Annotated in this window: 48 protein-coding genes and 1 tRNA gene (2 of these 49 only partly in view); 23 read left to right on the top strand and 26 right to left on the bottom strand. The window is 60.3% G+C overall.

What is annotated here, in order from left to right; all coding sequences use genetic code 11:
* A protein-coding gene (grxC, locus tag DLM45_RS07215) for a glutaredoxin 3 (RefSeq protein WP_181336491.1) crosses the window boundary here: on the bottom strand, positions 1-156 show its 5' portion. Its footprint begins 114 nt before the window's first position; 156 of the gene's 270 nt are visible here — the first part of the coding sequence; the start codon lies at positions 154-156; its stop codon lies beyond the left edge, outside the window.
* Between the two features lie 125 nt (positions 157-281).
* The gene (locus DLM45_RS07210; protein WP_181338221.1) at positions 282-1079 is read right to left on the bottom strand and encodes a ComF family protein; all 798 of its coding nucleotides are present in this window, start codon (positions 1077-1079) and stop codon (positions 282-284) included.
* Positions 1080-1157: 78 nt separating this feature from the next.
* Here DLM45_RS07210 and DLM45_RS07205 point away from each other — a divergent pair, with 78 nt between their 5' ends.
* Positions 1158-2063, top strand: a complete 906-nt coding sequence (locus DLM45_RS07205; protein WP_181336490.1) for a class I SAM-dependent methyltransferase — start codon at positions 1158-1160, stop codon at positions 2061-2063.
* On the opposite strand, the gene mutT is transcribed toward DLM45_RS07205, so the two are convergent.
* From mutT to DLM45_RS07185, 4 genes are all read right to left on the bottom strand, one after another.
* Complete coding sequence (gene mutT / locus DLM45_RS07200) at positions 2032-2436, bottom strand: 8-oxo-dGTP diphosphatase MutT (RefSeq protein ID WP_181336489.1); 405 nt, start codon at positions 2434-2436, stop codon at positions 2032-2034. The genes DLM45_RS07205 and mutT overlap by 32 nt on opposite strands.
* Complete coding sequence (locus DLM45_RS07195) at positions 2433-3089, bottom strand: thiopurine S-methyltransferase (protein ID WP_181336488.1); 657 nt, start codon at positions 3087-3089, stop codon at positions 2433-2435. Before DLM45_RS07195 ends, mutT begins: the two co-directional genes overlap by 4 nt.
* 13 nt (positions 3090-3102) lie before the next feature.
* Positions 3103-4350, bottom strand: coding sequence for a bifunctional glutamate N-acetyltransferase/amino-acid acetyltransferase ArgJ (gene argJ / locus DLM45_RS07190; RefSeq protein WP_181336487.1), 1248 nt, complete (start codon positions 4348-4350; stop codon positions 3103-3105).
* A gap of 104 nt (positions 4351-4454) precedes the next feature.
* Positions 4455-5408 (bottom strand): peptidylprolyl isomerase, encoded by a 954-nt coding sequence (locus DLM45_RS07185; protein WP_181336486.1) that lies wholly within the window; start codon positions 5406-5408, stop codon positions 4455-4457.
* 349 nt (positions 5409-5757) lie between these two features.
* On the opposite strand from DLM45_RS07185, the gene secA reads away from it, so the two are divergent.
* The gene (gene secA, locus DLM45_RS07180) at positions 5758-8712 is read left to right on the top strand and encodes a preprotein translocase subunit SecA (RefSeq protein ID WP_181336485.1); all 2955 of its coding nucleotides are present in this window, start codon (positions 5758-5760) and stop codon (positions 8710-8712) included.
* Positions 8713-8818: 106 nt separating this feature from the next.
* On the opposite strand, the gene DLM45_RS07175 is transcribed toward secA, so the two are convergent.
* The 11 genes from DLM45_RS07175 to DLM45_RS07125 form a co-directional block, all read right to left on the bottom strand.
* Positions 8819-9418: a TIGR00645 family protein gene (locus tag DLM45_RS07175; protein WP_181336484.1), complete on the bottom strand. Its 600-nt coding sequence runs from the start codon at positions 9416-9418 to the stop codon at positions 8819-8821.
* Positions 9419-9511: 93 nt separating this feature from the next.
* Entirely contained in the window at positions 9512-10501 is a 990-nt protein-coding gene (locus DLM45_RS07170) for a L,D-transpeptidase family protein (protein WP_246317209.1), read from the bottom strand.
* A 180-nt stretch (positions 10502-10681) separates the two neighbouring features.
* Positions 10682-11236: a DUF2478 domain-containing protein gene (locus DLM45_RS07165; RefSeq protein WP_181336483.1), complete on the bottom strand. Its 555-nt coding sequence runs from the start codon at positions 11234-11236 to the stop codon at positions 10682-10684.
* Positions 11237-11366: 130 nt separating this feature from the next.
* Positions 11367-12305, bottom strand: a complete 939-nt coding sequence (locus DLM45_RS07160) for a L,D-transpeptidase family protein (RefSeq protein ID WP_181336482.1) — start codon at positions 12303-12305, stop codon at positions 11367-11369.
* A gap of 16 nt (positions 12306-12321) precedes the next feature.
* Positions 12322-13293, bottom strand: coding sequence for a L,D-transpeptidase family protein (locus DLM45_RS07155; protein ID WP_181336481.1), 972 nt, complete (start codon positions 13291-13293; stop codon positions 12322-12324).
* A gap of 163 nt (positions 13294-13456) precedes the next feature.
* Positions 13457-14491 (bottom strand): acetyl-CoA carboxylase carboxyltransferase subunit alpha, encoded by a 1035-nt coding sequence (locus DLM45_RS07150; RefSeq protein WP_246317208.1) that lies wholly within the window; start codon positions 14489-14491, stop codon positions 13457-13459.
* A gap of 78 nt (positions 14492-14569) precedes the next feature.
* Positions 14570-16078: an oligopeptide:H+ symporter gene (locus DLM45_RS07145; protein WP_181336479.1), complete on the bottom strand. Its 1509-nt coding sequence runs from the start codon at positions 16076-16078 to the stop codon at positions 14570-14572.
* 22 nt (positions 16079-16100) lie between these two features.
* Positions 16101-16760: a pyridoxamine 5'-phosphate oxidase family protein gene (locus DLM45_RS07140; protein WP_181336478.1), complete on the bottom strand. Its 660-nt coding sequence runs from the start codon at positions 16758-16760 to the stop codon at positions 16101-16103.
* 44 nt (positions 16761-16804) lie between these two features.
* Positions 16805-17743 carry a site-specific tyrosine recombinase XerD gene (locus DLM45_RS07135; RefSeq protein ID WP_181336477.1) on the bottom strand — a complete coding sequence of 313 codons (939 nt, stop codon included), beginning with the start codon at positions 17741-17743 and terminating at the stop codon, positions 16805-16807.
* A 12-nt stretch (positions 17744-17755) separates the two neighbouring features.
* Positions 17756-19723 carry a hypothetical protein gene (locus DLM45_RS07130; RefSeq protein ID WP_246317206.1) on the bottom strand — a complete coding sequence of 656 codons (1968 nt, stop codon included), beginning with the start codon at positions 19721-19723 and terminating at the stop codon, positions 17756-17758.
* 5 nt (positions 19724-19728) lie between these two features.
* Positions 19729-19872 carry a hypothetical protein gene (locus DLM45_RS07125; RefSeq protein ID WP_181336476.1) on the bottom strand — a complete coding sequence of 48 codons (144 nt, stop codon included), beginning with the start codon at positions 19870-19872 and terminating at the stop codon, positions 19729-19731.
* Between the two features lie 247 nt (positions 19873-20119).
* Here DLM45_RS07125 and aroB point away from each other — a divergent pair, with 247 nt between their 5' ends.
* On the top strand, positions 20120-21802 hold the full coding sequence (aroB, locus tag DLM45_RS07120) for a 3-dehydroquinate synthase (RefSeq protein ID WP_181336475.1): 1683 nt from the start codon (positions 20120-20122) through the stop codon (positions 21800-21802).
* 74 nt (positions 21803-21876) lie between these two features.
* Positions 21877-23172, top strand: a complete 1296-nt coding sequence (locus DLM45_RS07115; protein WP_181336474.1) for an HlyC/CorC family transporter — start codon at positions 21877-21879, stop codon at positions 23170-23172.
* A gap of 16 nt (positions 23173-23188) precedes the next feature.
* Here DLM45_RS07115 and DLM45_RS07110 read toward each other — a convergent pair whose 3' ends face one another.
* Entirely contained in the window at positions 23189-23479 is a 291-nt protein-coding gene (locus DLM45_RS07110) for a BolA family protein (protein ID WP_181336473.1), read from the bottom strand.
* Between the two features lie 162 nt (positions 23480-23641).
* Here DLM45_RS07110 and DLM45_RS07105 point away from each other — a divergent pair, with 162 nt between their 5' ends.
* The 4 genes from DLM45_RS07105 to DLM45_RS07090 all read left to right on the top strand — a co-directional run bounded on the left by DLM45_RS07105 (position 23642) and on the right by DLM45_RS07090 (position 28422).
* Positions 23642-24268: a J domain-containing protein gene (locus tag DLM45_RS07105; RefSeq protein WP_181336472.1), complete on the top strand. Its 627-nt coding sequence runs from the start codon at positions 23642-23644 to the stop codon at positions 24266-24268.
* A gap of 94 nt (positions 24269-24362) precedes the next feature.
* Positions 24363-25361 carry a cobaltochelatase subunit CobS gene (gene cobS / locus DLM45_RS07100; RefSeq protein ID WP_181336471.1) on the top strand — a complete coding sequence of 333 codons (999 nt, stop codon included), beginning with the start codon at positions 24363-24365 and terminating at the stop codon, positions 25359-25361.
* A 57-nt stretch (positions 25362-25418) separates the two neighbouring features.
* Complete coding sequence (gene cobT / locus DLM45_RS07095; RefSeq protein ID WP_181338219.1) at positions 25419-27317, top strand: cobaltochelatase subunit CobT; 1899 nt, start codon at positions 25419-25421, stop codon at positions 27315-27317.
* Positions 27318-27324: 7 nt separating this feature from the next.
* Positions 27325-28422: an esterase-like activity of phytase family protein gene (locus DLM45_RS07090; protein WP_246317204.1), complete on the top strand. Its 1098-nt coding sequence runs from the start codon at positions 27325-27327 to the stop codon at positions 28420-28422.
* 46 nt (positions 28423-28468) lie between these two features.
* Here the strand turns inward: DLM45_RS07090 and rpmB are convergent, their stop codons facing one another.
* On the bottom strand, positions 28469-28765 hold the full coding sequence (rpmB, locus tag DLM45_RS07085) for a 50S ribosomal protein L28 (protein WP_181336470.1): 297 nt from the start codon (positions 28763-28765) through the stop codon (positions 28469-28471).
* A gap of 309 nt (positions 28766-29074) precedes the next feature.
* On the opposite strand from rpmB, the gene DLM45_RS07080 reads away from it, so the two are divergent.
* The 5 genes from DLM45_RS07080 to DLM45_RS07060 all read left to right on the top strand — a co-directional run bounded on the left by DLM45_RS07080 (position 29075) and on the right by DLM45_RS07060 (position 35562).
* Positions 29075-29929, top strand: coding sequence for a DUF3108 domain-containing protein (locus tag DLM45_RS07080; protein ID WP_181336469.1), 855 nt, complete (start codon positions 29075-29077; stop codon positions 29927-29929).
* Positions 29930-30033: 104 nt separating this feature from the next.
* A complete protein-coding gene (locus DLM45_RS07075) occupies positions 30034-33207 on the top strand; it encodes a helicase-related protein (RefSeq protein ID WP_181336468.1) in 3174 nt (1057 codons plus the stop codon).
* Complete coding sequence (locus DLM45_RS07070; RefSeq protein WP_181336467.1) at positions 33207-33644, top strand: RNA-binding S4 domain-containing protein; 438 nt, start codon at positions 33207-33209, stop codon at positions 33642-33644. The genes DLM45_RS07075 and DLM45_RS07070 overlap by 1 nt, the downstream gene beginning before the upstream one ends.
* Before the next feature lie 108 nt (positions 33645-33752).
* Positions 33753-34091: a ferredoxin FdxA gene (gene fdxA, locus DLM45_RS07065; protein WP_181336466.1), complete on the top strand. Its 339-nt coding sequence runs from the start codon at positions 33753-33755 to the stop codon at positions 34089-34091.
* A 463-nt stretch (positions 34092-34554) separates the two neighbouring features.
* Positions 34555-35562: a CarD family transcriptional regulator gene (locus DLM45_RS07060; RefSeq protein ID WP_181336465.1), complete on the top strand. Its 1008-nt coding sequence runs from the start codon at positions 34555-34557 to the stop codon at positions 35560-35562.
* Positions 35563-35581: 19 nt separating this feature from the next.
* Here DLM45_RS07060 and DLM45_RS07055 read toward each other — a convergent pair whose 3' ends face one another.
* A complete protein-coding gene (locus DLM45_RS07055; protein ID WP_246317202.1) occupies positions 35582-36556 on the bottom strand; it encodes a thermonuclease family protein in 975 nt (324 codons plus the stop codon).
* 391 nt (positions 36557-36947) lie between these two features.
* Here DLM45_RS07055 and DLM45_RS07050 point away from each other — a divergent pair.
* From DLM45_RS07050 to DLM45_RS07020, 7 genes are all read left to right on the top strand, one after another.
* A tRNA-Arg gene (locus DLM45_RS07050) sits at positions 36948-37024 on the top strand.
* Positions 37025-37169: 145 nt separating this feature from the next.
* Positions 37170-37793, top strand: a complete 624-nt coding sequence (locus DLM45_RS07045) for a response regulator transcription factor (RefSeq protein ID WP_181336463.1) — start codon at positions 37170-37172, stop codon at positions 37791-37793.
* A gap of 240 nt (positions 37794-38033) precedes the next feature.
* Positions 38034-39251 (top strand): aminotransferase class V-fold PLP-dependent enzyme, encoded by a 1218-nt coding sequence (locus tag DLM45_RS07040; protein WP_181336462.1) that lies wholly within the window; start codon positions 38034-38036, stop codon positions 39249-39251.
* A gap of 128 nt (positions 39252-39379) precedes the next feature.
* Positions 39380-40345, top strand: coding sequence for an HpcH/HpaI aldolase/citrate lyase family protein (locus DLM45_RS07035; RefSeq protein WP_181336461.1), 966 nt, complete (start codon positions 39380-39382; stop codon positions 40343-40345).
* A 48-nt stretch (positions 40346-40393) separates the two neighbouring features.
* Complete coding sequence (locus tag DLM45_RS07030; RefSeq protein ID WP_181336460.1) at positions 40394-41557, top strand: malate--CoA ligase subunit beta; 1164 nt, start codon at positions 40394-40396, stop codon at positions 41555-41557.
* A 17-nt stretch (positions 41558-41574) separates the two neighbouring features.
* A complete protein-coding gene (sucD, locus tag DLM45_RS07025) occupies positions 41575-42474 on the top strand; it encodes a succinate--CoA ligase subunit alpha (RefSeq protein ID WP_181336459.1) in 900 nt (299 codons plus the stop codon).
* Between the two features lie 93 nt (positions 42475-42567).
* Positions 42568-45432: a phosphoenolpyruvate carboxylase gene (locus tag DLM45_RS07020; protein WP_181336458.1), complete on the top strand. Its 2865-nt coding sequence runs from the start codon at positions 42568-42570 to the stop codon at positions 45430-45432.
* Between the two features lie 252 nt (positions 45433-45684).
* On the opposite strand, the gene DLM45_RS07015 is transcribed toward DLM45_RS07020, so the two are convergent.
* Positions 45685-46791 carry a fatty acid desaturase gene (locus tag DLM45_RS07015; RefSeq protein WP_181336457.1) on the bottom strand — a complete coding sequence of 369 codons (1107 nt, stop codon included), beginning with the start codon at positions 46789-46791 and terminating at the stop codon, positions 45685-45687.
* Between the two features lie 227 nt (positions 46792-47018).
* On the bottom strand, positions 47019-48326 hold the full coding sequence (locus DLM45_RS07010; protein ID WP_181336456.1) for a DUF2541 family protein: 1308 nt from the start codon (positions 48324-48326) through the stop codon (positions 47019-47021).
* Between the two features lie 366 nt (positions 48327-48692).
* Between DLM45_RS07010 and DLM45_RS07005 the strand changes: the two genes are divergently transcribed.
* Positions 48693-49523, top strand: coding sequence for a polysaccharide lyase (locus tag DLM45_RS07005; RefSeq protein WP_181336455.1), 831 nt, complete (start codon positions 48693-48695; stop codon positions 49521-49523).
* A 251-nt stretch (positions 49524-49774) separates the two neighbouring features.
* Here DLM45_RS07005 and DLM45_RS07000 read toward each other — a convergent pair whose 3' ends face one another.
* The 4 genes from DLM45_RS07000 to DLM45_RS06985 all read right to left on the bottom strand — a co-directional run bounded on the left by DLM45_RS07000 (position 49775) and on the right by DLM45_RS06985 (position 55942).
* Positions 49775-50980: a thermonuclease family protein gene (locus tag DLM45_RS07000; RefSeq protein ID WP_246317200.1), complete on the bottom strand. Its 1206-nt coding sequence runs from the start codon at positions 50978-50980 to the stop codon at positions 49775-49777.
* A 108-nt stretch (positions 50981-51088) separates the two neighbouring features.
* The gene (gene cydB, locus DLM45_RS06995; protein WP_181336454.1) at positions 51089-52108 is read right to left on the bottom strand and encodes a cytochrome d ubiquinol oxidase subunit II; all 1020 of its coding nucleotides are present in this window, start codon (positions 52106-52108) and stop codon (positions 51089-51091) included.
* Between the two features lie 5 nt (positions 52109-52113).
* Positions 52114-53523, bottom strand: a complete 1410-nt coding sequence (locus DLM45_RS06990; RefSeq protein ID WP_181336453.1) for a cytochrome ubiquinol oxidase subunit I — start codon at positions 53521-53523, stop codon at positions 52114-52116.
* A gap of 97 nt (positions 53524-53620) precedes the next feature.
* Positions 53621-55942 (bottom strand): serine/threonine-protein kinase, encoded by a 2322-nt coding sequence (locus tag DLM45_RS06985; RefSeq protein WP_181336452.1) that lies wholly within the window; start codon positions 55940-55942, stop codon positions 53621-53623.
* A gap of 236 nt (positions 55943-56178) precedes the next feature.
* On the opposite strand from DLM45_RS06985, the gene DLM45_RS06980 reads away from it, so the two are divergent.
* Entirely contained in the window at positions 56179-56829 is a 651-nt protein-coding gene (locus tag DLM45_RS06980) for an FHA domain-containing protein (RefSeq protein ID WP_181336451.1), read from the top strand.
* Positions 56830-56932: 103 nt separating this feature from the next.
* Positions 56933-57671, top strand: partial view of an FHA domain-containing protein gene (locus DLM45_RS06975; RefSeq protein WP_181336450.1) — the 5' portion only. 41 nt of this gene lie beyond the right edge of the window; 739 of the gene's 780 nt are visible here — the first part of the coding sequence; its start codon is at positions 56933-56935; its stop codon lies beyond the right edge, outside the window.

Genomic DNA, 57671 nt, shown 5'->3' with positions numbered 1-57671 from the left:
ATGCCGCCCGCCAGCGCGTACCCGAAGGTCGGCGCGCAGGTCGCTGCGCCCTGTCAGATCGACTTCCTCGAACGCGGCGCCTTTACGCCGCAAAAGGTCCTTCGCCATATGGCAATAGCAGCAGTTACCTGCCGTATAGACCGTCACTTTGTGCATCGTCGCGGCGTCTCCATTCGCCCGTTTTCATGCCAGCCCCAAGCCTACCTTGTTCGCGCAATCATGCAAACACGCATCGCTCGATTTGCGCCTCTGTGCCGCGCCAATCGGGCGGAATGATGCGCCTACGGAGCCGTATCGGAAACAATTGCCAACGCCAGGATATCAACGCGGCTTGCTCCGGCGCGTTTTAAGGCTTTGGCGGCGGCCCCAGCGGTCGCGCCACTCGTAATAACGTCATCGATCAACAGTACGGCCTTTCCCGCCACCGCCGATACGCCATTCGAAGAAACCTGGAATGCACCCGCCACATTTCTGAGGCGTTTCGCTTTGCTCAGCCCGATCTGATGCTTGGTCGACCGGGATCGTTGCAAAGCGAAAGGTTTCACAGGTTTCGACGACCGGCGCCCAATCTCCGACGCTAGAATTTGAGCCTGATTGAACCGACGCGAAAGCAGCCGCCATCGAGCAAGCGGAATGGGAACGATGACATCAGCGCCAGCGATGAGATCGCGCCCAGCGTCCATCAGCCATCGGCCGAACAGCCCGCGCGCGTTGTGATTGTCGTGAAATTTGAATGCGTGAATGAGATCGCGCATTTTGCCATCGAAGCGGGCAACAGCGCGGGCCCGGTCATAGTCCGGCGGGTCGGCAACGGCGGCTGCGGAGAGCATCGCGCCGCCCGTATCGTAAGGCATCGGCAGCCCCAGCCGGTCGCACAGCGGCGGGCGCACGAAATCGATCTGGCGCCAGCATTTCGGGCAAAGGGCATTGTGCGCCATGATTCTCGACGCGCATCCGAGGCATACCGGAGGAAGGACGATATCGAGGAGGTTGCGGGCGGCGCCGGATAAGCTGGCAAACGCAGTGTTTCTGCGGACCGACTCTGTCGGTTCTTCGTCAATTTCCGAAACCGGCCTCATGCTTCCCGACGTCGTTTCCATTGCGGAAGCCTATCGCAACAGGCTATCGCCAGCGAGACTGAATTTGGAAAAGTAGAAATGCCCGGCGCTCCACAGATCTTCGACCGACCTCTTTTGCGCCAACGGCGGGATCGCATCGCCAACGGCGAACCGAAACCGGGATGCGAGTTTCTACTGTCTCGCGTCGCTGAAGACTTTGTCGAGCGGCTCGGTATCATCCGCCGGGATTTTCCGCTCACGGTCAATCTCGGTGCATATGACGGATTGCTCTCGCGAGAGTTGCGCCGCCTTCCAAATCTGCACCGCATAATCGATGTGGAATATTCGTCTGCTTTGGCGGCCCGAGATGTGGGCGAGAGGGTCGTGGCGGACGAGGAAGCCTTGCCTTTCGCGCCGCAAAGTCTTGATCTCGTCGTGTCCGGGCTCGCGCTTCATCTCGTGAATGATCTTCCTGGAGCGCTCGTCCAGATCAACCGCGCCTTGCGGCCGGACGGCCTATTTCTGGCAGCGCTGCTCGGCGGAACGACGCTGACGGAGCTTCGGGAAGCGTGGCTGCTGGCCGAGGAAGAGGTGCTGGGTGGCGCGTCTCCGCGAGTGGCGCCGTGTGCAGATGTTCGCGATTTGGGTGCGTTGTTGCAGCGTGCGGGGTTTGCGTTGCCCGTGGCCGACAGCGATGTGGTGGACGTAACGTACGCGTCGCCGTTCGCCCTGATGCAAGATGTGAAGGCGATGGCGGCGAGCAATATGCTGATCGAGCGGAGCCGCCGCCCGGTCACACGGTCTTTGCTTCTGCGCGCCGCCGAAATTTATGCCGAAAAGTTCCCCGCTCCGGGTGGCCGCGTCCGCGCGACGTTCGAGATCATTACATTGACCGGTTGGGTGCCGCACGAAAGCCAGCAAAAGCCGCTCGCCCCAGGTTCGGCAACGACGCGATTGGCGGATGTCTTGAAACCTAGCTCAAAAGATCCCGAAGCCAAGGAATGAGCGGTTCATCCGCGGGGGGCATCCGATAGCGCGAGAGCTCGAGCGCGCGGACCCAGGTGATCTCCTGCCCCTCGCGCGGCGTGATCTCGCCGTCCCAGTTTTTGCAGAGATACAGCGGCATCAGCAGGTGAAACGTTTCGTACTCGTGACTCGCGAAATTAAACGGCGCGAGGCAAGTGCGGCACAGCTCTATGCCAAGCTCTTCCTTGATTTCGCGGCAGAGCGCATCTTCCGGCGTCTCGCCGGCTTCAATCTTTCCGCCAGGGAATTCCCAGAATCCCGCCATCGATTTTCCGGCCGGGCGCTGAGCGAGCAGGATGCGCTTGTCGTCATCGATCAGCGCGACAGCCGCAACAAGGACGAGAGGTTTCATTTGCGCTTCAGCAAGTACGCAGTCTCGATCAGAGAGGTGACACCGCGCCGTTTAAGGCTCGGACTGAACTCAAGCCGCTCGCGCTCGTTGAGCACGCTGATGTCAAAGAGCTTGCCGTATAGCCGCTCCACTTCCTCTTTCGGCACCGAAAACGGAGGCCCGGACATCTCATTTTCGGGGTAGCTGAGCCCGATCAGAAGAATTTTCGCTTCGACCGGAATGAGGGCGGCGAGCTTATCTGCATACTGGCGGCGCTTATCGGCGGGGAGCGCAATCAGGGCTGCACGATCATAAACTGCGTGCACGTCTTGCAGCGCGGACGCCGTGAGATCGAAGAAATCGCCGCGATAAAGCCGGAACGGACCAACCGAATAAATATCGAACGGACTATCAGACGATTGCTCGGGCTGCTGGCCACCCTCCAGGAAAAATTCCCGAATTGCGATTTCCGACAATTCGATGCCGACAATCCGATGCCCTTGCGCCGCGAGCCACACCATATCTCGGCTCTTTCCAGCCAGTGGAACGAACACCGAGCTCCCCACCGGAAGGCCGAGATCAGGCCAAAAACGCTGCAATTGCTCGTGGATGTGGGGCTGATGAAAGCCTATGTCGCGCCGTTGCCAGCGTTCGTCCCAAAAAGCTTTATCCATACGGTTCGCGCACTCAGCTTCGATAATCTGCGTTGATTGAGATATACGCGTGCGTGAGATCACAGGTCCAGACTGTTGCGCTCGCTTTGCCGACGCCGACATCGATTCGAATGTCGATCTCACCATTCTTCATATACTGAGCCGCAGTTTCTTCATCGTAACTTTCTGCGCGTTCTCCATTGCGCGCCACGCAATGCGGGCCGAACCAGATCGAAAGCTTGTCGCGGTTCGCCGCTTCCCCAGATTTGCCGACCGCCATGACAACGCGACCCCAATTCGGGTCTTCGCCAGCAATCGCGGCCTTGAGGATCGAAGAATTGGCACATGCGAGTGCGATTTTGCGCGCCGCCGCCCAGGTCTTCGCGCCCTCGACCGTAAGGGTAACGAATTTCGAAAGACCTTCGCCGTCTTTGGCAACTTGAATTGCAAGATCGCGCATCAAATCGTGCAGGGCGTCAGAAAATCCAGCGAGCTTTTTCGATTTTGCCTTCGAGACGAGCTTCTGCCCGCGCTCGGCAGCCCGGCCGGTTGCGAATGCAAGGCAAGTGTCACTGGTCGACGTATCGCCATCGATCGTCATGCAGTTAAACGTCGTTTGCGCGTGCTCGGAGATCAGATGCTGAAGGGCCTCTGCAGAAATTGCGGCATCCGTGAAGATGAAACAAAGCATCGTCGCCATATCGGGTGCAATCATGCCGGCACCCTTGCAGAAGCCGTTGATCGTGACCTCGGTGTCGCCGATGAAGGCTTGGCGCGTGGCGAGCTTCGGATAGGTGTCCGTCGTCATGATTGCCCGCGCCGCGTCTTCAAACGCATCCGGCTCCGCGCTTTCAGCGAGACTGGTCAGCAGGTGCGAAAACTTCGTGGCGTCCAGCGGCTCGCCGATGACGCCCGTCGAGGCCACAAACACCTCGTGCGGTTTCGCTCCGGTCGCTTCAACGGCGTACTCGACTGTGAGGGCAACCGCATCGTGGCCCTTCTGTCCAGTGAAGGCGTTGGCGTTCCCGGAATTGACGACCAGTGCGCGCGCTTCGCCTTTCCGCAGGTGTTTGCGGCACGCGAGAACCGGCGCGGAAGCGGTTTTCGATTGCGTGAGAACGCCAGCCACCGCCGTGCCCTCGGCCATCACCGCGAGCAGAAGATCGGTGCGCTTTTTGTATCGGATTCCAGCTTCAGCCGTTGCAAAGGCAACGCCATCGATGGCGGGCAGCCGTGCAAGAGATGCGGGTGCAAACGGCGAGACGGGAGAAGCTTTGGCCATGGGAACCTCCGGGACAGAGGTTTCGTGAAACAGATCGGGCCGCCATAATCAAGCGGCCCGATACAATAGAGATGAGGAATTGCTTCGGTTGACTGAAGCAGAGCTTAAGGCTTCGGAGCCTCTGCGGGGGCATCGGCCTTCGGCGCGTCCGTCTTGGCAGCGTCAGCGGGAGCCGCGTCCTTCTTCTTGCTCTCTTCTGCCTGCTTCTGCACCATCGCTTCGCGTTCCGAGATGGCCTTCTTGACCTCCGGGTCGACGATTTCAATCTTCGCCTTCGAGCGGAGCGCCACGGCGGCCTTCTGCGCCTTCTGCAGCAGCATCGACTGAATGATGCGATCCTTCACGACGTCGAACGCCGGCGGCTCTTTGGTGCGACGGTCTTCGAGTTTGACCAGATGCCAGCCGAACTGAGTCTTGAGCGGTTCCGAAACTTCGCCCTTTTTCATTTTGAAGACGATGCTCTCGAACTGCGGCACCATCTGCCCATGGCCGAAGTAACCGAGGTTTCCGCCGTCGTCCTTCGAGCCGGGATCTTTCGAGTTTTCTTTTGCAAGTTCCGCGAAGTCGCCGCCCTTGTCGATCTGGGCTTTGAGTTCCTTGGCCTTATCTTCGGTTTCGACAAGAATATGCCGCGCCGAGACTTCCTCGACCGGCGGCATCAACTTCACTTGCTCGTCATATGATTTGCGGGCATCCGCATCCGTCACGGACGACTTGATCGTCTTTTCGAAGTACATCTCCCGGAGCGCCCGGCGCTTCAGGTACGCGAGGCGCGTGGCGAATTCCGGCGACTGCTCGAGCTTCTCAGCTTCCGCCGCTTCCGCGAAGAGCTGGTTATCGATCAGAAATTCCAGCAAAGACGTGCGCTTCTGCGCGCCGGGCATGCTGCCGAGGTCGCCACCGATCTCGCTCTCGGCAACCGCCAGATCACCCTCGGTAATCGGCTTGCCGTCGATTGTGGCGATGACCTTATCTTCAGCAAAAGCAGGGCTCGTCGGAGATCCCAGCAGTGAAGCCCCGAATAGGAGTGCGAGGGCGGCGAACGGAATGCGCGTCATCGGTGGGGGCTCCGAGATTAAATTGTCCAAAACGCCGGTCATCGGCGAGCGGGCCTCGATAGCGGCCCTGGCTCTGAAATCCAAGTTAATATTTGAACATCAGCGCAAACACAGCACTCCATAGCCTATCAACCAACATTGACAGTCAGGGGGGCGAGTTCTTATGTCTGCCGCAGATCGTATGGGCTTTGCGCCCGTCTCGACACTTTGACGCGCCGAGGGAAGGGCTTGAAGCAGGCGCGGCGGGTATACCCTAGCCGCGCATTTTTCGCTGATGCAACCCGGTGAATGCAACCTGAGGCCCGAACGCGCCGCGCGCGGGTGACGAAATTTTAGGACGGATTTCCAAATGCTCTCGTTCGGTGGTTTGGCTTCGAAGATTTTCGGCTCGTCGAATGATCGCAAGGTCAAAAGTTTCCGCGGTCGCGTCGCTGAGATCAATGCGCTTGAAAGCGAGGTCGAGGCGCTGTCCGACGATCAGCTCCGAGCGCGCACAGAGGAATTTCGCAAACGGCTGGCGGAAGGCGCAACTCTCGACGACCTTCTCGTTCCGGCTTTTGCCACGGTTCGCGAAGCGGCGAAGCGCTCACTCGGTCAGCGCCACTTCGACGTTCAGCTGATCGGCGGCATGGTTCTGCACGAAGGCAACATCGCCGAGATGCGAACCGGCGAAGGTAAAACGCTCGTTGCAACGCTGCCCGTTTATCTCAATGCGCTTGCGGGCAAAGGCGTCCACGTCGTCACCGTTAACGACTATCTTGCCAAGCGCGACTCCGACTGGATGGGACAGGTCTACCGCTTCCTCGGCCTGACCGTCGATTGCATCATTCACGACATGAGCGACGAGGACCGCAAGAAGGCCTACGCCGCCGACGTCACCTACGCGACGAACAATGAGCTTGGGTTCGACTATCTGCGCGACAACATGAAGATCAATCTCGAAGAGATGGTCCAGCGTCCGCACACCTACGCCATCGTCGACGAAGTTGACTCGATCCTGATCGACGAAGCGCGCACACCGCTCATCATTTCTGGTCCGCTCGACGACCGCGCCGAACTTTATCAGTCCATCGATGAACTGATGAAGCTTCTTGAGCCGGAAGATTTCGAACTCGACGAAAAGCAGCGTCAAGTCTCGCTGTCGGAAGTCGGCAACGAAAAGATGGAGAAAGAGCTCGAGAAGCGCGGGCTTCTTACCGGCTCGCTCTACGACATCGACAACGTCACGATCGTGCACCATCTCAATCAGGCGCTGAAAGCGCACAAGATGTTCCAGCGCGATAAGGATTACATCGTCAAAGGCGGACAGGTCGTCATCATTGACGAGTTCACGGGCCGCATGATGCCGGGCCGTCGCTATTCGGAAGGGCTGCATCAGGCGCTCGAAGCCAAGGAACACGTTGAGGTCCAGCCCGAGAACCAGACGCTCGCGCAGATCACGTTCCAGAACTACTTCCGTCTGTACAAGAAACTTGCTGGCATGACGGGCACGGCCCTCACCGAAGCAAGCGAATTCCTCGACATCTACGGGCTTGAGGTCGTCGACATTCCGACCAACCTGGAAGTTCGGCGCATCGACGAAGACGACGAGATCTATCGCAGCCAGAAAGAAAAGCTGGCGGCGATCGTGATGTCCATCGCTGACGCGAAGAGCCGCAGCCAGCCGGTCCTCGTCGGCACCACATCGATCGAGAAATCCGAGCAGCTTTCAGAGCTGCTCAAAGACCCCAAGTATTTCCTGGATCTCGCCAAGACGCTCGACAAGCAGGCCGACGAGATCAAGCCGGGCAAAGATGACGAACTGCGCCAGCACCTCATCGACATGTCAGGGTTGCTGAAGAAGTACGTGCAGGAGGCGGCAAAGGGTAAGCATGACCCGATCCCGCATCAGGTTCTGAACGCACGCTATCACGAGCAGGAAGCCAGCATCGTCGCGCAGGCCGGCGGCCTCGGCGCGGTAACGATCGCGACCAACATGGCTGGCCGCGGTACCGACATTCAGCTTGGCGGTAACGCAGAGTTCCGCCTGCGCGATTGGATTACCGAAGAGACAAAGAAAGGCACGCCGCCGGACGAAGACGCGATCAAAAAGATGCGCGCTGAGTTCAACGCTGACGTGTCGACCAAAAAGCGCCAGGCTCTGGAAGCTGGTGGTCTGTACGTTCTCGCGACGGAACGCCACGAAAGCCGCCGCATCGACAACCAGCTTCGCGGCCGCTCAGGCCGTCAGGGTGACCCCGGCCGCTCCAAGTTCTTCCTCGCGCTCGACGACGATCTGATGCGGATCTTCGGCTCGAAGCGGATGGAGAAGGTTCTGCAGACGCTGGGCCTCAAGGAAGGCGAAGCGATCACCCATCCGTGGATGAACAAGTCGCTCGAGACCGCTCAGAAAAAGGTCGAAGAGCGCAACTTCGATATCCGCAAGCAGATCCTGAAATACGACGACGTGATGAACGATCAGCGCAAGGTCATCTTCGATCAGCGCCTGGACATCATGGGGCAGGAAGACGTTTCGGAAACGGTTGTCGAGCTGCGCGATCAGTTGGTGGAAGAGCTGGTCACGCGCTTCATCCCGCCGTCTGCATATGCAGAGCAGTGGGACACCGAATCCCTCAAGGAAGCACTGAGCGATATCTTCGCGCTCGATCTGCCGATCAGCGAATGGGCAGCCGAGGAAGGCATTGCCGATGAAGAGATCAAGCACCGCGTCATCCAGGCGGTGCAGGCCAAGGTCGACGCCAAGGTCCAGGAACTCGGACCTGAGCTCTATCGCCAGATCGAAAAGATGGTCCTGCTGCAGACGCTGGATCACCTCTGGCGCGAGCACATCGTAACGCTTGAGCATCTGCGTCAGGTGATCGGCTTCCGCGCATACGGTCAGCGCGATCCGCTGAACGAATACAAGTCGGAAGGCTTCATCCTGTTTGAAGGCATGCTGGGACGTCTCCGCGAAAACGTCGTCGGCCAGTTGATGCATGTCGAAATGGCGCCGCCGGAAGACCAGCCGGCTCTCCAGCCCGTCGATCTGCCGCCGATGCAGGCGCACCATCTTGATCCGACGACCGGCCGCGACGAGTTCGAGCGTGATCCCGAGCTGGCAATGGCTGGCGCCGCGATCGCTGGTGCCAGAGCCCGTCGCGACGCAGGCCCGGAACCGGAACGGCGCGCGCCGCTTCAAAGCCGCCGCAGCGAAGGTGATCTCGATCCGCGCGATCCGGCAACGTGGGGTCGCGTGTCTCGCAATGCTCTTTGCCCGTGTGGATCGGGCAAGAAATACAAGCATTGCCACGGCAAAATGGACTAACTGAAACTAAAACGGCGGGAGCGATTTTGATCGTCCCGCCGTTTTTCTTTGTCCCGGCCGCATCCAGATCGGATGCTTCGGCCGGTGGTGATCTAGCGCAGCACGATCAGTGCGTTCCGCTCTTCGTCGTATTGCTGGCGTTGGATGCTGTATCATCGGCCAGCGGCGTGTTGTGGCCTGGCTGATGCCCCGCGATGCGATCTGATAGTGCGAGCAGAACGCTCGACACCACAAACACGATGTGGATCACGACGAGCCAGAACAGCTCCTTCTCGCGCTCAGGTGTCACTGATCCAAGCGACATGAACTGCCGCAGCAACTGCACGGCGGAAATCGCAACGATCGACGAGAGCATCTTCAGCTTCAGCGCAGCGAAATCGATCGTGCCCATCCATTCAGGACGGTCGCCATGCTCGGAGTGATCCATCTTCGATACGAAGTTCTCGTAGCCGGAAAAGATCACAATAATCAGCAGCGAGCCCGTCAGCGTCAGATCGACGAGCGTCAGCAAGCCCAGGATGACGTCGGACTCGGTTGACGTGAACGCGCCGGTTCCAAGATGCACAAGTTCTGCAAGAAATTTGATCAGCAAAATGACCAGCGCCAAAGCGAGGCCGAAATAGAATGGGGCAAGCAGCCATCGAGAACTGAAAAGCAGGTTCTCAAGAGCAATCTCGACGCGCTTGGCAATCGACTTCTCAGCCATAGGAGAACGATCCTCATTGAATAAAGTAGACCGCGCCCTATGTGGCGAGCCTTCGAGGCCGTGACAAGTAGCGGGCTAAGCGACCGAATATCCTTAGCGAACAAGCGGCCAGGAGAACGTTGGCGTCGGTGTGCTTTCGAGTTCGAGGCTGCTGGACTGGATCTGCGGAATGGGCGCAGCACGCGCAGTCAGCCTCGGCATAACGGGCGTCGGTGCCGGAACCTGCCGCAGCCAATCTTCCTGATCGCGGATTTCTGCCAGCGTCGGCGCACACGCATTTAGCGGCGTCATCGCTTCGTTCGCCATTGTCTCGCGGAAGATATAACGCCCGCCACACGCGGTGACGGCGGGAGGCCGCAACGTCCGTTCGAAAAGATCGGATCCTTCCTTGAGATTGGTCCAGAACGCTTTCCATGGAGACGCATCATGCGCCGCCATGTTCAGCTCTGTCATGCGGAATGGAAGAATATGAAGCGGCACGATCTGCTGACCCGAATTGACCGCAGCCGTCGTCAGATCGTGAATTTCGTCGGAGACCGGATTCGTCATGGCGAAGCAGCCAATCGACGAGCATCCGCCGTGGATGAGAATGTCCGAACCCGTCCGCGCCTGCGACTGATCGAGAATGTTCGGATAGCCGATGTTGAGCGAATTGGGCCACCGTCCGACGTGCCGCGTCTGCGCGCGCGTCATGGTATAGAAACCTTCCGGCGCTTGCCGGTCGCCATCGGTCAGCTTCGGCCCAAGCGTGCCCGACCAATGGCAAATCGGATAGGTCGCGAACAGAACATATCTGCCGCTCTTGAGCTTCCATATCTCAAGTTCTGACTCGGCCTTGAAGATGCGGATGAGAATAGGGTCCGAGAGCGTAACGCCCTTCTCCTGCAACCGGTCTTGCAAGATCGCGACGTTCGGCGTGCCAGGCAGAGGCAGTGCCCCCGCTGCCGCAGCTCGCTGCCGCTCTACGCGATCAGCCGCGACGTCTTTGAGTTCAATGGTGAGAGCGTGCGCAGTATCGGTTCCAGCCCAGGCAAGCGCCATCACTGCGAACATCGCCAGCTGAAATGAGCTGCGGAACATCATGGAACGCTTTGACCGGATTATACCAATGAGCCGAGCCCCTATTATTGCCGAGGCCGGACCGTTTCGAAGTGTCATTTTGCCAACACTCCCCGAAATTTGGGCCGCCGGCGAGGCGTTTGTCGGGTATTTCCACGCCTGATTCGCCGCCTGTTGGAGCGGACGTCGAACCGCTTGTTCGGATCAAAGCTGGGCGTTTGGCCTACGAACTGCTGCCTCGGCCTTATGAGCACGCAGCGCCGCGAACCAATCGAACAATGCCGTCGAGTTCGGCGCCAGATCTTCTGCGACAGGGGCGAAAGCCCGCCACGCGTCGAGATGCTTCTCTGAAACCGCGGTCAGGATCGGTATGCCGAGACGCATCGCGGTTTCAAATGCTGGCCGAATGCCGCCGCCACCGGCTTCGAGCTTTCCGAACTTGCTGAGGACGACGATGTCCGCCGCTGCGATCTTGCGCAGAACGCTTGCCGACGCCGCTTCCGCGCCGGACGCGTCGACGTGGCAGGACGTTCCGGCGGGCGGCGCGTCCAGGAAGATCGAGTGCCGTTCGTCCGTGCCGATGACGCGCAGCGCACCAGCACTGCAGACCTGCTCGACGGCGCTGATGGGTTCCTCAATCAGCCCGGCGACACGAACGCCTTCGGCGAGCCACGTATCGACCACTTCAAGAAATAGACTCTGCACGCGTGTGCTTGATGCGCCGATGACAGCGGCGACTCGGTCCGGGGCTCCGGCCATGCAAGGTCTCCCACGTCAATCGTTGGAAGGCGCGTCTGGATTGCTTCAATTGCGTGAGTTTATGCGCAGGCGACGGGCGCTTCAACGATGCTTTTCTCGCCGGATCGAAGCTCGGCGCAGGCGCGAAAGATCAACGCGTTGCGCGCGCAGGCGCAGGTGCTTTGGCAGCAGCGTCAGCCGCCGTCCGGTTGCAGCGTGTTTCAATTATGCCGTCTCCGGACGAGCCAGGTTGGCCCGCTTCAAAGACGTAACGGCCGTCACAAACCGTCACTTTCGGCGGTATCGCGCGCTCTTCGAAAAGATCGTTGCCGATCTTGAGATCTTTCCAGAACGGCGCATCGCCCTTTTGCTCGGAGCGCGCGATCATCGCGTCAGACATCCGGAACGGATAGACCTGAACTTGGAACCGCTTTTGCCCGCCCGACAAAGCCGCCGTGACGAGCCTCCAGATTTCCGCCATCTGCGCGTCCGTCATCGCAAAGCAGCCGATCGATCCGCAGCCGCCGTGGACCATGATGAATGATCCGGTCCTCGCGCGCGACTGATCGAACGCGTTCGGATAGCCGAGATTGAACGATCGGAACCACCGGCTGTTGGGATTGAGCGCCAGCGCATCGACGGTGTAGAAGCCTTCCGGTGCCTGCCGGTCGCCTTCCTGCAGTTTCGGTCCGAGGCGCCCTGACCATCGGCAAATCGGATAGACGGCGAACTTTTGAAACACGCCGTTTCGCTGCATCCAAAGCTCGAGTTCGAATTCTCGCTTGAAGATGCGTACCAGGATCGGTGCGCCTTCCTTCAAGCCATCCTGCGCGAGGCGCTGGGGCAACTGATCGAGGTCGGGTTGACCCGGCATCGGCAATCCAAGTTCGGCGCGCAGAAGACGATGTGAGCGCTCGAAACGGATCAGTGTATCGCTGCCGCCGGGAACGTGAGGCAGCCACTGCGGCGCGAGCGCCAACGCGGCGGCACCGAAAGCGATTGTGCCAAGCGCCAAAAGCCCAAGCTTCAGACCAAGGTGTCTGCGCTTCCTGCGGTTTGGCGGAGGTATGCTGGTCGGGCCTTGAGACATGGGCTCCGGGCGCGCATCAGTTGTTTGCGACGGGTGATGATACAGCCATCGACATGCCGGACATAGCCTGCGTGCTCTGTCGCTGCTTGGCGGCGTTTATCTCGGCAATCGTCGGTTCAACGTCGGGATTGGCAATCCCTTTGAGCTTGTTGCCGCTGGCCACGGTCACTTCGCTCGGCTCAGGCAGCGGCGTGAAGGCCGTTATAGGTGGTCTGTCGAAAGCCGGGCACATGCCGGTGGGATCGGGCCGGCTGCGCGGCAGCACGTCGACGACGTAGCGGCGCTCGCAAACAGCAACATTCGGCGGCACGCGATATTTTTCGAAGTAGTCATAGCCTTGCTTCAACGGCTTCCAGTAGGCGAACCATTTGTTCGTCTTTTCCTTCGCCATGCGTGCGTTTGTCATTCGGAACGGGAACGCTTGCAGTTGGAAGCTCTGCTGCCCCGCCTTCAGGGACTCGCGCGTGAGGCCGTAAATTTCCTCCATCAACGCGTCGGTCATCGCATAGCAGCCCGCCGAGCGGCATCCACCATGAACCATCACGGAGTCGCCGGTGCGTCCCCATGCTTTGTCGTAGGCATTCGGATAACCGATGTTGAACGAGAGGTAGTATTTCGAGTTCGGGTTCATCAGCGTCGGCGTGATCGAATAGAAGCCTTCCGGCGCCTGCCGGTCACCAGACTTCAGTTTCGGCCCCGTCTCACCGGACCAATTGCAGATCGGGTAGGTCTTGAAGTGATAGAAGCGGCCGTCGTCCCGCTGCTTCCAGATTTCCAGTTCGGATTCTTCTTTGAAGACGCGAACGAACACGGGCGAACCCGGCTGCATGCCCTTCTTGGCGAGCAGCGCGAGCGTGGCTTTCGAAAGCGGAACTTCCGACGCCGGCGGAATCGTGGGCGCGCTGGAGCATGCCCCGAGCGCTGCAACCGTGGCGACGAGTAAAAGGCGGATCAGTACCCTTGACGTCTGCGAGACGCGCGTCAGCAAATCGTAACTTCCCCGAGCTTGGACTTCCCGTGCCGCCAATCGGCGGACCATAAGCGAACAAACTCAAACGACTACTGCGAGTGGACCAGCGGCAAGTCAACTCAAGTATGGTATCCGATTGCGGCGTTGCGGGGACTGACCCGAGACGACGTTTCGGATGCGCTTATCGTCCAATGGACAAAAAGCGCTCGTGCCGCTGTGCGCGGATTTCATCCGCTGTTTTGCCGTCGAACTCCGACAGCATCCGCGCAATGGCGTTACCGGTGGCGATAATCACCGATTCGCGGTCGCGATGCGCCCCACCCGTCGGCTCCTTCACAATTGCGTCGATGACGCCGAGCTGATCGAGGTCCTGGGCCGTAATCTTCATGTTGGTCGCGGCTTCTTCCTTTTTATTGCTGTCGCGCCAAATGATTGAGGCTGCGCCTTCCGGCGAGATCACCGAATAAATGGCATGTTCGAGCATAAGGATGCGGTTCGCGGTCGCGATGGCGATGGCGCCACCCGATCCACCCTCGCCGACGATCACCGCGACGATGGGCACACCGAGACGGAGGCAGCATTCGGTCGACCGCGCGATGGCTTCCGCCTGTCCACGTTCCTCGGCGCCGATGCCCGGATAAGCGCCGGGCGTATCCACGAACGTCACGATGGGAAGGCCGAACCGGTTGGCTAGTTCCATCAGCCGCACGGCTTTGCGGTATCCCTCCGGACGGGCCATGCCGAAATTGTGCTTGATCCGCTTTTCCGTGTCGGACCCTTTTTCGTGGCCGAGCACCAGCACTGGGCGGCCGCGAAACTTGCCGAGACCGCCGACGATCGCTTCGTCTTCCGCAAAGTATCGGTCACCCGCGAGAGGCGTGAAATCTTCAATGAGGCCGCCGATGAAATCGAGCGCGTGCGGCCGCTCCGGATGGCGCGCGACCAGCGTTTTCTGCCACGGCGTCAAGCGCGCGTAGGTGTCGACCAGCGCAGCCTTCGCTTTCTGTTCAAGCTTGGCGATCTCGTCCGCGATCTGCGGTCCCTTTCCGCCGGTATCGAGCGCCTTCAGCTCCGCCACCTTGTTCTCGAGTTCAAGGATCGGCTTTTCGAAGTCGAGATACGTGCGTAGGGCGGTCGTGGCGTTCACGGGCAAGGGCCTCTCGAAGTCTACAACTGAAGCGTGCGGCCGGGCACTCAAGCACCCGGCGCGCGACATTCGCCTCGACGGTCGCCAAGTGTCAAGGCGGCGTCTGAACATGGCCTAAACGGCCGCGGCGAAAGTACGTTTCAGAAGTTAACTCCGGCCCTCCGAGAGCCGCCGGACGATCGGCGCAAGGCCAAACATGAGCGCCGCTGCCACGGCGACCAGAGCGGCCTGCGCCAGGAACGACAGAGCCAGCGCATCGGGATCGGTCGCTGTGAACGCCCCGCCGATGTCGCCAGCCAGCTTGTTGCCGAGAGCGGCTGCCAGGAACCAGATGCCCAGCACCATGCCCGTCATGCGCGCGGGCGCTATCCGCGTCATCGTCGAAAGGCCGACGGGGCTCAGCATCAACTCACCGACCGTGAACAGGAAATAGAGTCCGATCAACCAGAAGGGCGAGACGCGACCCTCAGCGGCCAGGTTTGCGGCGGGAACCATGAGCAGAAATCCGGCGGCGAGAAACGTAAGGCCGAGTCCAAACTTCGTCGGCGAACTCGGCTGGCGCGTGCCGAGCTTCAGCCAGAGCAGCGCCGCAATCGGCGTCAACAGGATAACGAAAATCGGATTGGCCGATTGATACCACGCGCTGGGAAATGCCGTGCCCATCACCTCGTTGTGCGTCAGTTGATCGGCAAAGAGAGAGAGCGTCGATCCGGCCTGCTCGAAGATTGCCCAGAAGGCGATTGCCGCCAGAAAATAAATCCCGATAGCGGCGAGCTTTCGTGCATCGGGATCGGGTCGAGAAGCTCCGTAAAGAATCGCAATCGTCGGTACAACCACGAAGAGCCAGCGCAGCCACCTGAAGCCGGCGAGATCGGAGAGCATCACCAGCGCCAGAAGCCCCACCGTCGCCGCGAGAATGAAGGCGCCATCGCGCAGAAGATGAGTGGATGGCTCCGAGGGCAGCGGATCCGGGTTATTTAGACCGCGCATATTGCGCGCGAAGATCAGCATCGAAATCGTCATGCCGACGCCCGCCGCGCCAAAGCCCCAGTGCCAGCTCAAGGACGGATCAAAACCCGCCGACGCAAGCCAGCCCTTGAATACGGAACTTTGCGCTAAGAAGCCGGTGACGATCGGCGCGATGAACGCGCCAATGTTGATACCCATGTAGAACATCGCGAACCCGGAATCGCGCCGCGTGTCATCGCGCTCATAAAGCGCGCCGACCAGCGCTGAAATATTGGGCTTGAACAGCCCCGTTCCGACCGCGATCAGCACCAGGCCGATAAAGAAGCTCGTAAGTGACGGGATGGCGAGCGCATAGTGTCCAGTCGCGATGGCGGCGCCGCCGAGCAACACGCTTTGCTTGGCACCAAGGAGCCGATCAGCGATGAAGCCGCCGGGCAGGGCGAGCAGATAAACGCCCATCGTGTAGGTGCCGTAGAGGCTTCCGGCCGTCGGCGTCTCGAAGCCCATGCCGCCCGCTTCGATCGGCGCGACCATGAACAGCACCAGGAGCGCGCGCATTCCGTAATAGGAAAACCGCTCCCACAATTCGGTGAAATAGAGAGTGGACAAGCCACGCGGGTGCGCGCCGAGCCCAAGTTTGCCGGCGCGCGATGCGATGTCCGCGGATGTCGTCGGATCGGTCTGCACAGCGTCCCTGTCCGCGAATGCTCTAGACGCCCTTGTCGCCCGTCAAGACTTTACCCATCCAGTCTTCAATCGTCGTCGTGCCGATCTCTTCGACCGTCTTTCGTTCCGACGGCCGAACCACGTCCTGCATCGAGTCAATCCGCTTCCACTCGCAGAATGGCGTCGTCTCTTCGACACCGGGAGCATAGCGAGACGTTTCGAGCTTTTTGTGAGGATGCACGTAGCGGGGGCAGTTCATCCATGCTTCACGGATCGAGACCTTCACCACCATCTCGGCTTCTTGGAAGAGCGAGACTTCCGGCCCGCTGACAATAAGTTCCGCGCGTCCCTGAACGCGGAGGCGGAACGGGCGCTCAAAATCGATAAAGAGAATCCCGATCTCCGGGTTCCCTGAAATGTTTCCCATCGAGAGGTACATGCCGTTTCCGTCATAACTGGGAAACAGCAGCGTCGAGGCATCGGGAACGCGAACAAAACCCGGCGCGCCACCCTTGTAGGAAACCGTCGGGCGGCCGCGATGATCAATCGTCGACAGGAAAAACATATCGCGGCTTTCGACGAAGCCTTTCGCGATGTCGTCGAGTTCCGGTTTGACGATCATGCCTTCGAGGCGGTCAGCCATCGAGCGGGTATCAAAAGCCATCTGCAAAGCGCGATGAATATCTCCGTAAAATTCGCTCATGTAGGCTTCCTCGCTGCTCGGGGCCGGATGTACAGGCGCGCTTTTTATGTATTTCTGTTTTTTGCAAGCGGATGATGCGCGTTGACAAGCGCTTTTAGCCGCTCCTGCAGCACATGCGTATAAATCTCGGTCGTCGAAATGTCAGCATGTCCGAGCAATTGCTGCACCGCTCTCAGATCCGCACCACGATCCAGCAAGTGGCTCGCGAAGGCATGGCGGAGAACATGCGGTGAAACGCGCTCAGGGTCGAGTCCCGCTTCCAAAGCGACGTCTTTAAGATCTTGCGCGAAGCCCTGGCGCGTAACGTGGCCGGACGCCGATCGCGATGGAAACAGCCAAACCGAATTATCGAAGCGGCCCGAAACGGCAATGAATTGGTCCAGGGCCGCGCGTGCCGTGGGATTGAGCGGAACCAGCCGCTCGCGCCCGCCCTTGCCTTTGATTGCGAACACGCGCGTGTCGCCGCGAAGCACCGAGCGGGGCAGACCCACAAGTTCCGAAACCCGCATCCCAGTTGCGTAAAGCAGCTCAAGCAAGCATCGAAAGCGCAACGCGCGGAAAAGCTCGTTGCCCGAAAGCCCTTCGCATCGGCGTGCGGATGCGTCCAGCAATCGATCGACTTCCGCGATGCTGAGCACTTTCGGCAACGCGCGTTGCTTTTTCGGACCCTGTAGCCCGGATGCGGGATCGATCGCGACGACGCCTTCAGCGTGCAAAAACGCATAATACTGGCGGATGGATGAAAGTCGCCGTGCGCGTGAGGAGGGCGCTTGTCCATCAGCCGCAAGCAGAGAGAGATACGCTTGAATGTCGCTCGGTGAGGCTGCTGTCGCGCTCAAGCCGCGCTCGGATAGAAACGCGATAAGCCCATCGACGTCGCGCGTGTAGGCCTCGATGGTATTTTCCGAAGCGCCACGCTCGGCGGCGAGCATGTCGAGAAATTCCGCGAGGTGGTCGCCGCGCCGATGCTCGCCCTCCGCCATTGTTCGCTCGCCTCAGTTTGTCGCCATGCGCGGCCACGAGGCCAGCAGAGCTTCGACGCCGAGCTTACGCGCGCCATCTTCAAGTCCCGCCTGCTTCAGCGCGCGAATGCTATCGCCAAGCGCGATCAGGTTTGCGTCCGCAGCGCCATTGGGACCGAGCGCTTTCATGACCAGCAAAACCGTGCGCCCGAACTCCTGCTTCTTCGCTGCGTCCTGCAGTTGCGACAGCACGCCGGTCTCTGGAAGATAGCCGGTGGACGGCTGCGGCGCCTTATTGGCGGCCTCCCACAACGGAAGCGGAACGGCGTAATTGAGTGCTTCAAGAACAGTTGTCAGCCGGTAAAGCGCTTCCGGAGAAAAGCGCCCTCCGACGGTGCCGCTTTCCAGCGCGGCGAGATCGTCGTCGCGAGCTCTCTGCGTCGCATCTGCGATAGCCAGGAGCGCGCGCCAATGCTCGAGATTGCCACCGCCCTCACCGCCGACACTGATCCAGTTGCGCGCCAAGTCGTAGCGTCCCGACGCCAATCCGACTTCAATTGCGGTTTCAGCGAACCAGCTCGCCTCGGGTGCCGGTTGAACATCGGCCGCTGCAGGCGCAATCATTTCCGCGCAGATCATGCCGAGACCCGGATGCTTGCAATCATCAAGAAACGCACGAATGAGCCGCGTTTTGCGCATCGGTGAACGTTCGGTCTCTGCCGCTTTGAAGAGTGCCGAGCGCCGTCCTTCGCCCGCCGGTCCGCGCCCAGCGAGTAACTCGTCAGCCGGAACAGCTTGAGCATTCGCACGGTAGATCGCTGCGAGCGTCTCGGGCGTCAATGCATTCAGTCGCCCAGCCGCTTCCGTTGCCGGAAAGCCGAGATCGACGGGAGTCGTCGGATCGGTCGCGAGCGCAACGAGCAGCGCTGGCTCCCCCTTTTCCAAAACGAGCTTGTGCGAAAGCCCGCCAACCCGTTCGGCAATGCGATAGTCCAGCAGCGAAATCTGTTTGACGTTTGTGAACTTCGGCTTCGACTTGATCGACAATGCGTCGAGCGCTTCAAGGCCGATCGACGTTTCGACGCCTTCCTCTCGCGCCATCTCGGCAGCAAGACCCGCGCTTGCGGCATCATCGCGTATGGCCGAGCAATAGCCCGCCATCATGATCGTTTGGCCTTTGAGACGCGACGGGATCGCACCTTTGACGTGTGCGGAGCGGGCAACGAGTTCGCACGCCTTGTCGCTGCGCCCGGACGCCAACTCGTTGCGTGCTTCAAGCGTCAGCAGCAGTGGGCTCTCAGCGCCGCCGCCCTGCTTTTGAATTTCTTGAGCTGCGGCACGCGCAAGCCCAGAGCGATAAAGCGCTTCGAGTCGCAGAGCGGTGAAGTCCGGGTTTGAGGAATCGCCGGACTGCGATGTCACCAGCTTCTTCCAAAGGCGATGAAGCGCAGGCGAGCGCGGCGGGATTTCGATGGTGCTGATCAGCGCCTCGATCGACGCGACGTCGAGGCCGCGCCAAAGTTCGTAGGGCAAGCCGGATCCGTCCGATGACATCACGGGCGCGAGGTCACCTTTCTCGACAGCCACCGGCAGATTGCCGCGCGAGACGTCCGACGGTGCAGGTGCGCGTTGCCGGCCACGATCGTTCGAGCCACCGCGCCTGTCGCCAGGAGGCGACCAAGCGTCTCCACCTCTGGCGTCGCCGCCACGGTAGCCTTTTGACTCACCGCGCCCATCGGGTTGTCCTCCAGCGGGCGGCGCTGTTTGCGGGAAGTAGCTCCGCTGTTCTGGCGGCGGCGAATAGGCGTCGTCATGCGTACGCTTTTTTCGCGATGGTGGGGCGGCCGGGGCTTCGGGCGCCGTGTAAGCGTCGCCTCCACCGCTAATCTGCGCGTGCGCGGCGATGCTGAATGCGCCCGACGTCGCCATGACGGCCGCGAGGCCAGCAAGAGCGATCGCGGTCGCCGTTCCGATCCCCCGAACGGAATGATCCCTGCCCATGTGTCCTAACGCCGGATTTTAACGCCCGAGACGGGCTTGCTGATGGTCTGCTGTTCAGGTTCGAAGCGCGTCGCGAGAACGTAAAGCCCGCCGAGAATTGTGCCCCCGATCGCGCACAGTACGAACAAAAGCCGGAAAAGGCTCGGCATTCTTAAACTTTCCTCCCCCCGTTACGTGCGCAGTGTTGTTGGCGCGATTATGACTCGGCTTAGAACATAACCTTAAGATGGGGCGAGGTCGCGTTTAACATCACTTGGCTGGTTGTCGCGACACCGGTTTCGGATTTGCGGCAGGCTCGCGTTCGTGGCATGACGGCGCGCAAATGTTGAGCCCATCGCGAAACCTCCCGCCAGCCATCAACGGGCGCATGTCTGCGTCCGGCGGTTCCAGATTGCCATGACGGAAGCCGAGGCCATTGACGTCGTCAAGAAACGGCTTGGCCGCCGTTCGATCGTGCTCGTCGGCCTGATGGGCTGCGGCAAGTCTTCGGTCGGCAAACGTCTCGCAGTGAAGCTCGGACTGCCATTTATAGACGCCGACGATGAAATCGAGCGCGCCGCCGCGAAGACGATCAATGAAATCTTCTCTGATCACGGCGAAGCGCATTTCCGCGATGGTGAGCGTCGTGTCATCGCCCGCCTGCTAGCCAACGGCCCCCAAGTGCTTGCCACCGGCGGTGGGGCTTATATGCACTCCGAGACGCGCCAGAGCATCCGTGAGAACGGAATTTCCATCTGGCTCCGTGCCGAACTCCCCGTGCTTATGCGCCGCGTCAGCAAACGCGACACGCGTCCGCTCTTGCGCGAGGGCAATCCTGAAGCCACGATGCGTCGCCTGATGGAGACGCGCTACCCTGTCTATGCCGAGGCTGATATGACCGTTGAAAGTCGCGACGAGCCGCACGATCTGGCCGTCGCGGAGATTTTGTCCCTGCTCGCCGTTCCTGCGCCGGTCACGCAAAGCGCAAGCCCATCTCGCGCGGTGCATGTCGATCTCGCAAATCGCTCATATGACGTTTTGATTGCAGCCGGATTGTTGCGCGACGCGGGGGCGCTCATCAAATCGCGGCTCGGCCCGGTGAAGTGCGGCGTCGTGACAGACGAGAACGTGGCCCGCCATCACCTCGCGACGCTGGAAGAAAGCCTGAAGGCGGAAGGCCTGCACGCGGGTTCCGTCATCATGAAGCCGGGCGAAGGAACAAAGAATTTCCGCGACCTCGCGAGCCTTTCTGAACGGTTGCTGGAGATGGGGCTCGAGCGCGGCGACGTCGTATTGCCGTTCGGCGGCGGCGTCATCGGCGATCTCGCGGGCTTTGCGGCAGGAATTCTGCGGCGTGGAGTTCGCTTTGTCCAAATCCCGACGTCGCTGCTGGCTCAAGTCGACAGTTCGGTCGGCGGCAAGACCGGCATCAACACGCCGCAAGGAAAAAATCTGATCGGCGTCTTCCATCAGCCGAATCTCGTTATCGCCGACACGGCCGTGTTGACGACATTGCCGCCGCGCGAAATGCGCGCTGGATACGCTGAGGTTGCCAAGTATGGCCTGCTTGGTGACGCAAAATTCTTCGCGTGGCTTGAAGCGAATTGGCAAGGCGTCTTCGGGAACAATGGCCCGGCTCTAACCAAGGCCATTGAAACGAGCGTTGCGGCCAAGGCAGCCATTGTCGCGCGCGATGAAACCGAAACCGGCGATCGGGCTTTGCTCAACCTCGGCCACACGTTCGGGCACGCGCTCGAAGCATGGACAGGTTACTCCGATCGGTTGCTGCACGGCGAAGGCGTTTCGATCGGCATGAGCCTCGCGTTCCGGTTTTCCGAAGACCTTGGGCTCTGCCCGGCCGGACAAGCCGCGCGCGTCGAATCTCATCTCAGGGCCGTCGGCCTGCCGACGCGGATAAGCGACATTCCCCAGTCCGGCGCCAACGCAGATGAACTCATGCGTCTGATGGGCCAGGATAAGAAAGTGCGCGCCGGAAAACTGGTTTTCATTCTCGTGCGCGGGATTGGACAGGCATTCGTGTCGAGTGACGTCAAGCCCGAAGCAGTGCACACATTCCTCGAACGCGAAGTTGCACGTTGACGCAACGTGCCGAGCCGCATGCATCGTGTTAATCTCGACGAGTTCAATCTCCCAAGACGAGCGATGAAAATGCCATGACAATCGCCGTTAGCATTTTTGCGGTTATCCTGCTCATCGTTCTGTCTGCCTTCTTCAATGGCAGTGAAACCGCGCTGACGGCCGCCTCGCGCGCACGAATGCACGCGCTTGAAGAAGACGGAAAGGCCGCGGCCGGTGTCGTGAACCGGGTGCTATCGCGACCCGAAAAAATGATCGGCACCGTGCTGCTCGGAAACACGCTCGTCGATGTGCTGGCGGCAGCGCTGGCGTCGAACTTGGCCGTGCAACTCTATGGCGAGGTCGGTGTTGCCTACGCGACGGTCGCGGTCACGATCCTGATCGTCATCTTCGCAGCAGTTTTGCCGAAGACATACGCGCTCGCCTACGCGGATCGTGTCGCGTTGCTGGTGGCGCCGCCGATGCGCGGTCTCATCTACATTTTGTCGCCGATCACCAAGGCGATCGAAATTATCGTTCGCAACATCCTCAAGCTGACGCCGAGCAAGGACGACGACGCCGCGAATATCCTTGCGGCGCACGAGGAAATTCGCGGCACGATCGATCTTCAGGCGCGCGAGGGCACGGTCGCGAAGGGCGATGCCGAGATGCTCGGCGGCGTGCTCGACCTCGGCGACCTCCAGGTCGCGGACATCATGGTCCATCGCACCAAGATGGAAACGGTCAACGCGGACGATCCGCCAGCCAAGATTCTCGACCAGTTGATGAAGTCGCAATACACGCGCGTTCCGCTCTGGAAGGAAGAGTCGGAAAACATCGTCGGCGTGCTCCACACCAAGGATCTTCTGCTCGCGCTCTCCAGCGCCGGTTGGAAGCCCGACGGCCTCGACATCATGAAATCCGCGAGCCAGCCGTGGTTCGTTCCGGACACGACAAGCCTTCGCGATCAGCTCAATCAGTTTCTGAAGAACAAAGCGCAGATGGCGCTCGTCGTCGACGAATACGGCGAGGTGCAGGGTCTCATCACTCTGGAAGACATTCTCGAGGAGATCGTCGGCCAGATCACCGACGAGCACGACACGCCCGATAGCCACATCCGCATGCAGTCAGACGGCACCGTCAACGTCGATGGCGGTGTGGCGATCCGTGACCTCAATCGCCATCTCGGATGGGATCTTCCCGACGAAGAGGCCACGACAATTGCCGGTCTGGTGATTCACGAAGCCCAGACGATTCCAGAACCCGGCCAGATGTTCACGTTCCACCGCTATCGCTTCGAGATTCTACGCAAGAGCCGGAACAAAATCACGGCAATCCGCATCAAGTCATTGCCCAAGTCCGAGACTGAGGCAGCGTTGGAATCGAAAGGCTGAAACCCGCGCGCGGAGTTCAGCTCCCGGCGCCCTTGGGAACGGGTTCACCCGGAGCAAGCGTCGTCAGCGCAAGCGCGTGGATGCCGCCCTTGAGTTCGTCTTTCAGAGTTTCATTAACGAGACGATGCCGCTCGAGCCGGCTCTTTCCGGTAAACGCATCTGAAATGATCAGGATGCGGAAATGACTGTTGCCTGTACCCGGCGAATTGCGGTGTCCGGCGTGAAGTTCCGATTCATTGATGACATCAAGCCGCGTTGGCCGAAGATCGACGATAAGTTTTTCTCGGAGGCGTGCGGTGACCGTCATTAAAATGCTCTTTGTTGCGCGTAGTTCTGGAGACACTGTTCCGCCGGATTTAACATCGGGAAACCGCTCATTAAACCCTCACCTGCACACTAGCCGAAGAAATCAATCGGATTGATTGCCGCCCTTGTTTCCCACTCCGCAAACCAGCATACTGTCCGGCCGATGAAACTTGATTCAAAATACTTCGACAGCATCCGCGTGTCGTCCAAGCGTTCGCAAGGCGCCAAGAAGGAAACGCGTGCGTCCGGCTGCCAGTGGAAGGGCTGTGACAAGCCCGGGTCCCACAAGGCCCCGAAAGGCCGTGGCCGCGAAGGCGAGTACTTCCAGTTTTGCGTGGATCACGTCCGCCAATACAATCACGAGTATAATTATTTCGACGGTATGAGCGACGCTGAGGTCAACCGCTTCCGCAAGGATGCGCTGACCGGCCACCGCCCGACGTGGCAAACTGGCGCGAACGCTTGGGCTCACGGCACGCGAGACAATGTCCGCACCGAGGAAGCCGCTGCCCGCGTTGCGGCCAGCTCGGCGAAAATGACGCGCCGTGCCCGTTCTTCGCGCACTGAGATGCCGACATTCCGCCGCCAGCTTAAGCCGCTGGAGCGGAAGTCCCTACAGGTGCTTGATCTTGGCGAAAACGCGAAGCCCGAAGAGATCAAGGCGCGCTTCAAGGAACTGGTGAAAATTCATCATCCGGACGCGAACGGCGGCGATAGCCGGTCCGAGGAAAAGTTGCGCGAAATCCTCCAAGCCTATAATTACTTGAAGCAAGCAGGCTTGGCGCAATAGCCGAGAATGTAAAGCTACGAGCGGGCGGGCCAGCCCTTTTTTGCCAGCCCATACATAGCGGTTGCCCTACCGCATCGAGCGGGATCCAGACTACATGCGCACGACACCAAGCGCCTCTGGCGCGTCAGCTGCCCTGCCGGACATGAAGTTGTCCGTGCGGCAAGTCTTCGGAATCGATAGTGATCTCGAAGTCCCTGCCTATTCCAAGGCGGACGAGCACGTTCCTGATCTCGATCCCGACTATCTTTTTAATCGCGACGTGACGCTCGCGATCCTCGCCGGCTTCAAGCACAACCGCCGCGTGATGATTCAAGGCTATCACGGGACCGGCAAGTCGACTCACATTGAGCAGGTCGCGGCGCGGCTAAACTGGCCGTGCGTTCGCGTGAATCTCGATAGCCACGTCAGCCGCATCGATCTCGTCGGCAAAGACGCAATCGTCCTGAAGGACGGTCATCAGGTCACGGAGTTCAAGGAAGGCATCCTTCCCTGGGCGCTCCAAAGCAACACCGCGCTCGTCTTCGACGAGTACGACGCCGGTCGCCCCGACGTGATGTTCGTCATCCAGCGCGTGCTCGAAGTTTCCGGCAAATTGACGCTGCTCGACCAATCGAAGGTGATCAGGCCGCATAAGGCGTTCCGCCTGTTCGCGACGACGAACACGATTGGCCTCGGCGATACTTCCGGGCTCTATCACGGCACGCAGCAGATCAACCAGGGCCAGATGGACCGCTGGTCGATCGTAGCAACGCTCAACTATCTGCCGCATGACGACGAAGCCAAGATCGTGCTGTCGAAAGTGAAATCCTTCGCCAAGACCGATGCCAAGCGGAAAGACGTCTCGCACATGGTGCGAGTCGCGGATCTGACGCGCTCGGCGTTCATCAACGGAGATCTCTCGACGGTGATGAGCCCGCGTACCGTCATGACGTGGGCCGAGAACGCGGAAATCTTCAACGATATCGGCTTCGCCTTCCGCGTAACGTTCTTGAACAAGTGCGATGATCTCGAGAAACCTCTTGTCGCCGAATTCTATCAGCGCTGTTTCGGAGAAGAGTTGTCCGAAAGCACTGCAAACGTCGCTCTGAGCTGAGACAGCGTGGCGAAATCCAGCTGGCCTCCGATCGAAAAGGGCGAAGTGAGGCCGGTCGTGAGCCCTACGACGAAACGCCGGGAAGCCCCTTCCGAGCCGCTGAAGCGCGTGCTCGGTCCAACCGTGCGCGCGATCGCCGGGGACAGTGAAGTCGAGATCGAATTCGGTCCTGGCCATCAAGGTGATGTCAGCGGCAAGTCGGTCTATCTTCCAGAGCCGCCGCGTGTGCCGAACGCCAAGGATATCGCTCTGGCTCGCGGCTGGGCCGACAGCCTGGCGCTTCGCATCGGCTGTCACGACGCTAAGATTCATCGCCGTGTTTGCCCGCCGCCTGGACCGGCGCGCGCTGTCTTCGAAGCGGCCGAACGTGCGCGCGTCGAAGGGCTTGGCGCCAAACGCATGCCCGGTATGGCGGCCAATCTGACCGCTCGCCTGGAAGAACAATACAGCCACGGTCGCTTCAGCACGGTGCGCGACCGCGAGCAGGCGCCGCTTGAAGATGCCCTCGCGCTTCTAATTCGCGAGCGCATCACCGGATTGGAGCCGCCGAAGTCGACGAAGGCGCTCGTCGATCTCTGGCGTCCGGAAATTGAATCGCGCTGCGGCAAGCTGCTGAAGCGCATCGAAGACCTTTCCGAAAATCAGGAACTGTTTGGCCGCCAGATCCGTGACCTCCTGAAGGTCTTGGAAATGGTCGATCAGAACGATCAGGCCGCGCCCAATCAGGAAGAAGAAGAGACCGAAGACGGCGCATCTGAGGATGGCCCGGAGGGCAGCGAGCAGTCCGAGGAGGAAGGTTCCGACGGCCAGGACCAGGAGAGCGAAGACCAGACGTCCGACGGAGATGTCTCTGAGGCCGACGATGTCGACTCGATGGGCGACACCGATCAGCAGGACATGGACGACGGCGAACTCAGCGAAGAAGAGGTGCCTGCGCCGTGGCGGCCAAACACGACGGTTTTGGATAACCCCGAGGCGTTCGGCTACAAAGTCTTCACGCGCGCATACGACGAAGAGATCGGCGCTGCTGAGCTGTCTTCGCCGGAAGAACTCGAACGCCTGCGCGCCTTCCTGGACAAAGAGCTCAAAACGCTTTCGGCTGCCGTTGCAAAGCTCGCCAACAAACTGCAACGCCGCTTGCTGGCGCAACAAAATCGCGGCTGGGATTTCGATCTGGAAGAAGGCACGCTCGATGCCGCGCGTCTAACGCGCGTGATCGTCGATCCCACCGGCGCGCTCACCTACAAGAAAGAGCGCGACACGGATTTTCGTAATACGGTGGTGACGCTGCTGCTCGACAATTCCGGTTCGATGCGCGGCCGCCCGATCATGGTCGCCGCGTGCTGCGCCGACATTCTCGCGCGGACGCTCGAACGGTGCGGTGTGAAGGTTGAGATTCTTGGCTTCACGACCAAGGCCTGGAAGGGCGGTCAGGCGCGCGAAGAGTGGCTGGAAGAAGGAAAGCCGCCTTCTCCCGGTCGCCTGAACGATCTTCGCCACATCATCTATAAGCGCGCCGACGCACCTTGGCGCCGCTCGAAAAATGCACTCGCGCTGATGATGCGTGAAGGCCTGCTGAAAGAAAACATCGACGGAGAGGCGCTGGCTTGGGCGCACTCGCGTTTGGTTGTGCGGCCGGAACAGCGTCGCATCTTGATGATGATTTCGGACGGCGCGCCCGTCGATGACTCGACGCTTTCGGTCAACACCGGCAACTATCTCGAGCAGCACCTTCGGCAGGTGATTCACGAGATTGAAAATTATTCGCCCGTCGAACTGATCGCGATCGGCATCGGCCACGACGTGACGCGTTATTACCGTCGCGCAGTCACGATTACGGATGCGTCCGAACTCGCTGGGGCAATGACGGAAAAGCTCGTTGAACTGTTTGAAGAAACCGGCGGTCCCGAACTCCGCCCTGGCTCGCGGACGCGTCGCCGCTCTTCGCTTCACTGAGGCCCTCTTGAAGTATTGGCGATCAAGACCGAGCACGGCTGTTGTTGCGGCGGCGGTACTTGCGGCGTTGACCCAGTTGGCCATTCCGGCGGGCGTTCTTGCCGATTCTGGTACGCACGCCGCCACTGAGAAATCCGGCGCGCCGATCAGGATCGACGCATCCCCCATTCGCAATTTCGCGCGCTTCGACGACGCCGCGAACACGAATGATCTCGGCAAGGTGACGTTTCGCGGCGGTCTCGTTCTCAGTTCGCCGTCGCCGGACTTCGGCGGATGGTCCGCCTTATTGCTGGACGATGAGGCCAAGTCGCTGTTCGCGATCTCAGATGTCGGAACATGGTTGAGCGGGAGAATTGTGTACGACGGCACGAGCCCGAGCGCGATTACGGATGCGCGCCTGGGACCGTTGCAAACGCCAGACGGCGATCTGTCGGGCCGGAAGCGCGATAGCGACTCCGAGGCGGTTGCGCTCGAAAGCGGTACGATCGCGAATGGCACGATCCTCATCGGGTTCGAGCGTCGTCACAGGATCACGCGCTATTCCGGATCGTCCGCAGGCGTCATTTCTCGTGGCGGCGGCCTTCCACTCCCTGCGAGCGCACGAAAGATGCGTTCAAACCAGGGTATCGAAGCGCTAACGGTGCTGAAGGGCGGACCCTACAAAGGCGCGCCGATCGCGTTCTCAGAGCGCCTTTATGATGCGTCGCGCAATCACACGGGCTGGCTGTGGACCAAGAAAGGCCCACAGAAGCTGTACCTCAAGAACATCGGTGACTTCGACGTTACCGACGTGTCGAGCCTGGACGACGGGACGCTCTTCGTGTTGGAGCGCAGATTCCGCTGGACCGAGGGCGTCAAGATGCGGTTGCGGCGCATTCCGGCGGGCGACGTCACGCCAGGGCGGACGATGCAAGGCGAGATTCTGCTTGAAGCCGACCTCAAGAGCCAGATCGACAATATGGAAGGCCTCGCGGTAACGCGCCTCAAAACCGGCGAGGTGCTGGTCACGATGATCTCAGACGACAACTTCAGTCATCTGATTCAGCGCACGCTGCTGTTGCAGTTCACGGTGAATGAAGCCGGGCACGCAAAAGCCCGGCCATAGGAAAATCCCGGCCGGGCTGAAATCAGGTATCGATCGCGTGCGCGGTTTAAGCGGCGGCCTTGGCGGCCTGCACTTTCTGAATTTCGCGCTTCAGCTTGAGGCAATCCGCCGACAGCTCGTCGTTGTCTGCCTTGATCAGGAAGGCATCGAGGCCACCGCGGTGCTCAACGGACTTCAGCGCGCGAGCCGTGATGCGCAAGCGCACTTTCCGGTTCAGCACATCGCTGATCAGCGTGACTTTGCAGAGGTTCGGACGAAACTTGCGCTTCGACTTGTTCTCTGCGTGGCTCCTGTTTTGACCTGACAGCGGAAGAGTGCCGGTCAGTTCACAACGCCTGGTCATAACGGTCTCCTGCGGCGCAGCCCGTTACCGGGGAGCGGCCTGTCGAATATCTGCTAAGGCAGAAAAATAAAGAATGCGCCCCGCAAGGCTCGCTCACGGGGATCGCTCAGGAGCGGTGTATAATTGAGGGGCGGGATAGCCGTCAAGCCGCCGATTTCACCCAAATGGCCCAGGCCGCAGTGAAAACGACCCCCGCTCCGGACGGCCGGATAGGCCATTCGGCGGCCCCTGAAAGTCCAAGAATCGTCGCAAAGTCCGCCTAACGCAAGGGCTTGCAGTCGGGGTTTCAGAAATCCGGGGACGTTAGGTATGGGAACGTGCACAGCCGAAGCGCCGGTTCGCGGCGTCCTATTCGGCGTTTTCGTCGCCCTGGCAGCCTTTGCCGCAGCTCCGGCTTCGGCGACAGAAGCCGCTTGGCCGAGCGAAGTGAAGGGGCGCTACAAGCTGTCGTTTAATGGCTTTGAAGTCGGCGCCTACGATTTCAAGTCGACCACAACCGGAAGCACGTATACCGCCGTCGGCAACACCAAGATTTCTGCTCTCTTTGGCGCGTTCAAGTGGAGCGGCACGTTTTCGAGCACTGGCTCGGTGTCGAGTGCCGGGCCGCAGCCCGCCAAATACGAAATGCGCTACCAGACGAAGTCGAAGACCGCCTCAGTAAAAATGGGGTTCAGCGACAAGGGCGTGAAAACGATCGCCCTGGTGCCGAACAAGCCGCCAGCTCCCGAAACGGTCAAAGTGAAGCCGGAAAACCTGCTTCGCGTCTTCGATCCGGTTTCCGCAACGCTCGCCATTTCGAACGCATCGGGCGCAGACGCCTGCAATCGAACGATTCCAATATTCGACGGCAAGGCCCGTTTCGATCTGCGTCTCTCATTGAAGGGGCGCGAAGCCATCAAAGAAAAGCAGGCGTCCGGGCAGCCGCGTGAACTTGTGGTATGCCGCGTGAAATATCTTCCAATCGCCGGCCACAAACCCAAGGATTTCGTTAATCCGTGGATCGATTACGATCATATTGAGATTGCTCTGCGCGCCATTCCGAGCGCTGGCATCTATGTCCCCTACCGGATCACCGTTCCCTCGACCATCGGTCCTGCCGTCATGACTGCCGAGGAGATCCGCATTACATCCGCAGGCAATGCTCAGATCGCGCTGAGACAGTAAAACCGCGCACGCCGCCGCATTGGCGGTTCATGGCACACTTAGCCCCTTGATCTCAGGGCTCCGCTCTGCAATGCCAGGGTCTCATCCGGAGTCAAAGTGCCCAAATGGTAAGTGATCTCGAAGCCCGCATCCGAAACGTCACCGCGGTGCTTGGACCGACGAATACTGGTAAGACGCATCTCGCCATCGAGCGCATGTTAGGTCATTCCAGTGGCATGATTGGGCTGCCGCTTCGGCTGCTAGCGCGCGAAGTCTACGACAAGATCAAAGCCCGCGTCGGTGTTGAGAACGTTGCGCTGATAACGGGCGAAGAAAAAATCAAGCCGGAACGCGCGCGCTATTGGGTTTCGACAGTCGAAGCCATGCCGCGCGATATCGATGTCGATTTTCTCGCGATCGACGAGATCCAGCTTTGCGGCGACCCCGAGCGTGGCCACGTTTTCACAGACCGACTGCTGCACGCGCGCGGCCGCTCTGAAACATTGCTCCTTGGCGCGCAGACAATGCGCGACGCTATTGGCGATCTCATTCCCGGCGCCAACTTCATTGCGCGGCCGCGGCTTTCAAAACTGACCTATAGCGGCGAAAAGAAAATCACGCGCTTGCCGGCGCGTTCTGCGATCATCGCGTTTTCCGCACAGGAAGTTTACGCCGTCGCGGAGTTGATCCGTCGCCAGCGTGGTGGCGCGGCCGTTGTTCTTGGCGCGCTGTCACCCAGGACACGCAACGCTCAGGTCGCGCTCTATCAATCGGGTGACGTTGAATTCCTCGTCGCGACTGACGCGATTGGCATGGGACTCAATCTCGATCTCGATCACGTCGCCTTCTCGGCGCTTCGGAAATTCGATGGGCAGAACCATCGCAATCTGACGCCTGGAGAAATTGCGCAGATCGCAGGCCGTGCAGGCCGCTACATGAATGACGGCACATTTGGTGTGACCGGCAGCGCCGAACCGCTCGACGCCGATACCGTCGAACGGCTTGAAACGCACAGCTTCGATAGCGTGCGCAATCTGCAATGGCGCAATCGCGATCTCGACATGTCGTCGCTCTCGGCTCTGCATGACTCGCTGCGCCAGCTCCCGCGCGAGCAGCGCCTGACACGCGCACGCACGGCAGACGACATGGCGGCGCTCGAAGCGCTGAGCAATGACACCGAAATCGCGGCCATCGCTTCGACACGCGACAACGTCGCGCTGCTTTGGGATGTTTGCCAGGTTCCGGACTATCGGAAGATTTCCGGCCAAAGCCACGCCGAACTCATCTCGAATCTTTATCGTCACCTGACGAGTGGGAACCACCGTCTTCCGGAAGACTGGTTTGCCCATCAGGTCTCGCTGGCTGATCGCACCGATGGCGACATCGACACGCTCGCCACGCGTATCGCGCACATCCGCACGTGGACGTTCGTTGCCAACCGGCCGAACTGGCTCGCTGATCCGCAACACTGGCAGGCGCGTACGCGCGCAATCGAAGACAGCCTTTCCGACGCGCTGCATGAATGTCTCACGCAGCGTTTCGTTGACCGACGCACGAGTGCCCTAATGAAAGGAATGCGCGACAAGGACGAACTGACGGCCGATATCGGCGACGATGGTTCGATCACGGTCGAAAATCATTTTGTCGGACGCCTGAAAGGTTTCCGCTTCACGCAGGACGCTGGCGCTGATGGCGTTCACGAACGCGCAACGCGCCAGGCGGCCATGCAGGTTGTCACGCGCGAACTCGGCATGCGTGCGCGCCGCGTGGCAGCCGCTCAGAACGAAGCGTTCAAGCTGACGCGCGATGGAATCATCCTGTGGCGTGACGAAGAGATCGCGAAGCTCGACCGTGCCGATGATCCTCTTGAGCCGGGTGTCTCGCTGCTCGTCGACGATACGATGAGCGAAGCCGACCGCGAGAAAATCCTCGCGCGCCTCAAGACCTGGGTCAGCGATCAGATTGCGGAAAAGCTCAAGCCCCTTGTCGATATGGGCAAGACAGGAGAGCTTCAGGGCCTAGCGCGCGGGATCGCGTTCCAGCTCAAGGAAAGCCTGGGCGCCCTGAAGCGCGAAACGGTCGCGAACGAGATCAATGCCCTCGATCAGGCAGCGCGCGCGGAGTTGCGCAAATACGGTTTGCGCTTCGGCGCGTTCAACATATTCTTCCCGCTCATGTTGAAACCGGCCCCTGCCGATCTCGCTGCAACCCTCTGGCAGCTGAAGAACGGCAAGCCGGAAGATGCCCCGCCGAACCTTCCGCGTCCTGGCCTCACCTCGGTTGTGACCGATCCCGCAACGCCTGATGCACTCTATCGCGCGCACGGTTTCCACGTCTGCGGTCCGCGCGCCGTCAGGCTCGACATTCTCGAACGTCTGGCAGATCTGATCCGGCCGCTGCTCGCGTGGCGCGCATCCCCTGACCGCCCCGATGCGCCACCGAAGGGCTCGACCGGCGATGGTGGTTTCCGCACGACCGACGACATGATGTCGATCCTGGGCTGTTCCGCGGGCGAACTCGGTGAAGTGTTGAAGGCGCTTGGGTTCCGTAGCGAAAAGCGCCCGATTGAATCCGCAGTTCCCGCTACCCCCGCCGAGGTGCAACCGTCTGCAACAGACGGCGAAACACCGCCAGCCGCAGAGACCTCGACAACACAAGCAGAACCAGCCGATGAACCGGCAACGGTCGTCGCTGTCTCCGAAACCAACGACGCGGAATCCTCGACTGAAGCTGCGGCTGCTCCGTCCTCAGAGCAAACTGCGCCTGTGGTCGAAGAGCAGGCATTTGAAGAAATCTGGCGTCCGCGCCGTCATGCCCGCCGCGAAGGATCGAACAACCGTCGCGAGGGTCGCGAAGGTCAAGGACGCCATCACCGCGGCCGCTCTCGCGACAATCGCTCGACGCAAACCCCGGCCGCAACGCCGGAGGCGGCTCAGGCGGGTGCCGCAGCCAACGGTTCGGAGACCGCATCGGGGCAGCCTTCGGCCGAAACGGGTTCGGAACGCCGCAACGACCGCCGTGGCCAGCAGCGTCAGCGCTTCGAAGGTCGCTCGTCCGATCGCGGTCCGCGCCGCGATGACGCTGGAAAAGGCGGGCGTGAGCACGATCAACGTGGCGGCCGTCAGAACGAAGGCCGACATGGCCGCGGCCCGCGCCGTGAAGAGCAGCGCCGCCCGGTAACGGTCATCTCCGCAGCGCCGCCGAAATCCGGAGCGGCCGACGCGTCTTCGCCTTTCGCGGCGCTCGCAGCGCTGAAGGCCCAAATGGAGAAGCGCGGCGAAGAGCCCGGCTCTAGCTGATGCCGGCCGAGCCTGCTGCTTCGACGCAGCGCATCGATCAATGGCTCTGGTTCGCGCGTATCGTAAAATCGCGAACCCTGGCGCAGGAATTGATCGAACGCGGCAAGGTTCGGCTCAATCGCGTCAAGGTCGTCAAGCCGAGCACCGTGGTCAAACCGGGCGACGGCCTGACACTCGTCGCCGGGCGCATCATCCGCAGTTTTGAGATCGTAGCGATTGGCGTGCGGCGCGGCCCAGCGAGAGAGGCGCAGCTTCTGTATCGTGACCTGACGGCGCCTCAGCCGCGCGAAGGCATCGCCAACCGCAAGCCGAAGGATAGCGAGACACAGGACGCCATGCCGCCAGCTGATCCGGCCGTCCGGGAGCAAGGCGCGGGCCGCCCCACAAAACGCGATCGCCGAGAGATTGAAAAGTTCAAGCGCCGATCAGACCTGTGACTCCATCTGGTCTAGGCAAGCCTCCAATGGCTGTGCTCTAAGGTGTTCGACCGTCTTGACGCGCGCGCCAAGAGCTGCGGCCGACGATCACTAGCCCCAGGAAAGAGCATGACTTACGTCGTCAACGATAAGTGCATTAAGTGCAAGTACACTGATTGCGTCGAGGTATGCCCGGTCGACTGCTTTTACGAAGGCGAGAACATGCTCGTCATTCACCCTGACGAGTGCATCGATTGTGGCGTGTGCGAGCCGGAGTGTCCCGCCGAAGCCATTAAGCCCGACACGGAACCCAATCTCGACAAGTGGCTCGAACTGAACCGCCAGTACGCTGACCAGTGGCCGAACATCACCGTTAAGAAACCGGCCCTCCCGGACGCCGATGCCGTCCAAAACGAACCGGATAAATTTGAGAAGTATTTTTCTCCAAATCCAGGTTCTGGGGACTGAGTTTTCTTCTATCTCGCTGAGATCACTCGGAAAGCTCGTCGTCAGAGATATTGAGCTGGGCCCGTTTTCGTCCTGTTTTGGCGCGTGCCTTAAGAGCGGCCAGATTGTTTCAGGATGTCGCCCTTCAATTCTCGGCGCCTTTGTGCTAGGGTGTTCTGGATGGCAAAAAGTCTGCACAAATCCGAAACGGCTGCGAACAAAAGCAGGCCGCCCATGAATTGTGGGCAGCCGAAAGAACATTATGGGGCGTTACGCAGTCTAATCAGGATCGGACGGAGTTTGCAAAGCTAGGCCACGACTGATCACGCGGGGAACCGGCCGTCTAGGTGACGGGGTTGGGTTCGTCGCGTGCGTGTCGTCGGCTGACGGTTTGGCCAGAGACAGAAACTCCCGCCGCGAATGGCGGCCTGAAGGCAGAGCCGATTCTACGGCGAGCCCAGTATGCGAGAGTGAGAAAACAAATATGGCGCAGAAGAAAAAAGCTCCGGTCAGCCCCAAGTCCGCAGCAAAACCGGCTGTTCGGAGGGCTGCTCCCTTGAAGGTGACCGCCAGTGCGCAGAAAACCGTGAAACAACCCGTGAAGGCTGAAGCATCGAAGGCGCCGGTCGCGAAAGCGAAGACGGCTGCTCCTGCCGCAGCCGCCAAGGCGACGGCTGTAAAGAAGCCCGTTGCGGTCAAGCCCGCAACAAAGACCACGGAAGCCATTCTGGCGAAAAAGCCAGCACTTGCAGCTGTTGCCGCGAAAGCAGGCATTCAGCAGCGGGCTATGCCTGCTGGCGCACACAAGCCAGCCGGGCAGAAAGTGTCGTCGCCCCTCGCTGGACCCCAGCCTGCTCAGCCGGTGACGCCGAAGGCGATCGCTGAAAAGGCTGCAGCCGCGAAGCAGTTGCTTGCTGTTCAGAAGAAGCCGGTGAGCCAGCGGCACGGCTTCAAAGCGAACGAGTTCGTTGTTTACCCCGCTCACGGCGTCGGCCGCATTGTTGGCATCGAGGAGCAGGAAATCGCGGGCATGTCGCTCGAGCTCTTTGTCATCACGTTCGACAAGGAAAAGCTCACGCTGCGCGTCCCGACCGGCAAGCTCGCCAGCGTCGGCATGCGTAAGCTCGCGGACGAAGCACTCGTCAAAAAGGCGATGGAGACGCTGAAGGGCCGCGCCCGCGTCAAGCGGACGATGTGGAGCCGCCGCGCACAGGAGTACGTCGCGAAGATCAACTCCGGAGATCTGATCTCGATCGCCGAAGTGGTACGTGACCTCTATCGTTCGGAAGCACAGCCTGAGCAGTCTTACTCTGAGCGCCAGCTCTACGAAGATGCTCTGGATCGCATGGCCCGCGAACTCGCCGCTGTCGAAAAGCTCGACGAACGCGGTGCGGTTCAGCGCATCACGGACATCCTGTCCAAGAGCGCAAAGGGACGTCGTCTGGCTGAGAACGAAGCGACTGCGACTTCCGTTGGTGAAGCGGCCGCCTAACGTCTCGCGCGTCGAGAGACTATAAGTTTACAGCGCCCGGCTCCGCAGACTCTAGCGGAGCCGGGCGTAATTCGTTCTGCCGGTCCGTTGCGTCGTCTGGCTCAGGTTCGAACGTCTCTTCCGAGATGACGTTCGCAGGCTTCGCCGCTCCAGGCACCGGCGCATGCGCCACGCCGGGCGTATCGTCTTCGTCGAGCATTTCGATCTGAGATGGATCGGAGACATCGATCTGCGGACCGTTGCGGCGCTCAATCCAACCACGAATGATGACTGTTCTTCCCTCCTGCGCCTGAAGTTTCGAGGCAAGGTCGGGATGGGCCGCAAGCACTCGCTTGCCAATGCGCACGGTAAAGTCAGTGCGACGGTCGGCGCCAAAATTCAGGTACGTCGCGCTCTTCGTCACGCCAACCGTTTGAACGTCACCGCGAACCAGCACATAGCGTTCGCGCTGCGCCATTAACGGCCCGGGATGCTCGGCACTCATTGTGCGGTAGACGCCGTTGCCCCAGAGGCCGCGGCGCTTCTCGCGCGCTTCAGCTTCGTGCGCCATGAGTTCGCGCGCGCAGGCAAAGCTCTCCGGCAGGCCATAGGCACGAGCATGCCCCGCAGCGAGCATGTTGCCTTGAACCCAATCGCGCAGCCCACGATCCTCAACGAAAACCTGCGCCAGATAGCGGCCATAGCGATCGGTAGAACGTCCGCCGAATGCCAGCCGCACTTTCTTTCCGAGCACGAGATCTGAAAGGAACGCAACAGCCGCCGTCTCGGGTGGCCAGGCATCGCGTTCGGCGCCCGCATCGCGTGCGCGTGGAGCCAGCGCGCCGATCAAGCGGACTGCCTTCCCGGTGTCGAGCACCAGTGTCTCCGCGTCGAGAACGCGGCTCACCGTGGCGACCGGGCCGGGCTCAAGCGTGCATGTGGGAAGTGGCTCGGCGCTGGCAGCAGAGGGTATCGGAGCCGAACCAAAGCTCAGCAATCCGGCAGCAACGCACAACGCTCGCCCCCACGCGCCCATAAGCGATAATGAGCATAACCTACGGACATCGCCAAGCGGCTTGCGCGTTGCTCAAGTTCGGCAACACGAAAACCAGACGGTGTTTGGAAGAGAAAACTGAGAGGACGACCGCGAACGGCCCTCGCGAGGCCCGCTAGAATTTCTCAATTCCACTCGCGCGTTCGCGGTCAGAATGAGTATAACTCGCGATCTCGAATTTTCTCAATTACAAGTAGAGGAGCTGAAAATGCGCACCGCTCGTAAGGTGTTAGCGCAAGGCTGTCGCGCGGCGTGGCAGATCTTGACCTCGCCATCGGCGGACCGCATAGCATCGGAGGCGTCGCATTCCGTGATTTGAGTGCGCCGAACATACGGCCGCAAGGCTTGGGCTGGCCCCGTAGCTCAGCTGGATAGAGCAACGGTTTCCTAAACCGTAGGTCGCAGGTTCAAATCCTGCCGGGGTCGCCAATTAGTCCGTCCTTGCCTTAAAATTTTATTATCTGTACCAATGACATAGAGGTTCGCAGTTTGTCCTGCCGGGGTCGCCACTTGGCGAACAATCCCGGTACCGAAGCCGGCGTTGGCCTGCGTATGTTTTTAGATGGTTGCGCCGATGGCATCCAAGATTGAGGTCTCGATCGTCGATCAAAACCCGGTCGTGCGTACCGGGTTGGAAACGCTGTTGGTGCGCGACGGCCGCTTCAGCGTCTCCGGCATCTACGCGTCCGGAGAAGATCTTCTCGCCGCCCTTCAAACCAAGCCCGTCGAAATCGTCATCGTCGGCTGGTCTCTGCCGGATATGACGGGTGGGGATGTCCTCACGCGCGTCCGTAAAGAGAAATGGCGCACCCGCATCATCATCTACACGGGCGAGCGATCGAGCGAAGTTCTCCGTACGGCGATCAAAAGCGGCGCATGGGGCTTCGTTGCGAAGACGGAAGAGCCGCAAGTTCTGCTTGAAGCCGTCGTGTCCGTAGCGCGCGGCCGCTTGTCGCTACCTTACGTCGACATCGATCTTTTGAACCACGATCCGCTCGAAAGCCTGACCGCGCGCGAGCGGGAATTGCTTGCTGCACTTGCGAACGGCTGGACCAACCTGCAAATCGCAGCGCGCACCGGCATCTCCCGCAATACGGTGAAATACCATCTAAAAAATCTCTACGATAAACTCGGTGTTTCAAACCGCGCGATGGCCGTTGCGCTTCATGTTTCCATTAACCGTAACGAACATCGCTGAGAACAGCACCGCATATTTGCAAGCGTTGTAGATTCCTTGGACCTTTGGGTGGGTAGCCGAAACTCGCCCAACCGGGTGTTGATCGTTTTTCGTTCGCACCTTCATGGTCAGGCTGCTAGTTAAAGACCAACGCCCGCGAATGCGACGGGCGGAAGGATCAGCAAAGCATGCCGAACGTTCTACCCCTGTATCCTTACAGGGGTCGTTCGGCTTGGCTCAACGCAGCGCGGAGAAACGCTCATGACCGTCACGCCTCACCTCTTTATTCCCGGCCCGACCAACATTCCCGACGCAGTCCGCATGGCCATGAACATTCCGATGGAAGACATGCGCTCGCCGGAATTTCCGAAATTCACGCTGCCGCTGTTTGAAGACCTGAAGAAGGCCTTCAAAATGAAGGACGGCCGCGTATTCATCTTCCCGTCGTCGGGAACGGGCGCTTGGGAATCGGCTGTCGAGAACACGCTCGCCACGGGCGACAAGGTTCTGATGAGCCGCTTCGGTCAGTTCTCGCTCCTCTGGGTCGATATGTGTGAGCGTCTTGGCCTCAAGGTTGAGGTTTGCGACGAAGAGTGGGGCACGGGCGTTCCGGTCGAAAAGTACGCCGACATCCTCGCCAAGGATAAGAACCACGAAATCAAAGCTGTCTTCGTTACGCATAACGAAACGGCAACCGGCGTTTCCAGCGACGTTGCTGGCGTCCGTAAGGCACTCGACGCTGCGAAGCACCCGGCCCTCTTGATGGTCGACGGCGTTTCCTCGGTCGGTTCGCTCGACATGCGTATGGGCGAATGGGGCGTGGACTGCTGCGTTTCCGGTTCGCAGAAGGGCTTCATGCTCCCGACGGGCCTCGGCATCCTCGCAGTCAGCCAGAAGGCACTCGACATCAACAAGTCGAAGAACGGCCGCATGAACCGTTGCTTCTTCTCGTTCGAAGACATGATCAAGACGAACGATCAGGGCTTCTTCCCCTACACGCCTGCAACCCAGTTGCTCCGTGGTCTCCGTACGTCGCTTGATCTTCTGTTCGCTGAAGGTCTCGACAACGTCTTCGCACGCCACACGCGTCTCGCTTCGGGCGTTCGCGCTGCCGTCGACGCATGGGGCCTGAAGCTCTGCGCGAAGGAACCGAAGTGGTACTCGGACACGGTTTCCGCCATTCTGGTTCCGGAAGGCATTGACAGCAACGCCATCACCAAGACGGCGTACTATCGCTACAACACGTCGTTCGGTCTCGGCCTCAACAAGGTCGCCGGCAAAGTCTTCCGCATCGGCCATCTCGGCATGCTCGATGAAGTCATGATCGGCGGCGCCCTGTTCGCAGCCGAAATGGCGCTCAAGGATAACGGCGTCAACCTCAAGCTCGGCTCCGGCACCGGCGCGGCTGCGGAATATTTCAGCAAGACCGCAACCAAGTCCGCAACGGCCCTGACGCCGAAGCAGGCAAAAGCTGCCTAACGAATAAATGCCCGGCCGCAAATGGCCGGGCATTTTCTGCGATTGCGCGCGGCGAACGCGACCGTCTCGCCGCGCCATCCCAACTTCAAAAAAACATCCGCTAACAATCCTAGGAAGGCGATCCCCCAATGAGCTACACGCTTTACCCGACCCGCAAGCAGCGCCTGCAGCGCTCGTATCTCGCAGTGCCGGGCTCCAACCCGAGCATGATCGATCGCGCACTCAAGAGCGCAGCCGACTATGTGTTTCTCGATTGCGAAGACGCCGTCGCGCCGCCCGAGAAAGAACAGGCTCGCAAGAACATCATTCAGGCGCTGAACGATCTCGACTGGAAGGGCGCGGGCAAGAGCGTCTCGGTTCGCATCAACGGCCTCGACACGCACTACATGTACCGCGACGTCGTCGACATCGTGGAGCAGGCTGGCTCCAAGCTCGACACGATCCTCATTCCCAAGGTCGGCGTTCCGGCTGACGTCTACACGGTCGAATGCATAGTGAGCCAGATCGAAGTCGCGAAGGGCCTTCCGCACCAGATCGGCACCGAAGCCCTCATCGAAACGCCGCTCGGCATGGCAAACGTCGAAGCCATCGCGTCGGCAAGCAGCCGCCTCGAGTCCATGCACTTCGGCGTCGCTGACTACTCAGCCTTCAACAAGGCACGCACCGTCGTCATCGGCGGCTTGAACCCTGATTACCCGGGTGACCAGTGGCACTTCCCGCTGTCGCGCATGACCGTTGCCTGCCGCGCATTCGGCCTTCGTCCGATCGACGGCCCGTTCGGTGGCATCGACGATCCGGAAGGCTACAAGGCCGCCGCTCGCCGTGGCGCTGCTCTCGGCATGGAAGGCAAGTGGGCCATCCATCCGTCGCAGATCGAACTCGCCAACGAAATCTATTCGCCGACGGCGAAGGAAGTCGAACGCGCTGAACGCATCCTCGTTGCACTGAAGGAAGCTGAAGCTCAAGGTAAGGGCGCAGCGTCGCTTGACGGCAAGATGATCGACGCCGCATCTGAAAAGATGGCGCGCAACCTGCTCTCGACTGCCGAGCAGATCAAGAAGGCCGAGGCCGCTCACGCAGCTCAGAAGAAATAATCGAGTCGAATAGACAACGCATAAATTTCCCTGAGGAGGGTCCAAGAGATGGACGTTCACGAGTATCAGGCCAAAGAGCTTCTCGCGAAGTTCGGCGTGCCGATCGCGCGCGGCGGGCTTGCTTACAGCCCGGAGCAGGCAACCTATCGTGCAAGCGAGCTTGGCGGCACCGTCGTCGTCAAGGCGCAGATTCACTCTGGCGCGCGCGGCAAAGCCGGCGGCGTCAAAGTCTGCAAGAACGAGAAAGAGATCGAAGACGCGGCTGAGTTCATGCTCGGCCGCAAGCTGGTCACGCATCAGACCGGCCCGGCAGGCAAACTCGTCTCGCGTCTTTACATCGAAGAAGCGACCAACATCGATCGCGAGATTTATCTCGGCTTCGTGATGGATCGCGCCTCCGAGCGTATCGTCGTCGTTGCATCCGCTGCAGGCGGCATGGACATCGAGGAAATCTCTGCGAGCCAGCCCGACACGATCATCCGCGTGAGCGTTGATCCGGCCGTCGGCATGCAGCAGTTCCAGGCGCGTGAACTCGCGTTTGGTCTCGGCGTCGATCCGGAGATCGTCAACAAGCTCGTTCCGGCGATCATGGGATGCTACCGCGCATTCCGCGATCTCGACGCGACCATGGTTGAGGTCAACCCGCTCGTCATCACCAAGGAAAAGCAAGTTCTCGCGCTCGACGCCAAGATGTCGTTCGATGACAACGCGCTGTTCCGCCGTCCGCACATCGCAGAGCTGCGTGACAAGAGCCAGGAAGACCCGCGCGAAACCTACGCGTCGGATCGTGGCCTCTCCTACGTCGGTCTCGATGGCGACATCGGCTGCATCGTCAACGGCGCAGGTCTCGCCATGGCGACGCTCGACATGATCAAGCTCGCAGGCGGTGAGCCGGCGAACTTTCTCGACATTGGCGGCGGAGCGTCTCCGGAACGCGTCACCAAGTCGTTCAAGGCTGTTCTTCGCGACAAGAACGTCAAGGCGATCCTCGTGAACGTCTTCGCCGGTATCAACCGTTGCGACTGGGTTGCCAAGGGCGTTGTCGATGCCGTGAAGGAACTCGAGATCAAGATGCCGATCGTCGTTCGCCTCGCAGGTACGAACGTCGAAGAAGGCCGCAAGATCATCGACAACAGCGGCTTGACCGTCATCAGTGCAGATACTCTCGCTGACGCGGCCAAGCAGGCCGTCGACGCTGCGAAAAAAGCGTAAGCCCGGAGAAACGCACAATGGCTATCTTCATCAATGAAAAGACGCCGATCCTGATCCAGGGCTTCACCGGACGTATCGGCACCTTTCACGCTCAAGAAATGATCGACTACGGCTCCAATGTTGTCGGCGGTGTTACGCCCGGCAAAGGCGGTACCTCGCACCTCGGCCGTCCGGTGTTCAACACCGTGAAGGGCGCGGCCGATGAAACCGGCGCCGAAGCCTCGATCGTATTCGTTCCGCCGCCGTTCGCTGCGGACGCGATCATGGAAGCAGCAGACGCTGGCATCAAATACTGCGTCTGCATCACGGACGGCATTCCTGCTCAGGATATGATCCGCGTGAAGCGCTACATGCGCCGCTACAAGAAAGAGAGCCGCATGGTTCTCACCGGCCCGAACTGCGCCGGCACAATCTCGCCCGGTAAGGCGATGCTCGGCATTATGCCGGGACACATCTTCCTTCCGGGTCGCGTGGGCATCGTCGGACGCTCGGGCACGCTGGGCTATGAAGCCGCAGCGCAGCTCAAGGCGCTGGGCATCGGCGTTTCGACCTCGGTCGGTATCGGCGGTGATCCGATCAACGGTTCGTCGCATCGTGACATTCTCGAAGCGTTCGAGAGTGATCCCGAGACCGATGCCGTGCTCATGATCGGTGAAATCGGCGGACCGCAGGAAGCGGAAGCCGGTCTCTTCGCGAAAGAGCACATGAAGAAGCCGGTCATCGCCTACATCGCAGGCCTTTCGGCACCGAAGGGTCGCCGTATGGGTCACGCGGGCGCTATCGTTTCGGCATTCGGTGAATCGGCGGCTGAGAAGGTCGAGATCCTGAAAGGCTGCAACGTGACGATCGCCGCGACGCCGTCGGAGATGGGTTCGACGGTCGCGCAGGTTCTCAACCAGCGTAAGAAAGTCGCGTAAGCGAAAAATAAGCCGGAGCGTTCGCGCTCCGGCTTCAACTCGAGTTATAATTTACGCTTTAACGCAGTCCTTCCAGGACGCGGAGGCAGAAGCATGCAGGAAACGACGCCGAAAGATCACGGACCCGTTCTCGACGAGGCCGAACTGATCGAGGACCTAAAGCGGCTGCGGACGCAGATCCCAGACAATCCGTCGCTCAACCCAATTCTCAACGTCGCTTTCGATCTGTCGCGCCGCCTTGAGTCGAGCGAAGTTTCGTTTGAAGGGATCCAGGATCTCGCCGGGCGGCTGATGGACCGGGCGTGCGTTCGCCGTGCACGGCGTCTGCGCGAGAAAGTCGGCTACGTCGACCAAGCGACAACGCTGAAAGATTTCACGGCTTACGTCGAAAAGACCGCCAACGAAGCCTCTGGCTCCATCGAGGCGTTTGCTGCGCGCTGGTCGCGCGCACGCACCGGCATCGTTATGACGGCGCATCCCACGTTCGGCCTTTCGGACGCTCTCTACCGCCGCATGGTCGAGATCGCAGTTTCCGATCCGTCGACCAAGGACATCACAATCGGCATTCCGCATCGTCCAGAAGAAACGCTGACGCTGCAACACGAGCACAAGTGCGTTCAGGATGCGATCCGCAACCTGCGCAATGCTTACGAGGAATTGCTGCACGCATTCTTCAGCGTCGCATCGCAAAAATTCGGCGAAGCGGCATTCAAGCTGCGGCCCAAGCTGGCGACGATGGCATCGTGGGTCGGTTATGACCTCGATGGCCGCAACGATATTTCATGGACGTTCTCGTTCCATGTCCGGCTTCTTGAAAAGCGCGCGGCGCTCGCCGACGTGCGTGAGCGCTTCGTCGTCTTGAAGCACAAGCTCGAAGACGCGGATGACGCGCAGCGCGTCGCGCGCCAGATCGTCGGCAAGCTTGATCTCGCAATCGCGGCTGTCGATGAACAGCTCAAAGCTCTCGAAACGTTCGAGGGAGACCACGACTACCTCGCGAAGGCAGCCAACATCATCACAAAGTCCGACGGCTATAATCTGCTGTCGGTCGAGCCGTTGCAGCACCTGTTCGAACAGCTGATCGACACCGTATCGGCACCGCAGGTGAAGCGCGCGATCGCCGCGCTCTCTGGCCTTGTCGAAGCCACCGGCCTCGGCACGTCGCACATTCACCTGCGGATCAACGCGCTGCAGTTGAACAACGCGTTCCGTGCGTATGTTCACGAGCCGTGGACGCGCGACCTGACGGAGCGGCAGTCGCTTGCCCGCATCGTCGACATGATCAAGAACTGCCCGCAAGAGACGGTCAACTTCGCGACACTCGATCTCGAAACCGCGACCGCTATTCGCCAGTTCGCACTGACGGCGCAGATCCAGAAGCATGTCGACAAAGAAACGCCGATCCGCTTCCTGATCGCCGAAGCTGAATCGCCAGCAACGATCCTGATCGCGGTGTTCTTCGCGAAGCTCTTCGGCGTCGACCACATCACCGACATCTCGCCTCTCTTCGAAACGCCGTCGGGTCTCGAAAACGGCGCGCGCATCATGGAGCGCCTGCTCGAGGAAGAGACGTATCGCGAATACGTTCAGAACCGTAAGCGCCTGAGCATTCAAACCGGCTTTTCTGACGCTGGCCGCTTCATCGGCCAGATCCCGGCAACGCTCGCGATCGAACGCTATTACCACGGCCTCGCTGCGCTCGTTGCCAAGTCGAAGCTCGCCAGCGGTGTCGAGACGCTCATCTTCTCGACGCATGGCGAATCGATGGGTCGCGGCGCGCACCCCGGCGATCTGCATGACCGCCTGCATTATTTGATGACGGATGAATCGCGCCGCCGGTTTGCCGACGCCAAGATCCCCGTGAAGCATGAAACGAGCTTCCAGGGCGGCGATGGCTACATGTATTTCGGCAACCGCGCGCTCACCACGCGTGCGCTGGCGTCCGTGGTGATCGACGGTGAAATTCCGCCGCCGCCGAACGATCCGTTCTATGCCGAGCAGAACTTCAGCCTCGACTTCTTCCTGCGGCTGCGCGCGTTCCAGCAACGCTTGTTTGCGCACGACGGCTATCGCGCTGTGCTCGGCGCATTCGGCCCGAACCTCCTCTTCAAGACGGGATCGCGGCCGGTGAAGCGTCAAGGCGAGCACTCGTCCGATCGCGGCAACCCGGCACGCATGCGCGCGATTCCGAACAACGCGATCCTTCAGCAGTTTGGCTACACCGTAAACGTGGTGGCGGGACTGGGCGTCGCGGTTGGCAGCGAGTTCGACCACTTCAATCACCTCGCCAGGTCCTCGCCGCGACTGCAGTCGCTGCTCGCGATGATCGGCCACGCGAAGACCATTTCGAGCCTCAACGCGATGGCGGCGAACTCGAAGGTCTTCGACGCCGGACTATGGGCGGCGCGCGCATCTTGGGGACGCGAGCAATCGCTGAACACGCCGTTCCGCACCCTGGCAACGCACCTGTTGCCGGACGAGCGGCAGGAAGACATCGCGGAACTCGTGCATCTTCTGCGGCTCGACGCCATCGATTTGCACGCCATTCTCAGCGATCAGAATATCGACGATGGCGTAACGCCGGACGAGAACCGGCTGGAGCTCGATCTTCTGCAGGCGATCCGTCTTGCGCTGATCATGCGCATCTTCATCCTCGCAGCCCAACTTCCGCGCTTCACACCGCAGGACGGCCTCTCGCATACGCAAGTGCTCGATATGGCGCTCGCGCTCGAGGTTCCCGAAGTGCTTGCGGTGTTGCGCAAGGCCTTCCCGCATTCGGGCAAGACGCTTGGAGAAGATGTCGAAGGCGGGTTCGATGAAACGGCGAGCTATCGTCCGCGGGGCATCAACGACTATGGCCGCCTCGAAACCGAAATTCTGACGCCGATGGAAACCACGTACGAGTTCGTACGCGAGATCGGCACCGGCATCTCGCACCACTTCGGCGCGTTCGGTTGATCACGCGCTGCGCGGAACCGGATTCGGTTCCCGCAACGCATTCGCTTTTCAGATTTAGATTTGGGACACGTGAGAACTCACGCGTCTGTCGGCGCGCGCACTTCGCAGGTCATGAAGATGACTGAGCGCAAGGCGCTCGCGAAAGCACGATATGCGCGAGCATACATCGACACCCACTGCTGTAATTTTGAGAAAACGCGGGCGTCGGTGAGTATGCCCGAAGCCCTGATCGTTGGAATTATTCCGCTGGCGTCACGCTCGCGTGGGGAGCTCATCAAACCCGATAAGCCTGCGGGAGTCTTCATCCCAAAGTTTCAGTCGCGCACATTTGATGCTGTCCATCAGCGTCATTCGGTTGATCGCCTTGAGTTCCGGGCTGGCGTTTAGGCACGCATGCAGCCGGTAATTCGGGATCATGCTGTTGAGATGATGGATGTGGTGCAAGCCGATGTTGCCGGTGAACCAGTTCAGGATGTTGGGCAGCTTGTAATAGGAAGAACCGAGCAACGCCGCGACTTGGAAATCCCAGCCATCGGCCTGATCCCACGTAGTCTCTTCGAACTGATGCTGAATAAAGAACAGCCAGCCGCCAGCCGCTGACGCAATGTGCAGAACCGGCAGACCAACCCAAAGCACGTTGCTCAATCCGAAAAAGTAGACGAGCGGCGCGTAAAAGACGGCCAGTCCGATATTCAACCCAAGGACGCTGCGCCATGTTTCACGCGCCGAAAGAGCGTGCATCCACGGGGTGCGCTGCAGGATGACGAAATAAACCGGAACGCCAAAGCCAAATAGAAAGAGCGGGTTGCGGTAAAGTTTGTAGCGCAGCTTCTCGAGCTTCGAGAACTGCATGTATTCGCGAACCGTGGCCGTATCGATGTCGCCTGCACCGCGACGATCGAGGTTGCCTGAACTCGCATGATGATGCGCATGCTCGCGACGCCAAACGCCATACGGCGCCATCGTCAGCACGCTCATGCAGCGGCCGACGAAATCGTTGAGCTTTCGCGAATTGAAGAAAGATCCGTGTCCGCAGTCGTGCTGAATGATGAATGCGCGGACGAGCAGTCCCGCAGCGGGCAGCGCCAGCAGCAATGTCGCCCAGTATGCGTGCTCGACGGTCGCAAACATGCCGCCAACCACCAGCACGAGTGGAACGAGCGTCGACAGGAGTTGCTGCACTGCAAGACGGGGAATAGCGCCGCGATATTTCTGGCAGTGCGCTGCCAGACGGCGCACACGCTGCTTCTGCGTTTCCGGCATCGCTTCAGGCGCAATGCCCGTCGCCAACAGCGCTTCGCGCGCGCGTAAATCTACGCGACCGTCCGCTTGCAGCGGCTGTTTGAGACTGAGGTTCAAGGCGTCACTCCCCTAGAGCATATTATCGATGCCGAACTGGTGTCGGCTAGCATATTTGCCCAGTTGTCCGATATGGCATCGATATCAGAATATACGTACGCAGCATGGGTTTCTGTAGAAAACCGGCACGTGCGACAGGAACACGTGCACCTCTTGTCGGCATGAAAAAGGAGCCGGCACTGCCGGCCCCTTCAATGGTCCTGTTTATGTCGATTGTATGGATGGCCTCACTCGTGCTGCCCCCAAATTTCGACGATTGCCGCCCCTTTGCCTCGAGCCGAGGAATCGAAGAAGCGTGAGCGGTACCGAGCTTCGATATGATCGATCGCCTGCCGCCTGCGGCCTTTCAGATCGATCGGACCATAGCTGCCGCCTGCATCGACCTTCGTCCGCACGGGAACCGTCTCATCGGTGCCATCGGCATAGATGATCTTGACTTCGTTCAAGGTGATTGCGCGGTCGCGAACCGTGACGCGGAGACGCCTGAATCCACCCTGGTTGCTCGCGACAGGAATGATGTCCTTGTCGAAGCCCACAAAGCCTGCGGTCTGGGCGCCGAGCAGCAGCCAGCCCTGGTTATACTTGCGACCTTCGCCGCTCGAACCCAACCAGTTCGGCGCATAACGGCCGAAGACTTCGATCCGGGCCTGCCCGTTGAAATTCGGACGCGACCGGTAGACGAGCTGGATTTCCTTGATGAAGCGATCCCCACGGAGATCGATCCAGTTCGTGCGCGAGTTCTTCGGAATGTCGGCATTGACGGCGAGCGTATCGCTTTCGCCGTTGTTATAGACGACCTTCATTTCGGTGATGTGGATGTCGTTATCGAGAACGCGCAAGCGGATCTTCGCAAACTTGCCCACTTCGTTGCCGACGCGGATCACGTCGCGGTCCGTCAGGAAGCCGACATTCTGCGCACCGAACAGAACATCGCCGCCAGCGGTCGCCTGTCCCGGCGTCGCCTTCGTGGCAACCGGAACCGTCGGCCTTACAGTAAGATCGCTGGATTCCGTTCTCTCAGGGCGCCGACGCGACGGCCGATCCGGCTCTGACGACGCAACGTCGCGATCCGAGCGGTCCATACGCCGGCCTTCGCGATCCTGAATACCGATGATCTGCAAGCGGCCACGGCCATAGCCTGGTTCCTGCGTGATGTTGATCTGATCGATGAACCGGCTTTCGTAGGTCGGATTGATCGGTCGGCTGCGCTCGCCGCGATACATATCGATCTGCCGGTCTTCGTCGTGCACGGAACCATCGCTATAGACGATCTGTACGCGCTGAAGATCGAAGAGCTTGCCCATCGCGTTTCTGACGCGGATGCCTTTGTAGGCGCCCTTCGCCTGCCGAACGTCGATCGTGTAGCGCTCGAGTCCGAGATCCACGTCCGTTTCAGCAATGACGATCAACTGGTCGCCATAGGTCTGATGATGGTGGTGATGGTGCCGATGCCATTTGCGGTGCCGCGCCTCAGCGCTGGACATCAAGCTCATGGCCATTACGGCACAGAGGCCCAGTACCAGTCCTCGAAACATAACATACCCCTCTGGTTACTAACGCCCGTGCCCCAAGACGGCCGCATTTTAGCGGGCATGCGCACAAAAGGGAGCGGGGAGAAGCTGATTCCACAGGACGCGGAGCGTTCGGATAAAATCATGGTGTGAATCTGCAACACAAACGCAGGCCACCGGCCCGGAAATCCGGGCATCGCAAGAGCCGCGGACGACAATCCGGAAAAATTGTTCAGCAGGCTTCGCTTAGCGCCACGGGCTCAATTGGCGCAGAGCCCTGCCCGATCCCGGATCGGAAACGATGCCTAAACGATGTTGCAGGTAGTATGCAGCTTACGAAGGGGGTCGGCGCGCCACCCGGCGCGGTCGTTCCGAGGATTGCGATAGCCCATGCGTTACAATTCGACCGGGAGCATGCTTTTCAATGCCTCCGGGGTTGCCGTGCTTCTGATGGTTGTCGGGTATATCGGCTCTGGCTTCTTCAGCCACGAGCACGTTGAGCCGTGCAGCGGACGCTACCCCGCAGGCAAGCAATTCGCCCTGGACAATGAACGCGGTCAAATCCTGACCCCGATGGAGATTCAGGCGCGCGTCGGATCGCGGGAATGGGGATTGCTGGAAAATGCGGTCGTCGTTGGCGTCGACGGCAAGGGGCAGGATGCCAGCTTGAAGATCGTGCTTGAGCCGGTTGACGATGAGAACAATCCAGGACGCAACGGCGCAGGCTTCCTTTGGCAAACGCCGGAACTCACCGAGGCAAAATCGGTCTGTCTGTCCTATCGCGCGCGGCTCTCGCAGGATTTCGATTTCGAGCACGCGGGCCGGTTACCCGGCATTTACACGGCATTGACCCCGTCGGATCTGGACGGCGCATTACCGGGTGACAGCTTCATTGTCCGTCCCACCTGGCTTGGTCTCGGCGCCGTCGGCGTCGAGGTCCGCACGAGCGAAGGCGCAAGCTGGTCCGAATCCAAAAACACTTGGCCGCGCGACCGCTGGGTGAGGATTGAGGAGGAAGTCATCCTCAACTCAGCCGGGAAAAATAATGGGCTCGTCCGCCTGTGGGCCGACGGTCAGATGCTGGCGCAACGCGGCGATCTCGTTCTTTGGAACGAAGAGCGGCGGGGCTTTAGCGGCGTCGTTTCCGATGTCGGATACGCAAAAGCCAGCGGCTCTTCGGAGGTTCAGATCACTCCGTTCGTCGTGCAATGGCACAAATAAGAGATATCTCAGCGCCTTATGGCGGTGTGGCTTGTATGTCGATCAAACAGTAAAACCGTCACAGATTGACAAAAAACGTCGAATCAGAATCGGCGCGATCTTGTTCTGCCGCAATCTATCGATATATTGCGTGATGGAGCGTTTGCGCTGTCCCCATTCCCCCAATGAGGCGCCAACATCCTCCAGTCGGCCCATGGTCTCCCCCGATCGTGGGCTTTTTTTTTGCCCGCATTCCCGGAGAAGGCGCAGGTCTAGGAACGGCTTGAGGACGTGAAGCCAGCCGCCTTGGCCTCGTCTTCGCTGCAGAACCAGCGTTCGCCCCGATCCGTCCGAACCCTCGCGCGGTTGTATTCAGGTGCCCAGGGGAGCGCGTAAATCTTCGTCGAAGACCGCACAAAGCCTTTGATCGGACAGCCATCCGGCGCTGCCTGCTTGGCGTCTTCCCACGCCTGATCGCGCCACTCCTGCGGACGCTGCACGTTGCCTTGCCAAATTCCCGCCTTGGCGACGCGCGCTTCTTTCTCTTCGGCGCTCAACGAATTGAAGAACGATCCCACTGCAAACACATACCCGTGACGCACGGCCTCGGTCGCGACATCGGTATCGCCGCCGATGGTGCATCGTGCCAGAACGCGGCCATCAGCATCCTGACCGGACGGCGTGCAGGTCACGGCCTTGCGTCGCACGAGCCGAGAAAGGCCCATCCGCGCGGCTCTGGCGCAGTCCCATTTCTTGCCGTTCGCGCGGTAGCAGGGCTGCCCCGTCTCAGGCGCTTCAATTCCTTCGAGGCGCACCAGCGCACCGTCGACCCGCAGCACCTCGCCGTTGACGGCGAAGCTCGAGCCGGAAATCTCCGTCGCGACCGTCACGGAACCGGTGCTTACACCGCTGGACATATCCGCGAGGTTCAGTCCATCGGCGCTGCGCAGGATTGGTCCGCCGAAATAAATCAGGCCGAGCGCGGCCAACCCCAGAACCACATACTGCGGATTGAAGGGGATACGGCGCGCAAAGTCGGGCATCGAAGGCATCGCGGGCATGCGCGCTGACCACTGCGGCGTCTTCAGTCCCACGCCCTTCAATTTTGACGCCGCCGCTTCGCCCTTGGCACGCAGGAAGCGCGTCAACGGCGCGAACACAGCGCCGAATGCGTCCGCGATCACCGAGCCGATGAATTTGAACCAGCGCCCTGAAACGTAGAAAATTGCGACTGCGAGATCGAGCAGCACGTTGCCGAGGAAGGCAAAAAACCGGGAAATGTGTGATCCAGCAAACGAAACGCCGGCGCGCCCCGCTTCCGCTCCAGCATCGGCCGCATGTTTGACCTTGTCGACGGCCGCCGCGCGCGCATCCTCGATCCGGCGTTGACGGTCGGCACGGCGCACAAGCACCGTGGTCCGCACGTATTCACGCCATTCGAAGCCTTCGCTGCGCCTGCGCCAGCCGAACAATGTCATCTCCCCGCGATTCGCCAGCGAACCTTTGGAAGGAATGATGGCGGAGCTTTGTCGTAACACAGGCGCTCCGCCCGCAATGGCGCTAATCCCCAGAAATGCGAGCGCGCGTCAGTGATACCCTTCGCTCTCGCGGACTTTGCCGCGGAACGTCCAGTACACGAAGACCGTGTAGCCGAGAATGATCGGCAGCAGCACCAGCGTTCCAACGAGCAGGAAAAGCTGAGACGAAGGCGCCGCCGCGGCTTCCCAGACGGTCATCGAGTTGGGAACGAGATAGGGCACATTGGAAATCAACAGGCCGACGAAGCCCAGCAGAAAAATCCCAACGGCGGAAACGAAGGCCTCGCCGTCGTTCCCGATATTTTCGATCCCGTTCCAGCAGCGCCACGCGGCGTAGGCCGTGAGCAGCGGAACGGGCGCAAACAGAAGAATGTTCGGCCATTCGAACCAGCGCTCAGCGATGCGCGGAACAGAGAACGGCGTCCAGAGACTGACGACGACCGTCGCAGCGACCAGCAAAAGCAGCGCAACCTTCGCAGTGTTGCGCGCCCAGTCCTGCAGATCGCCGTCGGTTTTATAGATGAGCCAAGTGGTGCCAAGCAGGCCGTAGCCAGCGACAAGGGCTGCGCCGCAGAACAGCGAGAACGGCGTGAGCCAGTCGAACGTCCCGCCAGCGTAGTGATTGCCCTCGACCGCGAGACCCTGCAGCAATCCGCCAAGCACGACGCCCTGAGTAAACGTTGCGACCAGAGCGCCCCACGAAAATGCGAGATCCCAAAACTGGTGCTTCGGTTTGGAGACCCAGCGGAATTCGAACGCCACGCCGCGAAAAACCAACGCCAGCAGCATGATGATGATCGGAATGTAGAGCCCCGACATGATGACGCCGTAGGCCTTCGGGAACGCAGCCATAAGCCCGCCGCCACCCATGACGAGCCACGTCTGATTGCCGTCCCAGAAGGGCGCGATGGTGTTCATCATCACGTCACGACGGTCTTCTCTCGGCTCCGCATGAAAGAGGATGCCGAGGCCCAATCCGAACCCGTCGAGAACGACGTAGAGCGTCACGGCGGTTGCGAGAACGGCAGCCCAGATCAATGGCAGGGCATATGCGAGTGAGTCATCCATTCGCCCTACTCCTTCGATTCAAGAGCGCTGCGCGTTGCTTCTCGCGCCACCGAAAGCGGCCGCGCTCCAGCAGATTCATTGCCATCTGCATGCGGTGAGACAGCCGCGCCCTGAGGCCCCTTCGCGATCAGCTTGTTGATGTACAAGATGCCCATCGAAAAGACGCTCGTGTAAATCAGTACGAACAGAATGAGTGTCGTCAGCACCGCGCCGAATGCCACCGGCGAAACGGCGTCTGCTGTTCGCAGGATGCCATAGACGAGATACGGTTGCCGTCCCGTCTCCGTAACCCACCAGCCCGCAACAATGGCGATGAACCCAAGCGGCCAAGCGTACGCAACGGGTTTCAAGAACCACGTTGATTCGAACAGGCGTTTGCGCCACCAAAGGAACGCGCCAACGACGCCGATGCCGATCATCAAAAGTCCGATGCCGACCATCACCCGGAACGCAAAGAAGACGGGTAGAAGCGGCGGCCGTTCATCAGCCGGAAAATCCTTCAGGCCTTTGAAAAGTCCATCCGGGTCATGCTTGATGATGACGCTTGCGAGACGCGGAATGGAAATCTCGAAATGGTTCTTCTCCGCCTTGGCGTCCGGCCAGGCAAATAGAATGAGATCGGCAGGCTTGCTGCCATCCCAATGGGCTTCCATCGCCGCAACCTTCACCGGCTGATGCTCAGCGGTGTTGAGGCCGTGCGCGTCGCCGATGACGAGCTGCAGCGGTGCGAGGATCGCAACCATGCCAAGGCCCATGCGGATCATCGTCTTGGCTTCTTCGAGAAAGCGGCCGGCAACGATATAGCGCGCGCCAACAGCCAGCACGACAAGCGAGGTCGTCAGGTAAGCGGCCGTGAACATATGCGCGAAGCGATAGGGGAAACTGGGATTGAAGATGACTTTGAACCAGTCGATCGGCACAGCGATGCCGTCCCGCATTTCGAATCCGGCCGGGGTCTGCATCCAGCTGTTCGCGGATAGAATCCAGAATGCCGACATCGACGTTCCAACCGCTACGAGAACGGCCGAAGCAACGTGCAGGTTTGGCGAGACGCGATCCCAGCCAAAAAGCATGATGCCGAGGAATGTCGCTTCGAGAAAGAACGCGGTCAGCACTTCATAGCCCATCAGCGGGCCGACGATGTTACCGGCTACGACCGAGAAATTCGCCCAGTTGGTGCCGATCTGATAGGACAGCACGATCCCCGACACGACGCCCATCGCGAAAGAGACGGCAAAGATTTTCGTCCAGAACCGCGCAAGACGCCGCAGGTGTTCTTGACCATTCATTCGCCAGCGAACGAGCAGCGTGGCGATGAATGCCGCGAGCCCGATCGATAGGCTGGGAAAAATAATGTGAAACGTAATGGTAAAGGCGAACTGTATCCGAGCCAACAGGACAGCATCGACGTCCATTTGCGAACCCCTTTAGGCGGCTCCAATTTTTACCAGGGCATCATGCAGCTACAGTGAATTGACGTCGAGGCTACACAGCACCGCTGTGACATTGCCATCAATTGCTTTGCGCGACCAGCGCGTCGGGCAGCGTCCAGAAGCGGAGAACACCGTCGCGTCCACCCGTTAAGAGAGTGTGTCCGTCATTGGTGAATGCGATGGATTCCGCGCCAACATTGGTACCGGGCAGCTTGATGACTGTGCGCGGACGTTTCAGGCTCCTCAGTCGCACGAGCCCGTCTTCTGAAGCTGACGCCAGCAAATCCTGCGGCGCCGAGAACGCAACCGCCGTCACCGAACCGGGATGCCGGTCAAGCTGACGCTGGGTGCGGTTGTTTGCCGTCGAGAGCATCTTCACCGCGCCGTCGAGAGCGCCGCTCGCGATGCTGCCGCCATCGCCAGAGAATGCCAGCGCCGAAATGAAATCGGCATTGCTGCGATAGACACGCCGCACGTCGCGGGTTTCGAGATTCCAGAGCCGGACAATCCGGTCAGCGCCGCCTGAAGCGAGCCATTGTCCGGAGGGATCGGAGGCCAGCGCTTGTACGGCATTCTCGCTGCCTTCGAGAACGGCAGCAGGCGCGCTCTCCGATGACGTCTCCCAAAGTGTGATCGCCCAATCGTGTCCCGCCGCGGCCACGCGATCCTCCGATCCCGCAAAGACGACGGACCAGATGCGAGCGTCATTGCGCTTGAAGTGAAAGAGCCGCCGCTTGCTGTCGAGGTCGTAAATCGCGACCGCACCGTTCGCATGTCCCGTCGCGACGCGGTTGTTGCGCACGGCAATCGCCGTTGCGGGGCCGTCATCGAGCGCAATCGTGCCCGTTGGCTGCTGCGAGGCGAACGACCAGACCCGAAGCTCCGGCGTCTTCGCACCGGTTATGATGTGCCGCCCGTCGCCGCTGATCGCGAGATGCACGATGGCGGTGTCGTGCGCTTTGATTTCCGCCGCCTGCCGCAGCAGCAAGTCAGACGAGGGCGCAGCGGGAAGCGCACCCGTTGTTATGTTCGACTGCTGCACCAAAAGAAGCTGCGGCAGTCGATCGTGGAAGGCAAAGCCGAATGCGGCGAGACCGGCCGCGATGATCAGCTTCGATTTGAGGCCACGAGTCAGCGGTCGGGATGCAACGTCAGGCTTTGGCCGTGCTCGGGATTTCGAGCGCTTTTCAGCAGCGGGGCGCGGTGGCGGCGGCAAGGGCGCACGCTTCTCGGCAGCTTTCTTTTCGGCCTTCGGCTTGTCCGCCTTTTCGGCGCGCGCCTTTTCCGAAGCTGCTGGCTTTTTGGCAATCGGCGGCGCGGGCGGCGGATTGGCGACCGCAGCGGCAGGCGATTTCAGCGAGTCGACAAAATCGAGCAGGCCACCCTTAGGGCCGGGCGCGTCAGGCGGTGGCGGCACCGCGGTATTGACGATGGCTTCGGCCGCGCGCTGCTCTTCATCCTTGCGACGGCGGACTTCGGTCTTGTCCTTGAAGCGCTGAAAAATTCCGGGTCTCTCGGGCTCCGGTGCCATCAACGCACCGCGCCACGCTGCAACCGACTTCGGCCGGCCATCCACGGCCAGCGTCAGTCCCTGCTGCAGAGCTTCGAGGAACGTGCTGCGATAGCCGCCGAGTGCGGCTTCGCGCACCGGCACCATCTCGTCTTTCAGCATGCGCGAAGGTGAGTCCGGCGGCCGCTTCCCGGTAACGGCATGATAGAGCGTCGCCGCGAAAGCGTAGATGTCCGTCCAGGGTCCTTGCTGACGGCTCGTCTCAGCGTATTGCTCGTAAGGGCTATAGCCGGGCTTCACCAGCGCCGAGACCGTCTTGGTCTTTGAGTGAGCGGCGATATCGCTGCGCGCGGCACCAAAGTCGATCAGCACCGGATCGCCATTGCTGCGAATGATGATGTTGTCCGGCGCGATGTCCCTATGCAGGAAGTCGGCCTTGTGGATCACCTCGAGCGCGTCGAGAAGTGGCGCAACGATCTGATCGAGTTCTTTCTGCCGTGGCGCGCGGCCAAGTTCCTTCAGCCACGTCTTGAGGCTTTTGCCCTCTTCGAAGCGAAGCACCATGTAGGCGGTGTTGTTCGCCCGGAAGATGCGGAACACCTTCACGATGTTGTGGTGATCGAACTTCGCAAGAGTCTGGGCTTCCTCGATGAACCGGTCGAGGCCCCAATTATAATCGCTCGTGCTTCCGGCCGACCGAGGCGTCGCCTCCAGGTCTTTGGTCCGCGAAGCAAAATCGCTTGGAAAATACTCCTTGATGCTGACTTGGCGCGTCAGCTCGGGCTCTTCCGCAAGATACGTGACACCAAATCCGCCAGCACCAAGCACGCGCACGATTTTGTAATCGCCCGCGAGTTCCGTGCCGTCAGGTAAGGCGACAAGTTGACTCATGATCTCATGCGCGGCAATCGCGCTTGTGGTTGTGTTTCTGAATTGGCGTGCCGAAATCTGTCCGAACCGCCAAGTCGATCATCCCTTGTCTCTGCTTCGCACCCATGACGCAAGAATGTGGCGCATCGACGGGCAATGAACACTGGATGAATAATTCCCCGCGCGTGTCGCTTTATGGCCATCTTGCCGCCGCCATAGGGATGCCAAATTCGCGTCAAGCGATTTGGGCGGCGACCATGGGTCAGGAACTTTTGCGTAAAGTGACGACTTTGCTCGCTCTAGCGACGGCCTTTTGCTGTTTGACGACGCTCGCCGGCTGGGCCTACGCGGTAACGCTTTCCGGCAACGCGGCGCAAAACGCTCCTTCCACAGGTTTTTCGGCACAGATGGTATCGGACGCCTATCGCGTGGCGCCCGCGCTTGTGCTCGGTCTGGCTCTTGCGCTCAGTTTGCCGCTCATCGCGTTGATCTCACGGATAATCCAGTTCACGTCTCGCGCGGAAGATGCAACGCGCCGGTTCCGCCCAAGCCCTGACGACACGTTTGCGGCGGAGCTGCCAGCCGACGCCGCGCCTGTATCGATGCGCCTTCCGTTCGTAGAGATAGACACCGGAGGCGCCGGACTTCGCTGCGAAATCGCTGGCGATATGCTGCGCATCGGACGCGAACCGGACAATGATATTCGCATCTCGAACGCGGCCGTCCACCGCTATCACGCCGCAATTCATCGCGAAGATTACAACGACTGGCACATCACTGATTTGTCGGGCATCGAAGGACATGGTTTGATCGTCAACGGACGGCAGTGCTGCGAAGCGCGCCTCAATGACGGCGATCTCATTCAGCTCGGCCCCGGCCGGCTGAGATTTCACGACGGCCACGTCTAGGCCAGAGTGCAATGGTGGCGTCCGGCCACGCTTTTGTTCCTGCGTTAAAACCAATAACCGCGCGGCTGAGGCCGCGCATTGAAATCGACGAGGAGACACAAGCATGACGGTCGAGCGGGGCGACACGACGGAAGGGCACGAGGCAAAGCCTGTGAAAGCGCATAAATTTCTCGGTTCCCTTCGCGATGCCCTCATGGCGGCCGGTCGTGACGACACCCTCGCGCCCGTGGCCGTAGCAGCTGCGCCCGCTGGCTCCGCTCCGGAAAGCGCCAGCGCAGATCTTCCCGCGCCCGCCGATAAACCGCGCAGCCTCAGCGCCGAGGAAGCGGCGCGTCTTGCGCGCACCGAACCGACGGAACCGCCACCGTTGCCGGTCATTGCCGCCGCGAGCGATTCCGATCATCCGCCGACAACCCGCGTGGTCCGCCACGAAAAACCAGCGAAAGCGCCCGTGGAAGAAGAAACCGCGCCGCGCACCGTCCTCGTCCGGGGGCGCCAGCCCATCGTCCGCGGCACGTTCGAGCGTGATCCGGTGGTCGGCTTCCTGATTATTGTCGGTGGGCCGGGCCTTGGCTCCTACCGGCCGATTTTCGAGGGAAACAACACCGTCGGACGCTCCGCCGACAATCGCATCCCCCTCGATTTCGGCGATGACGCGATCTCGAACGAAGCCCAAGCCTATCTGCGCTACGATTCGAGCGATCGGTCTTTCCTCTTTGTGCCAAATCTTGCTAAGACCAACGTCGTCTCGGTCAACGACAAGAGACCGGCGGGCCCTGTGCCGCTGCAGCCCATGGACGTGATCACGCTCGGGCGAACCCAAGTCGCCTTTTTGCCGTTCT

The sequence above is a fragment of the Hyphomicrobium methylovorum genome (assembly GCF_013626205.1).
Lineage (GTDB): Bacteria > Pseudomonadota > Alphaproteobacteria > Rhizobiales > Hyphomicrobiaceae > Hyphomicrobium_B > Hyphomicrobium_B methylovorum.
The sequence above is the reverse complement of the archived record's forward strand: the minus strand, read 5'-3'. Positions and strand labels throughout refer to the sequence as shown.

Coding starts and splice junctions, on each gene's coding strand:
- DLM45_RS07210 (WP_181338221.1), bottom strand. CDS start 1,079: ATGAGGCCGGTTTCGGAAATTGACGAAGAACCGACAGAGTCGGTCCGC.
- DLM45_RS07205 (WP_181336490.1), top strand. CDS start 1,158: ATGCCCGGCGCTCCACAGATCTTCGACCGACCTCTTTTGCGCCAACGG.
- mutT (WP_181336489.1), bottom strand. CDS start 2,436: ATGAAACCTCTCGTCCTTGTTGCGGCTGTCGCGCTGATCGATGACGAC.
- DLM45_RS07195 (WP_181336488.1), bottom strand. CDS start 3,089: ATGGATAAAGCTTTTTGGGACGAACGCTGGCAACGGCGCGACATAGGC.
- argJ (WP_181336487.1), bottom strand. CDS start 4,350: ATGGCCAAAGCTTCTCCCGTCTCGCCGTTTGCACCCGCATCTCTTGCA.
- DLM45_RS07185 (WP_181336486.1), bottom strand. CDS start 5,408: ATGACGCGCATTCCGTTCGCCGCCCTCGCACTCCTATTCGGGGCTTCA.
- secA (WP_181336485.1), top strand. CDS start 5,758: ATGCTCTCGTTCGGTGGTTTGGCTTCGAAGATTTTCGGCTCGTCGAAT.
- DLM45_RS07175 (WP_181336484.1), bottom strand. CDS start 9,418: ATGGCTGAGAAGTCGATTGCCAAGCGCGTCGAGATTGCTCTTGAGAAC.
- DLM45_RS07170 (WP_246317209.1), bottom strand. CDS start 10,501: ATGATGTTCCGCAGCTCATTTCAGCTGGCGATGTTCGCAGTGATGGCG.
- DLM45_RS07165 (WP_181336483.1), bottom strand. CDS start 11,236: ATGGCCGGAGCCCCGGACCGAGTCGCCGCTGTCATCGGCGCATCAAGC.
- DLM45_RS07160 (WP_181336482.1), bottom strand. CDS start 12,305: ATGTCTCAAGGCCCGACCAGCATACCTCCGCCAAACCGCAGGAAGCGC.
- DLM45_RS07150 (WP_246317208.1), bottom strand. CDS start 14,491: ATGTCGCGCGCCGGGTGCTTGAGTGCCCGGCCGCACGCTTCAGTTGTA.
- DLM45_RS07140 (WP_181336478.1), bottom strand. CDS start 16,760: ATGAGCGAATTTTACGGAGATATTCATCGCGCTTTGCAGATGGCTTTT.
- DLM45_RS07135 (WP_181336477.1), bottom strand. CDS start 17,743: ATGGCGGAGGGCGAGCATCGGCGCGGCGACCACCTCGCGGAATTTCTC.
- DLM45_RS07130 (WP_246317206.1), bottom strand. CDS start 19,723: ATGGGCAGGGATCATTCCGTTCGGGGGATCGGAACGGCGACCGCGATC.
- DLM45_RS07125 (WP_181336476.1), bottom strand. CDS start 19,872: ATGCCGAGCCTTTTCCGGCTTTTGTTCGTACTGTGCGCGATCGGGGGC.
- aroB (WP_181336475.1), top strand. CDS start 20,120: ATGACGGAAGCCGAGGCCATTGACGTCGTCAAGAAACGGCTTGGCCGC.
- DLM45_RS07115 (WP_181336474.1), top strand. CDS start 21,877: ATGACAATCGCCGTTAGCATTTTTGCGGTTATCCTGCTCATCGTTCTG.
- DLM45_RS07110 (WP_181336473.1), bottom strand. CDS start 23,479: ATGACGGTCACCGCACGCCTCCGAGAAAAACTTATCGTCGATCTTCGG.
- DLM45_RS07105 (WP_181336472.1), top strand. CDS start 23,642: ATGAAACTTGATTCAAAATACTTCGACAGCATCCGCGTGTCGTCCAAG.
- cobS (WP_181336471.1), top strand. CDS start 24,363: ATGCGCACGACACCAAGCGCCTCTGGCGCGTCAGCTGCCCTGCCGGAC.
- rpmB (WP_181336470.1), bottom strand. CDS start 28,765: ATGACCAGGCGTTGTGAACTGACCGGCACTCTTCCGCTGTCAGGTCAA.
- DLM45_RS07080 (WP_181336469.1), top strand. CDS start 29,075: ATGGGAACGTGCACAGCCGAAGCGCCGGTTCGCGGCGTCCTATTCGGC.
- DLM45_RS07075 (WP_181336468.1), top strand. CDS start 30,034: ATGGTAAGTGATCTCGAAGCCCGCATCCGAAACGTCACCGCGGTGCTT.
- DLM45_RS07070 (WP_181336467.1), top strand. CDS start 33,207: ATGCCGGCCGAGCCTGCTGCTTCGACGCAGCGCATCGATCAATGGCTC.
- fdxA (WP_181336466.1), top strand. CDS start 33,753: ATGACTTACGTCGTCAACGATAAGTGCATTAAGTGCAAGTACACTGAT.
- DLM45_RS07060 (WP_181336465.1), top strand. CDS start 34,555: ATGGCGCAGAAGAAAAAAGCTCCGGTCAGCCCCAAGTCCGCAGCAAAA.
- DLM45_RS07045 (WP_181336463.1), top strand. CDS start 37,170: ATGGCATCCAAGATTGAGGTCTCGATCGTCGATCAAAACCCGGTCGTG.
- DLM45_RS07040 (WP_181336462.1), top strand. CDS start 38,034: ATGACCGTCACGCCTCACCTCTTTATTCCCGGCCCGACCAACATTCCC.
- DLM45_RS07035 (WP_181336461.1), top strand. CDS start 39,380: ATGAGCTACACGCTTTACCCGACCCGCAAGCAGCGCCTGCAGCGCTCG.
- DLM45_RS07030 (WP_181336460.1), top strand. CDS start 40,394: ATGGACGTTCACGAGTATCAGGCCAAAGAGCTTCTCGCGAAGTTCGGC.
- sucD (WP_181336459.1), top strand. CDS start 41,575: ATGGCTATCTTCATCAATGAAAAGACGCCGATCCTGATCCAGGGCTTC.
- DLM45_RS07020 (WP_181336458.1), top strand. CDS start 42,568: ATGCAGGAAACGACGCCGAAAGATCACGGACCCGTTCTCGACGAGGCC.
- DLM45_RS07010 (WP_181336456.1), bottom strand. CDS start 48,326: ATGTTTCGAGGACTGGTACTGGGCCTCTGTGCCGTAATGGCCATGAGC.
- DLM45_RS07005 (WP_181336455.1), top strand. CDS start 48,693: ATGCGTTACAATTCGACCGGGAGCATGCTTTTCAATGCCTCCGGGGTT.
- DLM45_RS07000 (WP_246317200.1), bottom strand. CDS start 50,980: ATGACATTGTTCGGCTGGCGCAGGCGCAGCGAAGGCTTCGAATGGCGT.
- cydB (WP_181336454.1), bottom strand. CDS start 52,108: ATGGATGACTCACTCGCATATGCCCTGCCATTGATCTGGGCTGCCGTT.
- DLM45_RS06990 (WP_181336453.1), bottom strand. CDS start 53,523: ATGGACGTCGATGCTGTCCTGTTGGCTCGGATACAGTTCGCCTTTACC.
- DLM45_RS06985 (WP_181336452.1), bottom strand. CDS start 55,942: ATGAGTCAACTTGTCGCCTTACCTGACGGCACGGAACTCGCGGGCGAT.
- DLM45_RS06980 (WP_181336451.1), top strand. CDS start 56,179: ATGGGTCAGGAACTTTTGCGTAAAGTGACGACTTTGCTCGCTCTAGCG.